Source organism: Aliiglaciecola sp. M165 (genome assembly GCF_007197995.1).
Lineage (GTDB): Bacteria > Pseudomonadota > Gammaproteobacteria > Enterobacterales > Alteromonadaceae > Aliiglaciecola.
In genome coordinates, this window is the sequence record NZ_VKKH01000002.1 from 288,357 (window position 1) to 346,027 (window position 57,671).

Genomic DNA, 57,671 nt, shown 5'->3' on the forward strand with positions numbered 1-57,671 from the left:
AGGTATTCACATTTTGGAAAATAGCGCACTTTGCCACTGGGTAAAAAGGTCTCGCGCATTAACTCATCAAAGTAGGCCAGCACTTCAGCGCCAGAGGCTAGCTCATTCAACCCCTTGTTTAATCCAACTTCGTCTTTCACACCGCGACTTAATTCTTTAGAGCTTACACCGTAAAATGATGAGGGCTGATGCAAGGTCACAAAGGAATAAGCATGGTTCCAATGACCACCTGGCTTGTCTTCTTTATCCACAATGATCATAGTCGCGTCAGATTCGCTTAAAACGGTATCGGCAAAGGCGACACCGCTAGCGCCGGCACCGATTATGAGGTAATCGGCTTTGATTGTTTGTGACATGTAATTCCAGATTTTCCAATATTAACTGTGCCACTATGTTAGAAAATGCAGTGCTAGGTCAAGGGCCTTAAAACGAAATTTCCGCTTCAAATCGTTTACCCTAATCCGATTCCACATTGTGTGAACTGTTTTGCATATGTTAGGTAAAGATAACTCTCCAAAACTCTTTATTCGTCAATTGTTTGTGCAATTTTCAGCGTACATTGCCTATACTTGACGATAATTAGTCAAGGATGCCAATGTCCTAAAACATACAGGGAAACGATGGCCCTGGTTTAATCGGCGCTAATCTTGTTGCATAACTAAAGAGAAGTAGCCTAAATGAAGCCTAAGTTATCGGGTGCCAGTACAATTAAAATGTTGCAAGCATTGTTGGATGTCGATGCGTCATTGCATGGCTTAGATTATTTACAGGCCATTGCGGTGAATTTGTGGAAGCAATTCGAGTTTGAGTACATATTGTTTGGTTATGCACTTAAACCCACTTACACAAAAATACAAACCGTTGTGACTTTGGTGAGAGGTGAGGTCGGAGACAATTTTGTGTATGACCTTATGGGCACGCCCTGCCAGAACGTTTTTACTGGCAATCGTGTGTGTATACATCCAGAGCAGGTCGCAGAGCGTTTTCCTGACGACACCATGCTAGTAGATATGCAAGTGCAGAGCTATATTGGTGCCCCTACCATTGTACAAGGAAAACTGTTTGGGCTTATCGCACTATTAGACTCAAACAAAATTATTGATACCGAATATTATAGCTCCTTCATTGAATTTGTCGCAGCACGTGTCTCTGTTGAACTTGAACGTTACACCAACCAACATCAAATTGAATTGTTAAAGCGCCAAGCACAAAGAGACCCACTTACGGGTCTATTCAATCGTCATGCTTTTTACAATACCGTTGAGATTGTTTCTGAAGACTTGCAGGTTTCTTCATTGATGTTCATTGATGCAGACGACTTTAAAGTCATTAATGATACTTTCGGGCACGTCTATGGCGACGATGTGCTTAGGTTTATTGCCGAAACCATTAACCAATGTATCAGGGCAAGCGATGTATTAGGTCGCTTTGGGGGTGAAGAATTTGTCATTTATTTACCTGGAATCGATTTAAAAGGGGCTAAACCTATAGCCGATAGAATTCATCAAAAAATTCGCGACAATAGCGAATTTAATATTACTTTAAGTATTGGTTTAACATCCTGTGATTCAACTCAATCCCTAGACAACATGATAGAGCGAGCAGACAAGGGCGTATACCAAGCAAAACGACAAGGTAAGAATCAAACTTGTATTGTGTAATCTTGCTAATCCAGTAAAAAGAGATTAGATTTAACCCTGTAGTCACTCGCAAGGCAGCGATTCAACAGTTGAGAGATTATTGTTAGCTAAACGCCTGAGTATATTCTGCTTTCTTATTTTGAGCTTTGCCTCAAGTGGGCTTCTCGCGTCTGATAATAAACTCAAAATCGCCATACTAGCCACCGGGCCCGAGCAAATGCGGGTCTATTCAAACTTGTTTACTCAATTCGAAAACTCAACTGATATACAAGTCGACGTACAGTTTTTTAGCGACATCAATTTTAAAAAACATATTCGTAACTGGGTGGAACTAGGTACATATGACGTTCTCTACTGGCAAGGAGGAAAGCGACTTACAAACCTTATTTCTAAGCAAGAGATTGTTCCTCTGTCTGACCTTATCGACATCACCCACTTTAAACAGCAATATCTGCAAAGCACTATTGACGCAGTCAGCAGCCAAGGGCAGGTTTATGCACTGCCTCTGGGTCACTACATATGGGGGTTTTATTATAATAAAGAGGTGTTTTCAGAGTTTGACTTAAAGCCACCGAGTAATTGGTCGGAATTTATTGCGATTAACGAAGCCTTAAAACAAAATGGCATTAAACCCCTTGTCCAAGCAACAGTCGACGAGTGGCCAGTATTAGCTTGGTTAGATTATCTTGCATTGAATATCGGTGGGGTTCCCTATCGCAATAAGCTACTTGCTGGTGAATTTGGCGCATCCATACAAGATAAAAAATTAATAGAAGCATTTGACTATTTGGTGTCGAAGGATTTGTTTTTTGCTAACGAACATGCTTGGAATTGGGAGCAACCCATTGTTTCCGTTGTTCGTAAGCAAGCGGCCATGACATTAAGTGGTCAATTTATAGAAAGCAAAGCCCAACGAATCGCTGATGACAAAATCGGCTTTTTCCCCTTCCCTCAATTTGAAAATACTCCTCGCCAAACTGAAGTTGCTCCATTGGAAGTTTTAGTCGTTCCGGTTTCAAGTTCGAATTCCGAGAATAATGCAAAGCTATTGGAGTTTTTAATCGACTTCACAGCAATTGATGCAACTGCGTACAAATTAGGTTGGCTGTCTGTAAGCAATCAACCTAGTCAGGCAGTAAAGACTTCCGCCCGCACCAGAAGTGCGCAACAGTGGTTAAACAAAACCAAACAACAAATACAGTATTTTGATCGGGATACGTCAATCCAAACGTCTTCTTCATGGGCACAAGCAATTACGCAAAGTATTAAAGTTGCCAACGTGAGCCACATAGAGGCGCTAAGCTCTTCTGATTTAGCCACGAGCACTGAGGAAGCGCCCGATTCAATCGACAACAGTAAACTACTTAGCTTTTCGACACTCAGCGGATTGCGAGGCACGTTTTTCGTATCCAAAATCCTACATCATGTATACAAACAGCTAGGATACACGTTTCACGTTAACCGATTTGATACCTCGGATGCGGTGATTAACTCGCTTCGTTTGGCAGCAGATGGTGATTTGATTAGAGCCATTGAATTACCTCAACTGGAAGAATTGGCTATCAAAGTGCCAGAGCCTGTGGGCATTAACAAAGTGTTTTTAGTGGGGAAAAGCAATACCTGCCAATTAGAAAATAACCAGATTTTGACCGGTAAATCCCTTGGCTATAAAAGCGATGCTGTCGCTTTGCAACAACTGGCTTCTTCATTAAGCAGTGACAACCTTATTGAGCGAGACCTAGACGCTACGTGGCAAGCTTTTGAGCAGGGAAATCTGGATTACGTATTAATGTTTGAGTCTGATCTTCACACCAAAAAGGATCGACTGTTTGATTTATGCCTGAATAAATTGATGGATATTCCTGTTTATCATTATTTAGCCAAGAAGCATGCAGGTTTAGTTAATGACGTCTCAGAGTCGCTGCGGACATTCAAGGAAACGGACGAATACAAAGCAATTACTAATGAATTTGGTATTGCGTCACTTCCCGAAACATTGAACTTCTAAACATCCTGGCTGCTATTTTGCTTTCCTTGGAACATTGACGCCCTCTCAACAATACTCACTGAATCGCTTTTGCCTGGAGAAAAAAATGCGCGACACCTTATCTGTGCATCACATTAATTTCTTAGTTAAAGATCTCGATACAACCTGCGAGTACCTTTCAAAAGTGCTAAGCCAGGATGCGATTAGAGAATCTCTTCCTTTACGAAACGTTAATACCGCTCGCTTTCAACTTAATAATTGCTGGCTTGTATTGGTTCAACCTCTTTCAGAGCAAGGCGAAGTCGCGCGTATTCTAGCGCATCGTGGCGAAGGTCTTTTTTTACTCTCATTAGGGTGTGATGATTTAGACAAACAAATTTCTAGGTTGGAGAAACAAGACATCTGTGTGAATGCAAAAAGTAAACGAAAAGGGCTGTCAGATTGGTCCGTCGTCGACCTTGAGCACCCATCTGGACTCGGGCCAGTTTTGCAGCTTTGCGCGTTAATTAACCCAGCTTCTAGTAACTCCTAATCTCCTCAATTTAATTCATTTTGAAATTTTTTATTTCAAAATGAACTTTTTCTTACGCTTTTGCTTAAAAAGTAGTCTCGTAACATTTTTTTAACACGCGTTAAATATGGGCCTTGCGGCTTAGCGGTGAGAATTTAATTAACCGTGGCATGCCTAATGCACATGACAAGATATATAGGCATATCACGACAAGACAATTGCGAAAACTGAACGGGACGCATTCGTTAATGAATCACTTTGTACACGACGTATCGCCGATTAAAGTATTGATTTTTGGGCATAAAGAATTCAGCCAATTGGTGAGCAACTTGATGCCTAAATATGAAGCTATGGCGAAGTTTATCATCGTCGATGCCTTGATTGGCAGTGCTGAAGAAGTGAAAAGCCATGTCAAGGTTCATCAACCCGATGTGATCTTGAGCGGCGGTGCCAATGCTATGTATTTGCAGTCGTGCCTGGATATTCCGGTTGTCCCGACACAGGTGACTGAAGCCGATATTATCGAAGCTGTGAAACGTGCCTCGCAAGTCTCTCCAAATGTTGTGCTAATTACCTTCAATGGTCCTTCACCCGTTGTTCCTCTGCTAGAAGATGCCCTGGGGATCCAAATTAAGGAAGAAACTTATTCTAGAACGGACGAGGCTAGAGAAATATTTCATATTGTCAGCAAACAACCGGATGTTGTGATCGTTGGCGCGAGCTTAGTTTGCGGATTAGCGTCGCAAAGCAATATTCGATCAGTATTGTTTTATTCTGCTCGGTCATGTGCTTTAGCGATGGAAAAAGCCATTCAACAAGGACGCCAACGCAGAGGTCAGTTGGAGCAAAAGTCTTTACATAACTGGTTAATGAACCAATCGAAAACTCCCATTATCATGGCTGACCCCAATGGGAATTCACTGACATTAAACCAAGCGGCAAAACGTGACTTAAATTTGTCATTAGATTTCGAATTTGATTTACAAGATCTCATCCATCCTCAAGAAAACGCGCAGCCGAGTGATGGCGAATGTTCAATTAATGGCAGCGATTGGTGGTTCCATCGTGACGAAGTGCAAAATGACACGCAGACGATGAATGTCTACCAGTTATATCGCAAAAAACCGAAAAACCCAACACTCCCTCCCGTCACATCTCAACCTCATCAAATGGCCTTCCAATCGGCAGACATTAATAAAGTTATGTCGCAAATAAGTTCATTTGCCTCATCACCAAGTAATGTTTTGATATATGGAGAGTCAGGCACAGGTAAAGAGCTCGTTGCACGTGAGATCTATAGCAAGGGAGCCTTTAGCCAGGGCAAATTTGTCGCTTTGAATTGCAGTGCCATACCCACCGAATTATTTGAAGGAGAACTTTTTGGTCATCAGGATGGTGCTTACACTGGATCACGCAGAGGCGGGAGAAAAGGTCTAATTGAGGAAGCACAAGGCGGTGTCCTGTTTTTAGATGAAATTAGTGAATTAGCTCTAGACCAACAATCCAAATTATTACGTTTCTTGCAGGAGAGAATGTTCCGCCCCCTAGGTGCAAACGAAGAGAAATCTGTTCATTTGAAGCTCGTTGCCGCCTCGAACAAACCCCTTCACGAACTCGTCGAAGAAGGCAGTTTCCGTCATGATCTTTTTTATCGCCTCAATGTTTTTAACATCACGATCCCACCATTGAGACAACGCCCAGAAGATGTGTTGTGTATAGCCCAATCTAAGTTAGACATTTTTTTAGAACGCTACCAACTTCAGATGGATTCTGAAACTGTGCTGGACAGTATCAAACATTTGTTAACGCGATATACCTGGCCGGGCAATGTGCGCGAACTGGAAAACATATTGGAAAGGTTAGTTGCGGTGCTATCGCCCCAGCAAGATCTTAGCAACATGGAAGACTTGGTCCGAGACATTGCCCCTGAATTGTTTTTGGACCAACAACTATCAACATCAAAAAGCCGGATTAAAAACAAAGAGTTGGAGATGGTCGCCGATGCGATGGTGCAGTTCTCCGGAGATAAACAACAGGTAGCGAACTACCTTGGACTAAGTCAAACCACACTTTGGCGAAGACTTAAGCACCTACAAAATAACTAGAACTGGAGAACAACCATGACACGCTTCAAGCCGCACAAAATTGCTAAATCTCTGGCCGTTGCACTCGCCTGTGGCAGCTTATACGCGCCGGTAGGAGTAATGGCGCAGGACTCTGCTGATAATGAGGAATTGGAAATCATCAGTATCTCCAGAAAACGTCCAGAAAGCCTGCAGCAGGTGCCTATCGCAGTAACCGCACTATCTGAAAAAGACATCGTTTCCGCGGGCGTAGAAAGACCAGCAGATTTTATTAGTCTCATTCCCAATATCAGTATCGTCGATAGCGCCAACGTGGGCGATACCCAAGTTAGCATTCGCGGTATTGTCTCCACCCGTGACGCAGAATCCACCTTTGCTTATGTGGTTGACGGCGTGCTGATAACCAACCCGAATGGCTTTAACGAGGAGCTTTTAGATATTGCTCAAATTGAAGTGCTTAAAGGTCCACAAGGCGCTCTTTATGGCCGAAACGCTGTGTCTGGGGCGATTCTCGTTACAACCAAAGCCCCTTCTGACGAATTTGAAGGGAATGTCAGAATCGGTTTAGGTAACAACGACACCCAACGATTTAGCGGCGTGATAAGCGGCGGTTTGTCAGAAAATCTTCGAGGACGGCTTACGGTTAATACAAACAAAACTGATGGTCATTACACCAACGTTTTTACTGGCGCAGACGACTCAGTCGATTTCCTTGAAGACACATCTATCAAAGGCCGATTAATGTGGGATGTAAGTGAAGATTTCACTCTGGATATGCGTTTTGCCCGCAGTGATGTAGAAGGCGGTGCGATTAACTTTAATGCGGTATTTGCCCTGCCGTCATTTGAAACAGCCTTTGTTCAACCGGCTTATTTTGCTGACGTCAATGATCATGACTTTATTTTTGCCTTTAACGTGCCCGGTGAAAACGAACAAGAAACCACAGAGCTATCGATCAAGGGAGACTGGGACCTGGATGGATATGATGTGACTGGGATCCTAGCCTACAATGATCTCGAAGAATATTTACTCTCAGACGGCACCAGTGCGTCATTTTATGGCTACGAATTAACCCCACAATGTCAGACGGATCGCGCCACCTTGAACAACGCTCCAGAAGCTATTGGCGGTGCGGGTCGTACCGACTTGTTTGGGGAATTCTTTGCACCCTTTGGCGTTTTCCAGCCCGGCGTTGAGTTTACTGGTGTTTACGGCCCTTACACACCTACAGCCTGTGATGGCTATCAATATCAAAACCGCAGTCAATCAGATTTCAGTGGTGAGCTTCGCTTTACCTCTGACGAAAACGATGAAGCCTACCGGTGGATTGCAGGGGTTTATTTTGCAGAGATCGAGCGAGATGTAGTTGTCGCTTATGGGGCGGACACAGGCCAAGGGTTCTTGCGTCAGGCATATGTGCCAGCGAGTGGGCCAAACCCGACGGACTTGTTGTTCGATGATACCTTTGACACCTCCGTACTTTCTGCATTTGGTCAAGTGGAATATGACTTAAATGACCAATGGGAACTCGCGGTAGCCTTGCGTTATGACTACGAAGACAGAGAGGTTTCTAACAACGTACCCAATGTTAGCGCCTCAGGGTTAAACATTAACACTATTGTTAATGGCGTCGTAGGTCCAATTAACCCAGCATTCACCGCCAATCCCGATGGTATTCCTAACCGGAGTCGGTCGTTTTCCCAGTGGCAACCCAAAGTCACACTTGCATACGATGCCAGTGAAAACGTTAATTGGTATGCCAGTTATGGCGTGGGCTTCAGAAGTGGTGGTTTCAATTCCATTGGGACCCAGGCGACCTTAGATTTCTGGTTTAATCAATCTGGCAATGGTACGCCAGGAGATGCGGTCAATGCACAATTGAAAGTGGCAGATGAATATGAAAAAGAAGTCACTACCAACATCGAACTGGGCTTCAAGTCCAAATTGATGGATAACAAAGTGCGCCTAAATGCAGCGCTCTTCCGGACAACCGTTGAAGACAATCAATTCTTTGAATTTTTTGCCGGGCCTTTTGGTTTATTGCGCGCAGTAACCACAATAGACGAGTTGGAAATCAGTGGATTTGAAATGGATATTCAGGCGCAAGTCACTGAAGACGTGCGACTATTTGCCGGTGTTGGATTGTTGGATTCAGAAATCAAAGAAAACCAAAACCGGCCGCTCACCGTTGGAAACAGTGCTCCTCAGGCTCCAGATGAAACCTTCACCCTAGGCTTCATGTGGGACTATACGCTTAGCGAAGATTTGTTTGTGACCACTCGCATTGACTATCAATACATTGGCGATACCTTTTTCCATACCTTACAAGGCGAACGAACTCCGACTATTTGGGACTTCTTTGGCACCTTGGGTGGAGGTGTACCACCAGGCCCACACTCACAAGACTTTAGCCGTGCAAAACGAGATGCTTACGGCACACTCAATGCCCGCATCACCTTTGATGCCGAGGCTTGGTCGTTGGCATTGTGGGCTAAAAACTTAACAGATGAAGAATATTTGCAAGAAGTCATACCTGCGCCGGAATTTGGTGGTTCTTTTATTCACCCTTCTGCCCGGGATTCTTACGGGGTTGAATTCACCTATCGATTTTAATCGCTAAGTTCTCGTGCAATGTGGGGGGAGTGTGTTTATTCCCCCTCAAATCTATACAGTTTTTAGGAGTAACGGTTGAAATGAACAAGCCACTTGCTGGTATCAGAATATTGGATCTGACACATATGTTGTCAGGACCATATTGCGGGATGATTTTAGCTGATTTAGGTGCCGAAACAATCAAAGTAGAACCCCTCAAGGGTGAGGGTACTCGAAAATTGCTCGCCAATGATCCAGAAAATTCACTTAATGGAATGGGCGCATACTTCATCACACTCAACCGCAATAAAAGTAGCGTTTGCATCGATCTCAAATCAGAACAAGGTCTGGCTGTTTTTTATGATTTGGTGAGAGAGGCGGATGTAGTTATCAATAATTTCGGAGCAGGAGTACCGACGCGACTAAAAATCGATTTTGAACATCTTAAACACGTTAATCCGCGGATTATTACTTGTTCCATTACCGGCTTTGGCAATGATGGGCCCAATTATAAACGCCCTGCATTTGACCAGGTAGCACAAGCTACGGGTGGCGGCATGTCTATCACTGGTGCTTCACCCGAACAGCAGGTCAGAGCGGGCATTCCCATAGGCGATTTGGGCGGCGGAATGTTTGCAGTAATGGGTATTCAGGCTGCGTTGTTAGAACGAGAAAAAAGTGGGTTCGGACAAGACGTCGATATCTCCATGTTGGATTGCCAGATTTCACTGCTCAACTATATGGCTACAATGCACTTCCTCTCTGGTAAAGATCCCTATCCTATCGGCAACTCGCACTTTGTACATGTGCCTTATGACACCTTTAAAACAGCGGATGGTTTTATTGTGATAGCGGTCATTACTGACAATTTCTGGGCCAATTTAAAGGAAGTTGTCAATTGCCCTGATTTTGATTGTGTGCTGTTGGATGGTCAACCGGGACGGTTCGAGTTTAAAGATATGATCACCGACAAACTTAACGAGATATTGTCTACCAAACCCTCGGCCTATTGGATTGAAAAACTGGAAGAGGCGCGAATTCCTTGTGCCCCGGTTAACAAATTTTCGCAAGCGCTGAGTGACGAGCAAGTGCTCTACCGTAATATGGTTGTCGATTTGAAACATCCTGACGGTACCAGCACAAAAGGGCCAGGCAACCCAATTAAGTTCTCGCGCACAAACGAAGAGAGTTTTTCTCCTGCGCCTGATTTGGGTGAGCAGACCGAGCAAGTTTTGTCTGAGTTGCTAAACATGGATCCAGTAAAAATCGCTCAGCTAAAACAGCAAAAGGTGATTGGGTAATGACGACAAAAACTGTGATCATTAATGATGTAGGGCCCAGAGATGGCTTACAAAATCAACCTAAAGTCCTTACTTTGGAGCAGCGCTTACAACTGATTAAGGCACTTCGTACCGCAAGCATACCAGCAATAGAAGTGGGAGCCTTCGTGTCGCCCAAAGCCGTGCCTGCAATGGCGGGCACCGGAGAGTTGGTTACTCAACTTCCATCAGGTCCTTGCGCTTATTCGGCTCTTATTCCTAATCAGAAAGGCTATGAGTTGGGCAAGGAATCCAACATTCCAATCATGTCGTTAGTGCTAGCCGCGTCAAACACAATGAACGAAAAAAACATACGCCAAAGTACCAAAGAAGGGTTTATGACCTGCGCCAAGGTGCTGCAACAAGCAAAGTCAGACGGTACGCACGTTCAAGTATACGTTGCAACGGCTTGGGCCTGTCCTTTTGAAGGTGCAATCACTGAAGACTCTGTCATTAGCCTCACCGATAGATTAATGACGGCTGGAGCAAAACATATTGTGGTAGCAGATACCATAGGAGCTGCCCACCCTGAGCAGTCTTATTTGCTTATGAGCCGCCTCGTTAATGAGTTTGGTGCCAATCAATTGTCCTGTCATTTTCATGATACCCGAGCAATGGGTCTTGCCAACGTTTACGCTGCGTTACAAGCCGGTATTCGGCAATTTGATGCATCGATTGGTGGCTTAGGTGGATGTCCATTTGCGCCGGGTGCCAGCGGTAACGTTGCCACCGAGGACGTAGTCATGATGTTGGAGCAAATGGGCTATGAAACTGGTATCGATATGCCATCTTTGTTGAATGCATCAGATTTAGCAATTGAGCTGACAGGCACTGCGCGCGGTGGAAAAGCCAAGGCGTGGTTAGAAAAATATTATGCCCAATCGGCGTTGGCCGGTTGAGAAATTTGGAGACTGAAATGAGTTATAGACTAGGTGTTGACGTAGGTGGAACCTTCACGGATTTGCTACTCATCAATGAAAAAAGTGGCGAAACTTACACGGCGAAAGTCCCTTCGACCCCCAAAGATTCCTCTGTAGGTGTACTCAATGGCATAGCCAGAATATGCGAAGAATCAGGCGTAGATGTTACGCAAATCAATCGCGTCATGCACGGTACTACGGTCGCGACCAATGCGGTTCTCACTGGCAAAGGCGCAAAAGTGGGGCTCGTCACAACCGCAGGCTACAAGCAAGTATTGCAAGTTGCCCGTTCTTTTTGTCCGGGAGGCTTAGGTGGTTGGGTTAGCTACGTGAAAAAGCCTTTGCTGGCACCACTGGAGCTAACCATTGAAGCCAATGAACGCATTGGAGCTGATGGCTCAGTAGTCGAAGAATTGGACGAACAGGTCCTTAGAGACTCCCTTACAACACTTAAAAACACCGGGCAAGTCGAGGCGCTGACGATTTGCTTTATCAATTCATACATCAATCCAGCTCATGAGCAAAGGGCAAAAGCAATTGGTCAGCAGATTTTTGGCGACGTGCCCATTTCAATCTCCAGTGATATCGTCCCTGAGATGCAGGAATACGAGCGAACTGAAACCACAGTTATCAACAGTTATGTTCGTCCTGAAGTCGCCCGCTATGTTGAAAATCTCAACAATTCACTTAAAAGTAAAATGGGTGAAAATCTGCATCTGTCAATTCTGCGCTCCGACGGTGGATTAGCCTCAGCAAGAGCCTCCTCAGAAAATCCAGTCAACCTGTTAATGTCCGGCCCAGCAGGCGGAGTGTCCGGCGCCATTCATTTTTGTTCCAAAGCAGGCTTTGACAATATTTTGACCTTTGACATGGGTGGTACCTCCACTGACGTTGCGTTAATACAAAATGGTAAGGCCAGAGTGAGACGAGAAACTCGGGTGGCTGATGTCACGGTGCGAGCACCGTCGGTGGACGTTAGAACTGTTGGCGCCGGAGGAGGTTCTATTGCCTTCGTCCCTGAGCTCACTAAAGCATTACGGGTAGGCCCCGAATCAGCAGGTGCCGAACCTGGACCGGCCGCTTACATGAAAGGCGGCACAGAGCCCACAGTATGCGACGCAAATGTTGTGTTGGGTTACTTGCCTAGTGATGTGCAATTGGGCGGTAAAATGGCCATTGATAAACAGGCAGCTATTGAGGCGATGAAAAAAGTGGCAGATGCCATGGACGTCAGTATCGAAGAAGCGGCAGAAGGGATCATCAAGATTGTAAACGAATCAATGTTTGGCGCATTGCGTCTGGTGTCTGTGGAGCAGGGATTCGATCCACGAGATTTTGCTTTAGTTGGATTTGGAGGAGCAGGCCCCTTGCATGCCAACGCCTTAGGCATTTTGACCAATGCATGGCCAACAATCGTTCCGCCAGGGCCCGGCGTTTTATGTGCCTACGGTGATGCGACAACAGAAGTCCGTGACGAAGCCTCTCGAAGCTTTGTTTCTCTACTAAAAGATATCGAAAACACCGACTTTGAAACGATGTTGAGTGAACTACGGGAAAAAGCAACAGACACCCTAAGCAAAGATGGCATTCCAGCAGAACAACAAAGCGTTATATTCCAAGCGGATGTGCGCTACACAGGACAAGCATTCCAATTGTCAGTGGAATTTGACCAGGCACAATGGGAGCGTGAAGGCCTTGGTCTGCTAAAAACAAGGTTCGACGAGGAGCATACACAGTTATTCACTTTTGCACTGGAAGAGGGTCACGAAATTGTTATGGTCAGAGCTATTGCTACAGCGAAAGCAGAGCCTCTGCCTGATCCTGTCGTAGGGGTAGAAGGAACAAGCATAGAAGATTGCAAGATAGCGAATAGCCAAATTTATTATGGAGGAAAGCACCACGACACGGTGATTTACGACCGGGCAAAACTGCATGAGAGTTTGGAGGTGTATGGTCCTGCCATTGTCTCTGAAATGGATTCCACCACCGTCATCTTACCGGGCTATCTGGCAACCGTTGATCGCATTGGTAACTTACTCATCAATCCTGTTAATTCCACCTCGGCGCGAGGAGAATAAAAAATGAAAAATAAAATATGCGAAACAAATACCGCTCCCATTAAACGTGTTGATGTTGATACCGTGACGGTTGATATTATTGAAAATGCCCTAAAAAATGCTCGTGAAGAAATGGATGCTGTGCTTTTCCGCACCGCGATGAGTCCAGGGATCCGCGAACAGGGAGACTGCTTTCCAATGATAGCCAATAAAGATGGCAAAATGGTCGTTGGTCAATTTGGTTCTTTTATTCACGGTTTCATGGAAGCCTTTGAGGGGGAATTGGAAGAAGGCGATATCGTGCTAACCAATGACCCCTACATGACCAATGCCGCGGTTTCTCACCTGCCAGATTGGATCGTATTGGTACCTATTTTTAAAGATGGAAGACACATTGCCTGGTCTGCAATGTTCGGACATATGTCCGACAACGGTGGCATGGTACCCGGCTCAATTCCCATCAAAGCCGAAAGTATTTATCAAGAAGGGATCCGTATTCCTCCAACCAAATTGTACAAAAAAGGCGAGTTGCAAGGGGACCTGCTTGAGCTGATTTTACACAATGTCAGAACACCACAATGGAATCGTTTTGATCTAAATGCTTTGGTAGCGGCATGCAATACAGCAGCAAAACGCTGCAAGGAAATAGCCGAGCGCTTTGGCGATGACATTTTTTATTCGACCATGGAGATCATGTTAGAGCGCAACCACACCGCTATGAGCGCCATCATTAACATGCTAGTACCGGAGGAGCCCAGAGTATTTGAAGATTATGTGTGCGACGATGGTGTAGGCATGGGGCCATACAAGATCCGATGCAAAATGTGGCGCGAAGGCAATAAGGCCATCTTTGACTTTGAAGGCACCGACCCACAGGCCAGCAGCTCCATCAACTTCTATTTGAACGAAGAAATGTTCAAGATGTTTTTTGGTTCTTTCACCATAAACCTCGTTGACCCTCAGATCCTGTTTAATGACGGATTTTATGACCTGGTAGAGGTCAACATTCCAGCGGGAAGTCTTTTAAAACCGCACTTCCCGGCCGCGCTATCAGGTCGAACCCATGCATTGGGAAGAATTTTTGATGTAATGGGCGGTTTGTTAGGCCAAGGAGCACCGGAGGCCATGAATGCAGCTGGGTTTTCAGATTCTCCTCACTTGTTTTTTTCAGGCTACGACGACAAAGGCGAGTGGTTCCAATTGTTCCAAATTGGCTTTGGCGGGATCCCAGGACGCCCTGTTGGAGATGGTCCAGATGGGCACTCATTGTGGCCCGGATTCACCAATGTCCCCAATGAGTTTATCGAAGCTTATTTCCCTTTACGGGTCGAAAAATATGAAACCATTGCCGATTCAGGTGGCGCAGGTCTGCACCGCGGAGGAAACGGTTTGAACGTGGCATATCGCTTTTTATGTGACGGACAAATTGCCATACATGACGAACGCTGGTTGACCTACCCTTGGGGTGTCAATGGCGGAGAACCCGGCAAGCGCTCAACAAAATTAATCGAACGTGCAGATGGCAGCAAAGAGTGGTTACCTGCCAAATGTGATGGTATTGATGTGAAAAAAGGCGACTTATTACATTTCAATACCTGGGGAGGCGGCGGTTGGGGCGACCCATTTGAACGACCACCTGAACTGGTGCTTGACGATGTAAAACGTCAGTTGGTGACAATAGAAGGTGCTAAACGGTATGGCGTTGTGATCAATAAGGATCTAACTGTCAATGAAGGTGAAACCTTGGCACTTCGCGCTAAACTCAGTGAGCAAAGAGGTGATGTGAGTTTGTTTGATTTTGGTGGCACGATTGAACAAATTAAGGCGCGGTGCGAGCAAGAAACCGGGCTGAAACCGCCGCAAACACCGGTATTTAGGAAAGCACGGGCATAAAGGTTAATGCTCCTAACTTATAGGCTGAGCTGAATGACAGACAGAGATCTTAGAATTGGTGAGTTAGACATTGGAAGTCGCCCGGCACTGATAGTTGTGGATTTGTCGTTGGGTTTCAGCTCGCCCGAAAGTCCCCTAGGCGGCGACTTTAGTCAGGTGATTAAAGCCAATGTAAAACTTGTTGAGCAATTCAGGCGCCACAATTGGCCTATTTTCTTTTCAACCGTGGTTTACCATGACGAGAAAAAAGCCAGCGTGTTCAGGCAAAGATTACCCGATTTGAATATTTTACAAGCCAATTCAAAATGGGTAGAGATACACCCTGATATGGGTTTAACCTCAACAGATACGCTGATTGAAAAGCAGTGGCCTAGCGCTTTTTTTGATACGCCGTTGAATCAAATGCTTCAACAAGCTCATGTTGACTCGCTAGTAATAACCGGGCTGACAACAAGCGGTTGTGTGCGCGCAACCGCCGTTGATGGCTTACAACACAACTATCCAGTATTTTTGCCACGAGAGGCCTGTGGTGACCGAAACAACAGCGCTCACCACGCGAGTTTACACGACATCCATGCAAAATATGGCACCGTGATGTCGCTCGACGAATTGCTTCAGCAACTCTAGTTAACCCCAATCATGGATTGGGGTTAGATAAAGATCGGATTTCTCCCGGAGTATTAAAATAGTCTTTGCCACTGTTTATTAGTGGCTGAGGTGCTTTGACTGGCACGTGCACGCCAATGGTTTTATCCACATTCAAAATGGAATTCAAGATGTCATTCCCTTCCTTTGAAAAATAAAACCAGTATGGCGGGAATGCAGTGTCTGTTTTGCGCTTTTGCCAGTGCGATGTGAAGGGTTGATAATGCGTCGGATCAGGATCCGCGTCTCCCATGTGCATGACTGTCTGTGGTTTGGCTGGTTTGTCTGGGTGGGCAAGAGAAACTCTAAAAATCAAATTTTCAATCTCCGCTCTTCCAGGCCATCCTGCGTGAGGTATCCTCACGGCTTCAACCACTAAACCTTTACTGGTTAAGCGCACTGGTTTGTCGCCAAAATCCAGCGCCACACTTGATATACGTTTGAGCATTTCACTCGCTGGATTGAGCCCGAGGATGCGTTTCACTGCCTGCTGAGGTGCATACAGCTTGACGTCATCAAACTTGCCAAGATAGTCCAAGGTGTCTTGTTCAGAAAAGTGATCGCCGTGAGCGTGACTGATAAAAATAGCAGTAATACCATCGAAAGGGGCTTCACCAGCAAATATCTTGCGACGAATGTCATCAGGGACTAACTGATACTGGCCGTAATGGTTATGAAAAAACGGGTCAAACAAAACCTTTACACCCTGATTAGTCACCAATAAGGCTTCATTGCCCAAATACATAACCTGGGCATCGTCACTGGCTATAACCTTCGGTGTTTCGGCATGGGTGGCCTGATGCGCATTTGCGCTATCAATGGTTAGATTAATGCTTATCAACAGCGCTAATAGAATGGTTCTCATTTTGGTGCCCCAATTTTTCTTCGTCCATCAGTTGTACTCAATTTACTATGAAAACCCACCTTTAAGCTAACCAAAATCACTAAATTTTAATCCACAAAAACGCGCTTTTTGTTTAAGCAAGTCGCTAATTTTAAATATTTTTTGCCTTAAACTTCATAAATTCCATGGTTTTGACTAGTCTTTCGATATAAAACCTGTAAACGCCAATGGAACATAATCTAGTACTATGAGTGACACCTTTTTATTTGCCGAAGATACACCGGAAGAATTGTCCGTCTGTGAAACAAAATGGAAAGTATTGGTCATCGATGATGAGCCAGAGGTTCACAACATCACACGCTTAGTACTCAACGATTTCACCTTTGACAACGGGAACCTAGAATTAGTTAGCGCCTATTCCGGAGCACAGGCCAGAGAACTAATGAGCGAACCTGGCGTCGAGTATGCAGTCGCCATAGTGGACGTAGTCATGGAAACCCATCATGCAGGGTTAGACTTCGTAAAATGGGTTAGAGAAACCCTAGACAATCATAGGATCAGGCTCATTCTGCGCACAGGACAACCTGGAGAAGCCCCAGAAGAAAGTGTCATTCGCGATTACGATATCAACGATTACAAAAATAAAACCGAATTAACTGCGTTACGTCTTAAAACCACTATCTACTCAGCGCTCAGAAGCTTTAGAGACATACAGACCATCGAAAAACATCGTGGCGGACTGGAAAAGATCATCGCCGCAAGTTCAGAATTCATTGAATGCGATACCCTGCCCCAATTCGCATCCGCTATTTTAAAACAAGTGGCGTTAGTGCTAGGAATTAGTGAAAAAGCCATTATCTGTTGCGCTGCTGCTAAGGATTCCACAGTCAAACAATCTGGCGTCAACATACTCGCATTAAATCAGCACGATAACATTGAAGACGGAAAAGGGAATTTACATCTACCAGAAGACGTTAACAAACGCTTAAAACTGGCTCTTAGCGAAAAACACTCCATTTACGAAGAAGATTATTTTATCGGCTATTTCACCACAAAAAGAGGAACAGAAAACCTGCTTTATGTGGCACAAGAACGACAACTAGAACCCATGCAGCACAATTTGCTGGAGTTCTTCGCCAATAACATAGCCGTTGCTCACGAGAACCTTAAACTGAGGGAGATGATCAAAGAGTCGCAAAAAGAGCTGTCTTATGTCATCGGTGAAGCCGTAGAAATGCGTAGCAAAGAAACAGGCAGTCACGTTAAACGCGTGGCTCATGCTAGCTACTTATTGGCTAAACATTTGGGGATGAGCGAATATGATGCGGAGATGATCAAACTCGCCTCACCTCTGCATGATGTTGGAAAAGTTGGCATTCCAGACGCCATTTTAAACAAACCAGGCAAACATACCGATGATGAATGGCAGGTTATGAAAACCCATGCGCAAATTGGCCATGAGATGCTCACGAAATCCGAAAACCCCATTTTGCAGCTTGGTGCCGTTATTGCCCATCAACATCATGAAAAATGGGATGGCACGGGTTACCCTCAGGGCTTAAAAAATGAAAACATTGATATTGCTGGCCGTATTACTGCGGTAGCGGATGTGTTTGATGCATTAGGCAGTAACCGTTGTTACAAAAATGCCTGGCCTCTACCAGAAATACTCTCCTTCATAGAGAGTGAACGAGGCAAACAGTTTGACCCCACACTCGTGGATATTTTAATCAAAAACATTGATGAATTCTCTGCGCTGAGAACGCAATTTCCTGATCCCTATTAACCAGCAAAAATCCAAGCTCGCTTAGCATTCGATCCCAATGTTAGAGATGCCCTCCTCCAACGCGAGGGCTTTTAGCTGTTTCACGCTTTGCGGTGAAGCTTTTAGGGTCGCTAACATGTCGATCAATTCGTTTTGAAATGCCACTTCCCAAGCCATCAAAGGATGGGCTTTAAGTTCATCCCGTTGCAAAGGCTGCTCTGAAGTCATCTCCACAAAAGCTTCAACACTTCCTTGGGAGAGCTTACTGACAATCACCGCGCCTTGAGGTTCTTCATTCATTACCAACGAAACGGTTGAAGCTAAAGAAATAGCCGCGTCTATCGCTGGATAAACACCATAATAATCATAATCAGCCGCGTCGGGCGTGATTTGTTCAACTTTGTCTAATTGTGCAGCAAAATTAATTTTGCCGGAATTAGGGGTGAGCCATTGCCAAAGCGCCGCCAAAGACTTGTTGAATTGCTCTTGATCGTCAAAGCCAGCGGATTCACAAAATAATTGAAAATTTGGCTGCATACGTTGCACTAAGGTTGTAGCAAAAGCCACAGCATGCCATCCACTTAGCTCTCTAACACGTTGAAATGTGTTTAACTTTTGCGACATTAAGCCACTCCCAAACCGAAATAATTACCTATACCGTCAAGAAACATTTGTATCGACAACATGATGAGAATCATCCCCATCAACCGCTCAACAGCAATTAGCCCGCGTTCACCCAATAATTTAAAGAACAGATTGGAGAACAACAAAATAGCCGCTGATACTGACCATGCACAAAACAACGCAATAGACCAATCGGTCATCCGTAAGGGATCCTGATTGGCTAACAGGATCAGCGCTGCCAATATCGAAGGGCCTGAAATCATAGGGATTGCCAAAGGCACTAAGAACGGCTCTTGTTCACTAATATCGTCGTCGTGTTTGCTTTTATTCGGGAATATCATTCTTATCGCGATCAAGAACAATATTATTCCTCCGGCAATACTTACTGCCTGTTGTTTAACGTTCAAGAAATCCAAAACCGCCTGACCACTAAACAAAAAGATGAACATGATGACCAGCGCAAACAATAACTCTCTGATCAGCACAATTTTGCGGCGTTTTGGTTCTATGGATTTAAGAATGGACATAAAAATAGGCAAATTACCCAAAGGATCCATTATCAAAAACAGCATGACTGCTGCTGACCAAATATCCATTTTTACTCCTGAACCGTTAAAATTCTTGGCATTGTAAACGCAATTGAGCCTTAACCCTATTCTTATCTAATTGAAAATCAGACACTTGCACTATTTTGTTTGTTCACTTACCTTAAGCTAATGGGTGAAAATTTTTAGCTCATAGACTGAATATTACCCCAAGTTTTTACAAAACAATTTAAGTAAAAGCACAGTCTAGTCTGAACAAGCCTAGCAATATTCAGAGTTTGCGCTTTAATTGTATCAAATAAGAGAACGAAGAGGATGTGTAGATGAGTTTAATGACTGTCAGTGAAGTTGCAGAGTTTTTAGGTGTTAAAGAGCTTCGTGTTGAGCGACTAGAGCGAGAAAGTCTGCTAATTTCAAAAGACAAAGATGGCGAAGGCAAGCCATTATTCGACAAAACAGATGTTGAAAAATATAAAGAGTTTGCCGAACGTATAGGCGGGATCTAAAAAAGACGAATTCTCCAGGCAAACCTTTCGCCTGGAGAATGACGCAAATCCTAGTTTTCTAATAAAGCGCGGGCAATACTTCTAATTCCAATACCACTCGCGCCTGCAGGCATAGTCGTAGTGCCACTAGCGTTGTATGCAGCGGCTAAATCCACGTGCAACCAACCTTTACCTTCATTGGCTACAAACCGAGATAGAAACCCCGCTGCGTTGGATGCTCCGCCTGCACCACCACCTTTTTGCGGACGGCTGTTAGCGGTATCTGCAAATTGTGATGGACATTTGTCTTGATGCCACACCTCAAGAGGCAAAGGCCAAACCGCTTCGTTCTCTTGCGCAGACTGCTCAACAAATCGTTGCTGCGTGGTTTTATCGAGAGCAAACAATGCGTTGTAGTCACCGCCCGTTGCAGCAACGGCGGCACCAGTTAGTGTAGCTGCATCAATCGTTAGCTGTGCACCCGTTTCTCCTGCCGCGAGCAGCCCGTCAGCTAACACTAAACGTCCTTCTGCATCGGTATTAACAACTTCAACAGTGACCCCGTTTTTATATGTCAGCACATCTCCAAGCTTGTAAGCATGGCCACTTATCAAGTTCTCTGCACAGCACAAATACAGTTTCACTCTTTTGGTTAGGCCATTCATGATCGCTAAACCCAGGCCCCCGGTTACCGTTGCAGCTCCCCCCATATCACATTTCATATCCAGCATCCCTTCGCTACTCTTGATGCTGTACCCACCACTATCGAAAGTGATGCCTTTGCCTACCAGCGCCGCCGATACGGGTTCGTCCGCGTGACCTGATGGATTGTAATCTAGCTCCAATAAAACCGGCGGACGGTTGCTTCCTCGACCCACGTTATAAATCCCTGTCCATCCGGCCTGTTCCAATTCTTCACCCACCCATTGGGTAATTGCGATATCGTCACCAGCGATATCGGTCAACCAATCGACACTACGTTGTGCAAGAGCCTCTGGAGAGACTTCTTCTGGCGTGGCATTGACCAAATCACGAGTAAATTCTAATGCGGCATAACGTTTTTCTAGCGTTGCTTTATCGGCATTTTCAGCCCATTCAATCGTCGCGGGATTGCGCGGTCGACGGTAACTAAAAGCAAATGACCATTGCTGTTCAATTTGCCAGTTTCCAACGAGGGTGACACCTGTCAGATTGAAGCCATCTAATTTTCGAGCCGCGGCCTGAATACGAGATAACTGTTGTTGTTTTGAGGCGTCTTTTTGCAAGTGAATACGAGCAGTATCGCCATGAAAACTAAGTAGAGCATTCTCACCCCAATGGGTTTGGGCAGATTCGAAACTGAGTTCAACCAATAAATGTGACATACTGGATCCTTTAACAAAGATGGGATTAAGAAGAGGTAATATGCAGTTCCCAAGCCCACTTATCAAGGGCACCTTGATAAAACGATATAAACGATTTTTAGCTGATGTGGAACGTTTTGATGGCACTTTAGTCGTTGCACATTGCCCCAATACGGGTGCTATGACCGGTTGCGCAGAGCCGGGGTACACTGCATGGCTAAGGGCGTCAGATGATCCAAAGCGCAAATTGGCCTATACATGGGAGTTGTGTCAAAACGACCAAGGACACTGGATTGGTATTAACACCCATAATGCCAATAAGGTCGTTGGTGAAGCATTAGAAGAGAGAAAACTCTCGCTTTTTGCATCCTATACCTCCATTAAGCCTGAAGTTAAATATGGTGAACAGAATAGTCGAATTGATTTTTTACTCACCGCGTCAGGCTTGCCCGATTGTTATGTTGAAGTAAAGTCAGTCACATTGCTGAGGGACAAAATAGGCTATTTTCCTGATGCAAAAACACAACGAGGCACCAAACACCTTCAAGAATTGACCAATATGGTTAAAAGTGGTTCTCGCTGTGTACTCTTGTATTGTGTTCAACATACCGGGATCAAAGAAGTCACAGTCGCTCACGACATTGATCCTGAATATTACGCAGCATTGCAGGACGCACACCGTGCTGGCGTAGAAATCGTTGCTTATTCCTGCAATATCAACGAAGAAAAAATTGAGTTAAATCAACCACTAAATTTTATTCCACAAAAAAAAGGTTGATTTTTTGGCTAAGGAGCCTATGTTTGCCAGTCGTAAAATTTAGCTTGTTTCGTTTATCGGCCCAACCATCGATGCTATACGTCTTTCAAGATTGGTTTTTAGAAAGAATGGTTATGAAAATTCGGCCGTATCAGGATTGCTAGGACAATAGGATTCTGCTATAGATAGTGGTTCAGCGACTAGCAACTGTGTCGTAGTGAAGGAGATTTGGCAGATGCCAACAGCAAAAGAAAACAAAGCATTAGGTTTAATGGCCCTGGCCGGTCTGACTCCCTATCAGGAGAAAGACGGCGAGGAGTACATGAATGAAAAGCAACTCGATCACTTTCGTAAAATACTGTCAGCTTGGCGCGCTCAGTTACGTGAAGAAGTTGACCGTACCGTTCATCACATGCAGGATGAAGCGGCTAACTTTCCAGATCCGGTAGACCGTGCGGCTCAAGAAGAAGAGTTTAGCATTGAGCTACGTACACGCGACAGAGAACGCAAACTCATCAAAAAAATCGAAAAAACCCTCAAGCGTATTGAAGATGACGATTTCGGATTCTGTGACGCCTGTGGCATCGAGATCGGTGTGCGTCGCCTAGAAGCCCGTCCTACGGCAGATTTATGTATCGACTGTAAGACGTTGGCAGAAATCAAAGAAAAACAGCTTCAGGGTTAATACTCTGATTGCCATTACAAAAAGCCGCTATTGCGGCTTTTTGTGTTTATGGAGTCTAGTTTGTCGAACCATAATCCATACATAGGACGTTTTGCGCCCAGCCCATCCGGCCCGCTGCATTTGGGTTCGCTAGTCACCGCATTGGGCAGCTTTTTGCAAGCAAAAACTCGGAGGGGCATGTGGCGCTTGCGTATAGACGATATCGATCCACCCAGGATCATGTCGGGCGCAACAGAAAGTATACTCAGTTCTTTAACAGCGCATGGATTGCACTGGGACGGCGATGTGGTGTTCCAATCTCAACACAGCAAATTATATGATGAGACCCTGGACTTCTTGCAGGATAATCATTTGTTGTACCCATGCGACTGCACTCGCGCGCAAACGAAAGCATTGGGCCCGGTTTACACTGGCGTTTGCCGCAATAAAAAATCCGTAAATACGCCTTTTGCCCTGCGTTTTAAAAATAACGTTAAAATTGAAACCCTTGATGATGAATACTTGGGCAAGGTTGCAGTTGATGTTTCTCAGACCCAAGAGGACTTCATCGTAAAACGCAAAGACGGTTTATATGCATACCATTTGGCCTCAGTAGTCGATGACATTGAAATGGGCGTGACGCAAATTGTTCGAGGCGAAGATTTGTTATTGCCCAGCGCTTGCCAACTTGCATTGTTTAAAACACTTAATGTGTCACCTCCGTCAAATTTGCATTTACCTTTGGTGAAGTTCGCTGACGGACGGAAATTCAGCAAGCAAAATCACGCGCCGGCACTGGACAATAGCAAAGCATCAGCAAACCTGCTTGCAGCATTAGAATATTTAAACCTACCGGTCAAAACTCAAAGCAAACTTCTAGAGGTAGATCAGATCCTCGATTGGGCAATTGATAACTGGTCAATATGAACTCAATTGGATGTTTTTTTATTCATTTACCCTTTCCAAGTGCAAGGTTCGAATAGAAAAATCATTGATTCCAGTATATTATTGCGCGCCTTTGTTAAGTTTAGTTTAAATACGTTTTGTTAGGAGCAGTACCATCATTTCTCGTGTGATCAAAAAGGTCAAAGAAGCCATTACTGGGGGTTCTCCTGAATACCACAGTGAATTGCTCGATCCTGTTGTTCTCAGCCGAGCAGAGCATGGTATTTCCAGAGAAGGGATCAGTGACAACGCCCTTAAAGTGCTCTACAGACTTAACAGCGCTGGATTTGACGCCTATCTAGTAGGTGGCTGTGTTCGCGATTTAATGATGGGATTACACCCTAAAGATTTTGATGTGGTCACTAATGCAACGCCTGATGAAGTCAAAGGACTGTTCAAAAACTGTCGCTTGATTGGTCGTCGTTTTCGCTTAGCGCACATTGTTTTTGGCCGTGAAATTATTGAAGTTGCTACGTTTCGAGGTCACCACCAAAGCGCCACGACCAAACAAAATGAAAAAGCCAAAGAAACCCTTGGCAAACAGAGTCAGGAAGGTCAGATATTGCGCGACAATGTTTTTGGCACCATTGAGGAAGATGCTGAACGCAGAGATTTCACTGTCAATGCTATGTATTATCGAGTCACCGACTTTACAGTGACCGATTTTGCGCGAGGAATGCAGGCAATTAAGGACAAGCGTTTGGCGTTGATTGGTGACCCAGAAACACGTTACCGTGAAGACCCTGTGCGAATGCTCCGCGCTGTGCGTTTTGCTGCAAAACTTAATATGCGTATTAGCGACGAATCCGCCGATGCGATTCATCACCTGAACTCACTGCTTAGTAATATTCCTCCTGCACGTTTGTTTGAGGAAGTAATTAAGTTGTTTATTTCTGGTCAGGGACTAGAAACTTACAAATTAATGCTTGAATTTGGACTGATACAGCCACTTTTTCCGCAGCTCGCGCCCTTATTAGTCGACCCAAATAGCCGAGAATCCAAGTTTATTGAGCAAGTGCTCATCAACACGGATAATCGTATTAACACAGGTCAACGCGTTACCCCTGCGTTTTTATACGCTGCTTTCTTGTGGTACCCCATTGAGGAGCACTGCCAGAAGTTAATGGATGAAGCGGGACTGATTCAGTTCGATGCTTATAACATTGCCATGAACGATGTGCTTCATCGCCAGATCCAACGGATAATGATCCCTAAACGTTTTTCTTCAATGATGCGTGATATTTGGCAGCTACAACTGCGTTTACCAAAACGTTTTGGACGCAGAGCATATCAATTGTTAGAGCATCCAAAATTTCGTGCAGCCTATGACTTCCTGCTCATCAGAGGGCAAATTGAAGGTGGTTCGTTATTGGAGCTTGCTGATTGGTGGACAGAATTTCAGGAAGCCGATGTTGAGCAACGTAAAGCGATGCTAATTAAACTTCGTGAAGAAGAAGGTGGGCAAACCAAACGTCCACGCAAACGCCGTTCCAAAAAGCGCCCCAAACCACAACAATGACAGCACATACCTGTTACATCGGGTTGGGCAGTAATTTGTCTCAACCTGCAGAACAGCTACATCAAGCTGTCAATAGCATGGCGCAAATAGAGCTGACAACCGTACGCAAATGCTCTTCTTTATATTCAAGCAAACCAATGGGGCCTCAGGACCAGCCAGATTATGTCAATGCGGTGGTGGAAATAGAGACAAATTTGACCCCACACGCGTTATTGGCTGCGATGCAAAAAATAGAATTAGACCAGGGGCGTGTGCGTAAAGGGCAACGCTGGGGACCGCGTACACTGGACTTGGATATTCTCTTATTTGGCAATCAAGTTATTGAATCTCAAGACTTAACCATTCCTCACGTAGGCATGAAAAGTCGTGAATTCGTGCTTTTCCCTCTGCATGAAATCGCTCCTGATTTAGTGCTTCCATGTGGTAATTCTTTGATTTTTGTACTAAATAGTGTTTCTAGAAACGGACTTGTTAAATTTGAACAGGATGTGAAATCTGAGTGTTAGCGTATTTCCAAGTTGTGTTTGACATGCGGTAATACCCTAACCGTTAGCATAAGGTGATTGATGATGACTAAGAAAGTAACAACATCCACCTTGCTGAATATGAAACAGCAAGGACAAAAAATCACTGCGCTAACAGCTTATGATGCCAGCTTTGCAAAGTTGTTTGACGAGCAGGGCATTGATGTGATGTTAATCGGTGATTCTCTGGGCATGGTCCTTAAAGGCAGTGACGATACGTTGTCGGTCACAGTCGAGGATATTGCTTATCATACACGTTCAGTACGAAGTGGCACGCAGCGAGCATTTGTTATCGCTGATATGCCATTTATGAGTTACGCGACGCCAGAGCAAACCTATCAAAACGCGGCAGCCTTAATGGCCGCTGGAGCGAGTATGGTTAAAGTCGAAGGTGGCGACTGGCTGGTTGATACCGTAAAAGGTCTTAACTTGCGGGGTGTACCAGTGTGCGGCCACCTTGGACTGACTCCGCAATCCGTTCACGTCTTTGGTGGCTTTAAAGTGCAGGGAAGGAGTGATCTACAAGCCGAAATGCTTTTGGAACACGCCCAAGACCTCGCCAATGCGGGCGTTCAATTGTTAGTATTGGAATGTGTCCCAACCAGTCTAGCTCAGAAAATTACTGAGTCGGTGAGTATTCCTGTGATAGGCATTGGTGCAGGTGCAAAAACCGACGGACAGATCCTGGTTATGCACGACATGTTTGGGATCAGCGCTAACTACATGCCGAAATTTTCCAAAAATTACCTGGAACAAACCGGAGACATGCGCGAAGCAGTAAAATCATTTATTGAAGAAGTACAAGGCGGTGTGTTCCCCGACGAACAACACAGCTTTGAGTAAGGATTCATCATGCAGCAGATTAGCGATATTACGCCATTACGTGAAATTCGACGCCAGTGGCAGTTAGAGGGAAAAACCATTGCATTTGTACCAACGATGGGCAATTTACATCAAGGACATTTGCATCTGGTCGAACAGGCAAAACAGCACGCTGATATTGTTGTTACCTCTATTTTTGTTAATCCGCTGCAATTTGGCCCTGATGAAGATCTTGATTCTTACCCTCGCACTATGGAGCAAGACAAAGCTTCTCTAGCAGAGCTGGGAGTCGATGTTTTGTTTACCCCTCATGCTGCAGACATTTATTCACGTGGACTAGAGAAACAAACGTTTGTTGAAGTACCGGGCTTGTCCTATATGATCTGTGGTGCAAGCCGACCAGGGCACTTTCGTGGTGTTGCCACTATTGTCTGCAAATTGTTCAATATGGTACAACCAAACATGGCATTTTTTGGTGAAAAAGATTTTCAGCAGCTTCAAGTTATCAAGGCCATGGTTACCGACTTGTCAATGAATTTACAAATCTTCGGTGTTCCAACCGTGCGTGAAAAAGACGGTTTAGCCATGTCGTCTCGTAACCATTATTTAAGCGAAGAAGAACGTCAACTCGCCCCAAGCCTTTATCAAAGTTTACAGTATCTTCAACACGCTGTTGAGAATGGCCGTCGAGACTTTAGCGTGCTCTTAAACCAAGCTAAAAAGCAACTGAGTGATAGTGGATTTAACGTTGATTATATCGAGATCCGCTCGGTTGACACGCTATTGAGTCCGGGACATGAAGAAACTGAGTTAGTCATCTTAGCTGCGGCCTTTTTGGGGAAAACCCGTTTGATTGATAATATTCAGGTTCGTTTATAACATTTAATCAGTGGTTTCAATCTCTGTGACTAAAACGATCTAAACCGAGTTCCGGTTATTTAACCGCAATGGGTTCAGCAGGCACTGGTAATGCGGTCAAACCTTTCCAAACCTTCAGTTTTTTGGCGATAGCGAGTTGTTCATCAAGAATATCTACAAGATCTTGTTCAGTTGTGAGGGGATTGGCCAACACCACGCGAAATACCGTTATCGATTGCTCGCCATACTTTTCTACACTCAATCTCGTGCGCGAAACAAACGACTTCCCAGCTTCACGTTGTTGCTTTTGAACACTAACAGTCAGCTTATCCAGTTTGGCATTTTGTGCTTCATTAGGATAATCGATATTCTGCGGTTTCAAACGGTAGGTCAAAAGCGATAAGGTCGGTGCGGTGATCAGCTCAAAGTCATGATGATTGTCAATGAGCTTTGCAAAGGTTTGCGCTTTTTCGATACTCTGGTCAATTAGCAATTCGTAACCTTGCCTACCGAAAATATTAAACGATGCATAAACCATCATCGCCATGCCATTGCGAGAGCCTTCCAGTGTGGTAGCGCCAAGATCTTTAGATCCGGCCCGAAGTATATATTGAGCATGATGGCGCACAGCATTGCTGTCTTCCGGATCTTTGAACACCACTATGCCTGCCCCCATGGGTACATACATTTGCTTGTGGGCATCTAAGGTTACGGAGTCAGCTTTTTCAATTCCTTTCAGTTTTTGGCGGTATTGAGAAGAAAATAGCGTTGCGCCGCCCCATGCCGCGTCAACGTGAAAATGACAATTCAGCTCTTTTGCCACATCGGCAAGCTCGTCAAGAGGATCAACATGGCCAGTCTCGGTAGTGCCCGCAATGCCGACTAAAGCCAGTAATTTATTACCTTGCTGCTCAAACTGTCGCCCAAGTTTTAGTGCCTTTTCTGGCGAAAGCTTTTGTGTCGGGCAGTCAAGCATCAGCATTTGTTCTCTGCCAATGCCCAGCACATCAACCGCTTTGGACAAAGAATAATGACCACGTTTCGAGGATAATATGCCCAAATTTTCATAGCCATAGTGTTTTAAACCTGCTGCCAAACCTTGTTGAGCAATTCCCCGAAAAGCGCCGTCCGCCTTCAGTGTTTTATTCCTTGCGACCCAAAGTGCAGTGATATTAGCGATGGTTCCACCAGAACAGAACGCACCTAATGATTGTTTAGCACTATGCAAATAGGTCTGATAAAAATCTGATGATTCTGCGTAGACCAACTCATGTAGCATGCCGACGACCTGACGCTCAAGTGGCGTAAACGCCTTAGATGTCTCAATTTTCACTAAGTTTTGATTTAACCCCACCAGCAGTTTAGCCAAGGGCAAATGGAAATAAGGTAATGCTGAGGTCATATGACCAATAAAGGTAGGAGAATAGGTATTAACCGAGTGAGCGACTAATTTATCCAGAAGAGCTTCTGCATGCTCTGACACAAACTCCGGCGATTCCGGAATTTGAAACTCACTAAAATGTTTTTCTATTTCTTCAAGAGATTTTGCTTTAGTTACCACGTGTTGGGATAAAAAATCTGATAAATTGTCTGATAAGTGTTCCTCAATCTGTGCAAGTTTAGAGTCTTTACCTTCTGGTTTGGTAAATACCCGATACATATGCTCCAAGCTGGCAGATGCATTTCCCACTCGTTGTAACCTCTTTTGAAAACTTTCAGAGGCGGACTTTATCGTACTTCTGAGCGCCCGCCAAATAATATGGTTTGACCAGTGGTCAAAACTTGCGCGCATTCATCTTTGTTGTATGAAATTCGTTCTGTTTAATTGCGTTCAGATCGCAACGTGGCTCTGCACTCCTAGCGGCTCTGAGACTAAGAAGCGCAGCAAAGATAAACTTGTTCACTAAAATAATACGTAAACTTTGCAAGTATAGTTTTCTCAGCACAAAAAGAGGTGGTATTGTTAACATGCACTGCAATATGAGGGAATGATGCATATAAAAGAAGTTACCGAACATTTTGATCTGGACCGGGTGGTGCCTTTTTTCCAGCCGATAATGGATGTGTCGCAGGATACAGTTTGGCGATTTGAATGCTTGGCACGTTTAGTGACTCCCTGTGAGCAGACTTTTCTGCCCAGCGAATTTCTCTATCTGGTGGAGCGACAACAATCTGTTGAGCGTTTAACAGAAACGATATTTAATCGAAGCGCGATGTACTTTAGGGATCTAAACGTTGCGTGGAATATCAATATAGGCATGCAAGACATGCTAAATCCAGCGTTGTTGGACAATTTAGCTGAAGTTCTCACCGATTACCCAAACCCAGAACGCGTCAGTTTAGAACTTACTGCTGCCGTGGTACTTAACAATATTGATGCTTTTAACCAGTTTGCATTGCGTTGTCAGGATCTTAAAATTGGTATTTACATTGATCATTTTGGTGCGACCCCTGGCAATATCAATAGCATTTTAAGTCTACCCATTAACGGTATTAAGATTGCCGGTGGTCTTATCGCCCAGATCATGGAAAGCCAACAGAGCTTCGAATTTGTTGAACATCTAACTCAACAGGCGCAGGCAAAAGGCATCTCGGTCGTCGCCGTGCATGTGGAAGACAAAGCCACGCTAGACCGAATTAAAGATCTTGGTATTCGTTATGCACAAGGGTTTTACTTTAGTTTGCCTCAGCCCGATACACCCACGAACTAAATCAACCTTCGACGCAATCAATATAACGAAAAGTTAAACTGTCACATTCACTTGTGTTATAGGTTCGCTCGTCTTATTCTCTATTGTGTACAAAATAGAGGCGATTGCATTAGCTAATGCTGTTAAAACAAAAGATCAATTTGTTTATATTACTCACTGCATTTTTAGCAGCGTCTTTTGCGTACCTCACAAGTATTTGGATACTAGACAACTTCCTCGCTAACAATTTTATTGAACAAAAAGACGCTTCAGTTAACAGCATTAAGCGAGATATTGAAGTTTTTGATAGGATCCTTTTGTTAGTAGAAGAACGATGGGATCGAGAACTCAGCATTTCACTGCCCGCGATTGCTAGACAGTTGCGGGAGTCAACCAACAAAACTCCCGCTCAGGTCAAACAACATCTGTTGCAGCTCAAGCAGACACACAACCTTTCTGATATCCATTTAATCAACGAACAATTGATTGTTTACCAAAGTACCTTCGATAAAGAGATAGGCTTGGATTTAAAAAACGTCAGTGAAGACTACACTCGGCTTCTCCAGAATGTCTTGACTAACAATACCTTCTCAGCACATCGCGTCTCCCCATCAACGGTTACTGGCGATATTAAAAAATATGCTTATTACAGCCTGGAGGGAAGCAACTTTATTGTTAACGCCGACATTGACGTAAAAAGCCGACTTGAATCGGGCGACAACAACGAAGTCGCAGACTATTTATTTGGCGACTACGTAGCCAAACTTTCAGACAAGTATCAGTGGATAACCAATGTCGATCTATTTTTAATCAGTGGCGCTGATCAATGGTCGCTGTTTAATCAGGGTAAAAAGATAGATGTGGCGCTTGCAAGGAAGCTTTTCAAAGGTGAAGCGGATTATTCTGAAATGGAAAATACACTTCTTATACCTGTCTTTATGCAGTCTTATGATGAATTGGGCTTCAAAGCATTCTTGCAAATCAATTTTGACGACTCTTTGTTATATAAAACCAAGTTTAATCTACAGATTTCAGCGCTGATAGTCGCTTTGCTGATAGCATTATTTAGTGTTTTGATTTTGCGCTTTGGTGCAAGAAAAGCACTAACAGAGCGGTTTTATGATCTTATGGAGCAAATCAAGGAGAAACAACCTCACCAGAACAAGTACATTGTATTAGAAGGTAACGATGAACTTGTACAGTTAAGTAACGCCATTAATGAAATGATGTTGAGCCTAGACAAAGAACAAGACATCAATAAAGAATTAGTCGGCATATCTCAGCAGGATGGATTAACCAACCTTGGCAATCGGCGCAGCTTTGATGAGCATTTATCTCTTGAATGGAAACAAGCCAAACGTCTTCAAAATGACATGTCGATCATTATGCTTGATGTCGATTATTTCAAAGACTACAACGATTTTTATGGACATGTCGCGGGCGACGAATGCCTGGTCAAAATTGCTGAATGTTTATCCAAACAAGTTTCAAGGCCTACAGATTTTGTCGCTCGATATGGTGGTGAAGAGTTTATTTGTATTCTTCCCAACACAGATGCGTCGGGTGCGTTGAAAATATCTGAAGACGTGCGCTTAGGTGTCGAGTCATTGGCAATAATGCATGAAAAATCTCTGGCCGCGCCAGTGGTTACTGTGAGTGCAGGATGCTTCACGATTAATGGTAATTATGATATTGGCGAAACAGAGATCATCAAAAGCGTCGATCATTTGCTTTATCAGGCAAAAGACAGAGGTCGTAATTGTGTGGTTGAACAATCTTTTACAACTGTCCGTAATGTCACGGAAAAAAGCTGAGGCTCTGTTTTACCGTTACTTCCCGCGCCACGCTTGGCGGATTTTAAACACCGCTAACCAATCAATCGGAGTAGACTTTCCACGCCAGTAGTACCCAGGAGGTTTTCCTGCCAATTGGTAAATTTCTTCTACAGACAAAGGAATATAGTCAATGCCATGGGATTCGAAATAGTGCATTAACATCCCAAGCTGATAATCTCTCAGTCGGTATCTGACAAGCCTTTTAAAATATGTTTTAGCGTCTGCTAAACGCATCAATGACAGTTGTCGAAAGGCAAAGGTTGCCCGTTCTTCGATAACGAGTTTTGGGTTGGAGGTATACAGCCCCTCATTGCCCCATAAATCTTTCGCCCAAGCTGACAACAAAAAATCTTCTCCAACAAACCCATTAGGAATTTTAATTTGGTTGCTGATCAGATAATTAACAAATTTTCCTGTCAACCCATATAGTCCACCCGATACACGACCAAAGCGGATCATCCGATGAACCCAACCAGCGCGATCTCTGCCGACACTCGGCACGGCCCCTACTGCATTGGCCTCGGGTTGAGAATCCAAGGATTCAATCAAACGTATAAGTGAATCAGGTGCAGGGACGACATCACCATCAATAAAAATATGTGTGCTTTGTATTGTTGCGATGCGATGTACGTAGTGGTTCCACGCATTCGCTTTGTCAGCAATAGGGATATTAATCAGGTTTACGTGCTCAACTTCGGCGTATTGGCGCTCAATTTCACAGATAGTGCCGTCTGTGCAACCGTTAGCCAGAACGTAAATACGCAAGTCCAATTTTCCTTTGCTCGCTAACACACTCTCGATGCATCTAACAATCACGCCACTTAGATTGTGTGCAAATATCGCAACTGAACACGCGCGCGCTTGATTCTCAATCACGATTTAGCTGACATCTAACACGCCAACTGGATTGACCGCTTGACCAGTATTTACGCTCAAAGGGGGTATGCGCTTCATCAGCATGATAGGTTTCGCTTGAGGCTTTGTAACCCGCACAACGCAGTGCCCAGGCAAACTCCTCAATGTAAATATCCCAATTACTGCGCACCTCCAGTTGACCACCCAATGACAGAATATCTTTAAATGCTGCGCATGCATGCCAACGTCTCTGCACATGCGCTGATTTTGGATAAGGATTAGGATAAAGCAAAAAATGGTGGGTTAGCCGCCACCCAGCTTGATACGCTAGACGCCAGAAATCATTAACATCCGCTCGCACCACCAGATAGTTGTCTGAATCCTCGATATAATGCCGGTGTTTATTGGTACGCAATGCTGATTTATCGATACCAACAATCAATGCTTCGGGAAAGCGTTTTGCAATATACGCCGTGCTTTGACCAACGCCACAACAAGAGTCAAAAATCAAAGGACGCAGACTTTGCGGGTCGTTCTCATGCCGCCAGCTCTGTACCTGTCTGAAAGCTTCAAGTGTATGCTGATTGAACGGCTTTTGACTCTCATTGGCCAGATGGCGCTTGACCAGCTCAGGCACCTTTTCATGGGGCCCTGGCTGGTTAGTGGTGATGGCGCGAGAATTTCCCTGTTCCATTTTAGGATTAACTTCTTATCCCTACACCACGATTGATCAGTTGATAAGCCACAGTAAACAACACCACATTGAACACCACCAACAAACCAATGGAAACTAAGTAGTTAACGTCAGACACTCCTAAGAATCCGTAGCGGAATCCATTGACCATGTAGACGATCGGGTTGATTTTGCTCACCCACTGCCAAAACTCAGGCAGCAGTGTTAACGAGTAAAAAACGCCGCCCAAGTAAGTCAGGGGAGTTAACACAAAGGTAGGCACCATACTGATATCGTCAAAGGTTTTGGCATAAACGGCATTGATTAAGCCAGCCGTAGCGAACAACGAAGAGGTCAATAACAGGGTGATGATAATAATACCCAAATTGTAGATTTGAATATCAACAAACAATAATGATACGCAGGTGACGATAATCCCAATGAGGATTGCTCTTGCTACACCTCCCCCGACGAAGCCTAAAACAATAATCCAGTTTGGTACCGGAGCCACTAACAGCTCTTCGACATTGCGCTGAAACTTCGCACTGAAAAACGATGAGCTGACATTGGCATAGGAATTGGTGATCACTGACATCATTATTAAACCTGGAACAATAAACTCCATATAGGAGAAACCGCCCATCTCGCCTATTCTCTTACCGATTAAGCTACCAAAAATGATAAAGTACAGCGACATGGTGATCGCAGGCGGTACCAGGGTTTGTACCCAAATACGTAAGAATCTTGTGCATTCTTTGATCCAGATGGTGCGCAAGGCAGTTAAGTTACGGCTTGCCATTTATGCTTCTCCCGCTTGCTGTCTGCCAGATTCGACCATGCGAACAAACAATTCTTCCAATCGATTCGCTTTGTTACGCATACTTAAGACTGTGACACCTTGATCGGTAAGTTGGCGGAATACGTCGTTTAACCCAACATCTTTGTTTACGTCTACTTCCAATGTATGGTCATCGATATTTCGATATTCAAACTCCTTCAAAGCAGGAGGTTGGCTTTGAATGGGCAAATCCAATACAAAGGTTTCCTTATTCAGTTTAGATAGCAACGTTTTCATGCTGGTGTTTTCAACAATAATACCTTTGTCGATGATCGCGATGTTGCGGCACAGCATTTCCGCTTCTTCCAAATAATGGGTGGTTAGAATGATGGTGATACCTTGCTTATTAATCTCTTTTAGGAAAGTCCACATAGACCGTCTTATCTCGATATCCACTCCAGCTGTAGGTTCATCGAGAATAAGCATTTTGGGTTCATGCATTAAGGCTCTGGCGATCATCAAGCGGCGTTTCATCCCTCCCGACAATTCTCTGGCTGGTTCATTGCGCTTTTCCCATAAATCCAACTGCTTGAGATATTTTTCAGCACGTTCCTTGGCCAGTGGGCGGGGCACGCCGTAGTAGCCGGCTTGATTAACGACGATCTGCAGCAAGGTTTCAAATTGGTTGAAATTGAATTCCTGAGGTACTAACCCTATGCAAGATTTTGCTTCGACTAATTCTTGATCAATGGAGTGGCCAAAGACCTTCACGTCTCCACTGGATTTGTTCACCAACGAAGAAATCACACCTATGGTTGTAGATTTCCCTGCGCCATTAGGGCCCAACAAGGCGAAAAAATCCCCTTCTTCCACTTCGAGGTCTATACCTTTGAGCGCTTGCGTACCACCCTTATAGGTTTTTCTCAGACCGCTGATGTCTAAAGCTTTCATTCAAATTCCTGAATCGATTCGATTTTTGTTCATTTTATATGGCCTTAGTTTGCCATAAATCAAGGCCGAATGGACCACACAGCAAAAGGTTTTATACCTATAAACTAAGGTTTACAGAAAATCTGTGACGAATATTTAATGAGATTTTGCGTGTCACTCACGACAATGCTAACGTCGTTTTTTTAATAATAAGAATCGATAACATGGCACACGTACCTCCACTTCCCAAAGAAACCACACCTGAACTTGCAAACGATTTTGCTATTTTTGAACAAATCCTAGGATTTGTTCCCAATAGTCTGTTAACCATGCAACGTCGTCCCGAAATTGTTAAAGGGTTCGGGGTATTAACCAAAGCGGTCATGTCAGCCGATGGTGTTGTCGATTTAGGATTTAAACGCTTGTTGGCACACTTTGCCAGTCGAGCGGCCGGGTGCCAGTATTGCGAAGCGCACTCACTTATTGCCGCGCAAATACACGGTATTAGCGAAGAAAAAGTGGCGGCGGTGTGGGAATATCAAACTAGCCCACTTTATTCAGACGCTGAACGCGTGGCGCTGGATTATGCCCTTGCCGCCGGGTCGGTACCCAACGCTGTGGATGAACCTTTGATGGAACGTATGCGCAAATATTGGTCCGATGATGAAATTGTCGAGATATTAGGTGCCATCTGCTTGTACGGCTTTTTAAACCGTTGGAATGATTCGATGGCTACAGATTTAGAAGACGCCCCCAAAACTCTTGGCCAAAACGTACTTAGCAGCGGCGGCTGGACCGGCGGAAAGCACGTTAAATAAGTCTTAATTAAACGTAAAACAGGAACACCTATGCAAAATCACCCCTATCCGATTGGTACACCGGGACAACCCTGGACAGAAAAAGACAAGGCTCAGTGGTTGCAACAACAGACCGTAAAACGTGAATATGCTGACGAGGTACTGAGTAAAATCGAAGCACTAGCGGATAGCTTTGATGTGATTCAATACGGCGCCCTACCCTACGATGAAAAGCGTTACCCGCTATATGCACTGAAGTCGCTAAACTGGAACGATGAATTACCCAATGTGCTTGTGACTGGCGGTGTGCATGGCTACGAAACCAGTGGTGTGCAAGGCGCTCTGCGCTTTGCTCAAGTTGCCGCGCCAGCCTATCAAGAAAAATGCAATTTTATCATTTTGCCCTGCATCAGCCCGTGGGGTTATGAAACAATTAACCGTTGGGATCAGTATGCGCTGGATCCCAATCGTTCATTTTTTGAAAACTCACCTGCGCCGGAGTCTGCCGCAGCTATGGCGTTTATGCAGTCTTTAAACATTGAGTTATTGGCCCATTTTGACCTGCATGAAACCACAGATACGGATAATTCAGAATTTAGGCCTGCGTTAGCCGCCCGAGATGGCGTAACGAATCATAACTGGAATATTCCCGATGGATTTTATGGTGTGGGTGACAGTGAAAATCCGCAACCAGCCTTTCAAAAAGCGATTATTGAATCAGTAGAAAAGGTGACACACATTGCCCCAGCAGACACAGATGGCAAGCTCATTGGCAAAACGTTGGAGCAAAAAGGAGTCATTAATTACGACAAGCGTAAATTGTTTTTATGTGGAGGCTTTGCTGGGGGTCAATATGTCACGACCACAGAAGTCTATCCGGACAGCTCCAAAGTCGATGATGAAAATTGCATCGTCGCACAAGTTGCAGCGATTACCGGTGGTTTAGACTATATCTTGGGGTAAAGGCTTAGCGCCTTACCCCAGGTGTTTATAGTGTACAAGCTGTTGTTGTAGTCAGGTTGTCTGCCTGAATGATGTTATTCCCAGCAACGCTTATCGCTGATGCAGAATTACAACGCAAAATGTTGTTCTTGACAATTCCATCAACGATTTGGGACAAGTAAATACCATAGCGGGTATAAGGGTTAGCCAAGGTTAAATCGTTGCCAACAGTATTGTTGCTAACATTTATGCCCTGAACCCCCAACGCAAAAATGCCAATAGAACTGGGCGCATCGCTGACACCATTGTTGATCAGCATGTTCCCAGTGATATGCACCCCGGCAACACTGCCATCAGATTGACCTGAACGGGTCTGGACAGTAATGCCGCGAGCCTGATTAGAACGCAATTGATTGTCTGCAATAGTCAGATATTTGACCGCGCCTTTAGCCCAAATCACCGCATCCGCATAAGATCCACTACGAACAGAATCTTCAATAATATTGCCAGTAATTAAAATGGTGTGATTCGCTTGGCCATTGTCCAGATCGCCATGTAAAACAAGGGCACTGTCAAAGGTTTCTGAAATATGGTTATTGGCGATAATAACTGAGCGAGAGCCAATGCCTGCATTTTCTGGGTCCACCCCTTTGATATCAAAACCAACACCTTCGGTCCTACTGACAATGTTATCTGAGATAATCAGCTTCTGTCCGCTCCAAAAACTATCTATGGCATCCTGGGTGTCTGCAGAAGGGGTTCGTGCTCCGACATTGATAAATTGATTGCCAGAGATCAACACCTGACCATTATTCTCACGAAGTCTGATCGCATCATGCAAGGAGTCACTGAGTATGTTGTCGCTGATCGTAATGTTATTGACCGAATGCAAAAATATCGGACGTACATAACCAACAAAGGTATTTTGACTGAGGATAACGCCAGTTGCCGGTTGCTGATGGGCAACTCCACCTAATGCAGACTCATTTGCACCGCAAATCGCGCTGTAACTATTGCCCTCAAAATGATTGGACTGGATCCTAACCTGAGACGCGCCATCTGCTAACTGAATGTCGCAGTTTGGTTGACCAGAAACCGTTTGCGGACGAAAGGTGAGGTTGGAAATTTGTACGTTTTTACCGCTGACCTTTAACGCGTAAGGGGACGATGTTGCTTTGCATATCGTGCCCAGGCCATTAATGGACTCGTCGTCCAACAATTCCAAGCCGTCTACTCGCCAAGTCTGGTTGGCAGGCACACTTATGGATTTGTTCTGATCCAGCGATGCACGCATGACGGCCGACTGGTCAGCGAGGCTATCACAGGCGGTCTGCGCAAAGCTGACTTGCGACATTAAGGTAGCCAATACGACAATGCATCGGCCAATGGGTAACAGGGTATTTGAATAAGACATCAGCACGTTTCTCCTTGTGCTCTTTAACTACCACGCTCACGAATAACCTGTGTTTTATTACCCGTGAGCACCTGAGCGAATATTAAGCAAGGATTAGACTAAAGTCTAACCTTTTTGCCCAAATTTTATACCCAGGGATGATTTTTCATACCTTTTAACCTGGTGTTAAAAACTTATTCAACCTTTACTCACATTGTCTTCACACCTTATACACTAACTTATCCACAACCCATAGTTTCAGGTTACCCTTTTCAATTACGAATGTTTCACAGCCCTGACAATTAGTCGCAAGGGGGTGTCGGGTGTAATTGAATCAAAGGGGTAGCAGGTGATCAGGGTTAACATGTCTTGACCCGCATCATTTAAGTATTCAACTTGCGAGTAGTGAGCCACACGGATTTCGTCTACGGTATAGCTCCTGGTTCCAGCAGGTGATGTCATCTGTATGATGTCTGCTTTTTTAACTGTTTCCAACACATCAAAGTGGGTGTCTCGATGGCCTGAGATCACCACATTCCCTTGTTCACCTGGTAGTGACGTCGAACTGACGTGCCCTGGCCCAAAGGCCAATACTCGACCACTACTGCCTGACAGCACATAAAGGTGCTTGTTGGCGATTTTGAGCGCGGCCACTGGATAAGTGTCCGCCCAAGACCAAGGCGCTACGGGTTGACCTGACTGTAAACTTTCTTGCCACGCATCTGCAATCAGGTATTGCGCTAATAGGGCTTTGGCGTGGATATAACCGCTTGAACCAAACAGATAAAGACTCGCACAAAAACACAACACAGCAATTTTGTGACTCCACATCCAGCGCCGCGCTCGCGTGGTTAGACTTTCCTGGTAAAAAACGCTATGCATAATCCTATTCCTAAAAATATCCATGCCAATGCGTGCTGCAATTGTGCTGGCGTTGCCGTTTTTGGCAGGTTGCCCATTTGTGCCCCTTTGGGTGGCATGAGTTTGACCAGGGCATCCTGACTGATCGCCTGTGCCGAGGGGGTCACGTCAACAGCGACCAAACTGGTCATGGAACTGACGATATGATGGGCCATGGCGACGTCTTCGATTTGTTGATTAAGCGCCTGATGATCGCCACCAAACACTTTGTCACGGTCTAATTGGGCGATTTTTCTCCTTGCCCAAAGTACATCTAAACCTCTTGAGTCGGCGCCATTTTGCAACGATAAAGACGTTTGCCAATGCTGGCTTTTAAGGTCTCCTGACACCGTTAAGTTAGACAGAGGCTGGTCGGCTCGATAGCTGATCATGATGGGTTCACCCTTGTACAAATCCGGCAGCCGCCTAGGGTAGACCTCAACGCTCTTATTAAAATTCACGGATAAGTCGGCTAGCACTGGGTTAGCTAATTTGGCAAATAGCGCCTGCATTTCGCCTTTTACTGACGCGACAGAACCGATATAGGTAAAGGTCCCCTTTCCGGCCCGCGCCGCTTCGGTCATAAAATAACTATTGGGTGCCGAACCAATCCCGACAGTGAACAACCGACTTTGCTGAATATGCTGATTGATGTAGGCGAATAGCTGGGTTTCGTTGCCCACTGACCCGTCGGTGATAAATATCACCTGACGGATCCTCTCCTGTTCTGATGAATCTGAGGATGACTGCTGTTCTAGCGCCAGTTGCAAAGCACTTAGAATATTGGTGCCCCCATCGGCAGTTAAACCTGCGATATAACTCAATACACCTTGTTTATTATCGTCTGTCGCGTGTTTTGCTGTAGGCCATAGTTTCTTCGCATGGCTATCAAACTCCACAATATTAAAGGTGTCTGACGTGGGCAGATTAAGCACCGCATAGCTCAACGCATCCTTAGCTTGTTGCATTGACTCGCCTGACATGGAGCCAGAAGTGTCGATCACGAACATGACTTCTCGGGACAAGTTGGCTTCGGTACTTTGTGTATTGGGTGGCATTAACATGATCATGCCAAAGTGACCCTCTGGTGTTTGTTGAACAAAGTGCCCTGCCAACGGACGATTTGCTTGCTTGGCTTGCCAGTTCAGCACAAAATCCTGATTGGCAATCATAGACTCTTGAAGCGATACTTCGTATCTGCCATTGCCCTTATCCGATTGCAAAATGGGATGATGTACGCTGTCGATCCGAGCCAGTTCAAACCCCATGTTCAAGGTGACATTCATTGCGACTTTATTCAGTGTGGCCTGCCCATGTACCTCATTCTTATCTGCCTCATTTTCATTTTTATAGCTTTGGGGAGATGTGTCAGACGTTTGTTGTGCCTGGTAAACAGGTTCGGTCATACCCCAACCATTTTTAGCAATTTCGACATTGTCAGCATCTACTAGCGGTAAATATCGCGGCGTAATGGTTGTGGGAAATCGTAGACTAAAGGTGTCGGTGTCATACTGCACAGCTTGTTGATATTCGATGGTAACAATGATGGATTCACCCGGACCTATATTCGCAACCGAATTTTTAAACAAATTGGGACGCTCCTGAACTAATAAGCTGGCTTTTTTGCCTTCTCGTTTTGCTTGCTGATAAATCGCCTTGGCTTTCTTTTTGGGATGAATTTGACCTTCGATAGTTCGATCGCCAATGCGCATTTGCAAATGGTCCACTGCAGCATTTTCTGGCAAAGGGAAAACATAAATCCCGTTCATCCATTCATCACTGGTATTGGTGAATTTTTGCGTCACTCTGGCCCGTGCTATCAATCCAGTGATGTTGATATCGACTTTGGTATCCAGCAGCGGCGACAATTGATATCCAGAGCCACCCTCTTGCTGCAAAAAGAAACTGCCTTGTTCAACATGTTGGTAGTTGTCGACATAAACTGGCGGCGAATGGGTTGATACCGACTCATAGGACACGTCAATTTTAAACGAAGATTGCTCTTGTGCGTTTGACTCACCGCGGATCAGAGGCAGTGCAAATTGCACCGCCCCTATCAGCGTCAACAGCAACAGTACAATGACAAATCGCAAACGCCTAACCATGTTCACTCTCCTTGTTAATTGGATGCGGTCATTGATTGTTGACCCTGTTCAACACGCACCAAGACTCTGCGGTCAAAGAAGTGATCTTCATTGTTGGTTTGAGCAGAAACGGGCTGAGATTCACCAAAAGAGTGAGTAAGCACCTGCTTACCATTTACGCCCTTGGATACAAGATAGTCTTTGACACTAATCACCCGTTGCTGAGACAGTGCCTGGTTATAACTGTCGTCACCACGGCTATCGGCAAAGCCAGATAAGGTCACCGTTAATTCAGGATTATTTTTAAGTCCATCAGCGACTAAATCTAATTGCGTTTTGAAGTGTTCTTCAACCACATAGGACGCCGTGCGAAACTGAATATTCGATTCCATTTCTTGCATCACACGTTCTATCTGACTGTCCATTGCCACCAGCTGAATTTGATTTTGCTGCTGCGCCTTTTGATACTCCTTTTGTAAAACCAGCAATTGCTCTTGCTTTTGGTCCAAGGCTAAGTTGGCTTTGGCGAGTTTGTCAGTAGAGGCTTGCAGTGCATTTTCATCGTTTACGTCATCGGCAATCAATACCCCAAAAATGCCACCGATCATCGCACCCAAAGGGCCAGCAATCAGTGCACCCGCAGCAGCACCAGATCCAAAACCAATTACCTCATTGGTTTTAGCTTCATCATTGTTAGGGGCCGCATGAACATTCAAGGACAAGCTCAGTGCAATAGCAGAAAGAGTAAAAAGTGTGCGTTTTTTCATGTTGTTCTCCAGATATCAAAAAAAGTTTTCAAAGGTTATCGAGTTAATTTTTGTTTCGATGGGAACTATTAAAACGCGCTTTTCTGGCAACAATTGGCAGCAAAAATGGCAATCTGGCGAGCAAATGTGGCGAAAAAATGGAAATTGAACCTGAACCGCAAAAATCAGATTTTTAGCCGTTTATTTTGCGATATAGTGAAGTCATCTAATTGAATGAGTGATCTATGTCCAAACGAATAGCCATAGTAGAAGACGACCCAGCAATCAGGGAAAACTACGCCTCTGCATTACAAAAGCAGGGTTATGAGGTACTGACCTACGCCGACAGGAAATCTGCTGAAGACGCCTTTACCCAACGACTGCCGGATCTGGCCATTGTCGATATAGGCTTAAATGACGAGATAGATGGAGGCTTTGTGTTGTGCCAACAATTGCGCGCATTGTCCAGAACCCTGCCCATCATCTTTTTTACTGCCCGAGACAATGACTATGACACCATTTGTGGGCTGCGCATGGGCGCTGATGATTACCTCACTAAAGACATCAGCTTGCCACACCTTTTGGCCCGCATTGCGGCGCTGTTTCGGCGCACCGAACTGCTCAATGCCCCCACAGTTGCCACCGATTTAATTCAATCTGGCCATTTATTGATGGATAGCAACCGCATGACGGTAAGCTGGCAGGAACAACCCATTGAATTAACCGTAACCGAATTTTGGATGCTGCATGCAATTGCCAAATTTGCTGGCCACGTTAAAAGCCGTCAACAGTTGATGGACGAGTCAAAGATGGTGGTTGACGACACAACCATCACCTCGCACATAAAGCGCATCCGCCGGAAATTCCAACAACTGGACGACAGCTTCGATCGAATTGAGACGGTGTACGGCATGGGTTACCGCTGGAAATCTAGCTAATGCTACGTTTCCGCTTTGGCATTCGCCTAAAATTGCTTTTGTTGTCACTATTCCTGTTTGCCATCCCCTGGTTGGGCTATCAGTATGTCTGGGAGCTAGAAAGTTACCTGCGTACCGGGCAGGAACAAACCATGGAAGGCACCGCACGGGCCGTCGCTACCGCTTTGCATGAGAGGCCCTCGTTGTTTGATAGTCAGTCTTCCTATTTGCAAGACGTTAAACCCGGCACGGATCTCTATGCGCACAAAATTATCGATCCGATTCGTCTGGATGGCCAATTGGACGACTGGGCCGATTATCGCCATCTATCGTTACGTTATGGCGAAATGGAACTCATCGAGCAAAGCGAGTTTTATGACTCACAAAGCCTGCAGTTTGAACACATGGTTGGGCAGTATGCCCAATACCTGTACGCTATGTTTGAAGTCACTGACGATAACCTGGTTTATCGCCCTTCCAATAGTTTACGGGTTGACCGCAATGATTATTTACTAATCGCGGTGACCAATGCACAGGGAGAATTTCGGCGCTACATCGTCGCCCCGCAATCCTCCGGATGGGTTAACGCCTATTTACTTGATGAAAACCCTGAGTCTTATCGTCCGGTTTCATTAGAGCGAGCCATACAGGGCAATTGGGCCGCCACGGAAAATGGCTACAACATTGAGCTGAGGTTTCCGCTGGAGATCATGTCGAGTAAAATCGCGTTTGCCATTGCCGATGTTGACGATTTAGAACAGCGCATTCGCAAATATATGATTGGTACCGCCAACCCCAACCAATCTGATGCATTGGGCACAGTGCTGGTGCCCTCACCCGAAATTGAAAAGATCCTCAAAGGCCTCAAATATTCCAACGCTCGGGTGTGGGTAGTCGACAAACACATGCGCGTACTGGCACGCTCTGGCTCAATTCAAGCAGCAACTGGAGTCAGAATGGCACCACAAAATCGCAGTCGAGAGACCTTGTGGCAGCGCATTGAACAAGATTGGTTGTTTCCACTGTATTATCGAATATTGACCCAACCCCCTGCCGACTTTGTCGACGAGCTAGAAAATGCGTTTGCCTTAAAAGGTCAGGAACTGGCCAATGCACTCAGTGGCGATGCCAGCTCTCAGTGGCGTCTGACACCCGACAACAAAGCCGTCGTATTGTCTGCGGCGCACCCGATTTTTATTGATGAACAAGTTATGGGTGCCGTAGTGGTTGAACAAACCACCCATGGTATTCGCACCCTTAGAAATCGAGCCTTAGAGCAGCTTTTTCATGTGATCATTGCCGTGGTGCTGCTTGGCACTTCGGCATTGTTTTTGTTTGCTTCACGAATCTCGTTTCGGATCAGAAAACTGCGTAATGAAACAGAATCAGCAATTGATGAACATGGCAAAATTTTGGGCAACATTCCCCGTTCAGAAACCAAGGATGAAATTGGCGATCTGTCCCGCACTTTTCATAGTGTGTTAGACAAATTGCAGCAATACAATGGCTACCTGGAAAATATGAGCTCACGGCTGTCTCATGAATTGAGAACCCCAGTCGCGATTGTAAAGTCCTCTCTTGAAAATCTGTCAATGGAAGAAGCCTCAGACAATGACAAAGACGCGAAAAAAGAATACATCGAGCGGGCGCAATCGGGTATTCACAGGTTGAGTAAAATCCTTAGCAGCATGAGCGAAGCCACAAGACTTGAACAGGCGATTCAATCCAGCGACAAAGAAGCCTTCGATCTTCAGGAGCTGCTAAACGGCTGCACCCAGGGCTATCGGGCGGTTTATCCGAACCATCATTTTAAATTAGACACCCAAGGACTAACCAAGCGCCTTGAAGGATCCCCTGAATTGTTCGCGCAAATGCTCGACAAAATCGTCGCCAATGCCGTGGAGTTCAGCCCCCAAGGCGAGACCATCGACATTGGACTTAGCAGCGAAGGAGCGCAAATTAAACTGCGTATTGCCAACAAAGGAATCCTGTTACCTGACGATATGCATCAACAGTTGTTAGATTCAATGATCTCAGTCCGCCCTCATCAACAGGATGATCAAACCCATCTGGGCCTGGGCTTATACATCGCCAAAATGATTGCCGAGTACCACAAAGCGCAAATAAGTATTCAAAATCAACAGGATTTATCGGGAGTGCAGGTGAGTGTCACTCTCTAAGCCAGATGTTCAAGACCGCGCACAGCCTCTATATAAAATTTTCTTAGTGCTGCCAGGCGTTAAATCTACTAGCAAACATTAGAAGCTTTACTGGCCTAATTCAATGTGTATAATTGCCGAGCTTTTTTAGGAAGCAATAAAAATATACAAGGAACCGAAAATGAAAAAGACAGTTTTAGGCGCATTAGTAGCGTCTGTAGTTTTAGTGTCTGGGTGCGCAAGCGTAACTAGTTCTGAAGAACAATCAATCAACATTACAACTAGCAACAATAAACCTGCCGAAGTTACAGTAGATGATAAAACAGTTACTGCTCCGGGTATGGTAGTTGTGCTTAGAGACGGTAAAGACAAAGTAGTTAAAACCAAAACTGAAGGCTGCGACAATGCAACTCCAGTTAAAAAGACAATCACTCCTGTGTTCTGGGGAAATATTGTCATTGGTGGAGTTTTGGGTTCAACAACTGACGGCGTGACCGGAAAGATGTGGGACTACGAAGAATCAGTAGAAATTAGCTGTACTGAATAATTCACTTGTCTACCAAACGAATAAGCTGGCTGTTGCCAGCTTTCTTGTTTCTGAGTTTCAATAGTTTTGCCTCAGACACTCGAACAGCATTCAATAAAGCACTTCAACTCAATCTGGATTCGAATCCCAAGTGGTTGTCCCTTCTTCATATTAAAAATGATCAACCTCAAATCACTGATTCTCGTTTTATATTGAGCGATGATAATTTCTCTCCGGCAAAAGAACTTGAAAAAACATTAGAATTTTTTTTTGAGGCTCCAGACGTCGCTAAATGCAGATTCCCAGCGCGATATATGTTTTTGGACCATTATCTGGATCTACAAAACTATGGAGTTTTGCCTGCTGAAGATTGTCCCGAGTTAAACAGATATAAAAAATATGTCCCCTATGATCAGCTGAATTTAATTTTTGCATCAGAGGTACTTGCTTCCGCCTCAAGTATGATGGGCCATTCGTTTCTGAATGCAACGGGAAAAAACTTCAATAGCACTGAGGTATCTCATTCTATTTCATTTTTTACCGAGTTTGATTCTTTCAACCCAGCAGTGTTGATATACGATGGATTAGTCGCAGGAATGAAAGGCTTATTTATCGTAAGACCTTTTGAGAAAGATCTAAATCGTTACTCTCAATCTGAAGGCAGAAACGTCTGGTCATTTAGCTTAGACATTAATGATTTTGACAGAGATCTCATTAAACTGCACATATGGGAACTTAAAGACGTAGAAATTGAGTACCTTTTCCAGTCGTATAACTGTGCGACCTTAACTCTCTATATTTTATCGATTGCCAACCCAGAGCTGATTAAAGAAGACATTTTATTTGTGAGCCCCTTGGATGTCGCGAAAGCTGCCAGTAAATACGGAATGATCAAAGACATTGGCGTTGAGCTTTCTGACGATTGGGCGTTAAAAATGCTGGAACAAGAAATTGACCGTAAAGTTGGCAAAAACATCGAAGATATGGTGTTTAAAAATGAAAATGTCCAACTTGATCATTTGGATCAGAATTCTAGACGTTTCGCGGTAGAGTACCTTTACCGTTTAATTGAAAATGAAAAAGTAAAATCTAACTTAAGCGAAAAACGTCTTCTAGAGTTAACCAAGCTAGCAGATGCCAATTTAGATAGCTCCGTTGATTTTGACTTATCAGAATTTAAGAACCCGCTCAAGACTCCGCAAGATTCTTTGTTTGCAGTTTCTTACGTCCAGAATTCGGACGACAACGCTATCGATTTAACTATTTTACCCGCTTCGAAATATCTCTACGGTGATAATCGCCAGTATTTCTCAGAATCGGAATTAAAAATAGGCGAGCTTAGCGTTAGAGTGGATACTGATTCTGCTAACACCAAATTGCAATCGTTGACGCTATACGCTTTTAAAACACTCGCGCCAAGCTCAGATATCTTACCTAAATACTCAGGCAGTTTTTACCTGGGATACAGGCAGCTATTGGACAAAGATTTACACGAAAACGGATACTTAAATCTTTCTGGAGGCATTGGTAAAAGTAAGAGATTCCACAAAGACATATTGCTGTTTGCTTATGTAGATCTTGGTATGGCAGCGAAGCCATCTAACACTTATTTTTATGCTGAACCTGCTGTCGGTGCCATTGTCAATCTTATTGCAGACAGCAAAGTCATGCTCGAATATAAAATGACGACTGAACAAAATGACTTACAAACCAGCATTCAAGCTTTTAAGACTCAATATTCTTGGTATGGGCAAGACAACTGGACTTTGCAGCTATCACATACTTATCTGAAAACGTCTTCCACAAAGGATAATGAAATACTATTCAGTGTTGCGCGACATTTTTAAGATCGAGGTGTCAGAACACTTGATATAATCTACCATCTGATACCTCCGCGTTTGGCTGCGAGTTGAAACGCACAAACTTACTTCAGACGCTCCCAACACAAGAGTGTAAAGGGTCGGAGGGAATTTTATCAAACGATTCTGTCCCGTTTGTAAGAGATTCCCAATCAAGTTGGGAATGGCTGTAGGGTTCAAGTGTTCTGACACCTTGATGGCTCTACTTCTTTTTAAACCCAAAATCCGGTTTTTCGCCACGTAATATCATGTCCATAAACTTGTCGAGACGTCGTTGTCTGGTTTCTGGTCGTTTTGCGGTGGTTAGCCCATATGCAATTACGTTACGATTGGATTTTGGCAGGTTTTCGAAAAACTGTTTAGCCACAGGGTGCTTTTCCAGCTCTGCTAAAAAATCATCGGGCACTGTCATTTCGCTAGGTGGAGCATAGGCATTTTCCCAGCGCCCGTCTTTTTTTGCTGCGCGCACATGCACTAGTCCAGGCTCTTGCATTCTATCTTGTTCGATCAGGCGCGCTACATGCCTGGTATTTATTTTTGACCAGCCACTTTTTGCTCTTCTAGGGGTGATTCTTTGCAGATAAGCATGTTCATCGTATGACTTTTTCACGCCATCAATCCACCCCCAACAAAGCACTTCAATCACCACATCATTCCAGGTCACAGAAGAAATACTTGAACCTTTTTTGTATATTTTGACGTAAAGCTCGTCTTTCTTATTGTGATTATTTCTCAGCCAAGTGTGCAAAGACTTAGATGTTTTAAACGCTTTAATGTTTTTCGCAACTGGAGTTGGCATCTTTTGCTCTCTCGTTTTCGATAGTTTTTAAATAGGCTTTTAGGCTCTTATCTTTTTCGTCTCGGAATCGCTTATCCAATGGGGTAAATTCAGAGATTCGATCGATACGAAAGTTTCTAAACGCTTGCCTCAACTCACACCATCCGGTGAGCAACCAGACCGGACTAAATGAGGTTAGGGCCAGTGGTCTGATGGTTCGCTCGGTTAAGACATCATTGAGATCTAAATAGGCAAAGCGCACAAATTGTTTGCGTCTAATACATTCGCGAACTTCGGTGAAATCCACAACCCAAGGAATTTTATAATGACTGGGGGCTGAAAAAGTAGCGATTTGCTCCAGTTCGTGCAGTAGCGGCGCAGATAGGGTAGCTTGTATTTTTTGATAGGCACTTTGTGCTTTTTTGGCAAATTTCTCGTCAGTCCAATTACACACCATACCAATGCCCAGCGCGATGGCTTCGACTTCGTCCGCATCAAACATAATGGGTGGTAAATGATAGGTTTTATCAATCACATAGCCTACGCCGGCTTCACCTAAAATGGGCACACCGGAATCTTGTAAATCCTGTATATCGCGGTACAGGGTGCGCGTACTGACTTCAAAATGTTTGGCCAGTGAGTCTGCCGTTACGGCCTGATGCATTCGGCGAAGATAATGCACGATTTCATTCAGTCTGTCTGCTTTACGCATAATTGCCTTTTACATCGGAATTGGATCATGAAAAGTATAACCAAACACTACTGACACTAGATGTCAGTAGTCAACGTCTATGATGCATTTGCCGTCATTCAAACAACAGGAGAAACAAAATGATTGGATATGTAACATTAGGTACAAGTGACCTGCAACGCTCTGGCGCATACTATGATGCATTGTTAGCGACCATTGGCGCTGGGCGTTTTATGGATGAACCTGATTACTTTATAGCTTGGTCTAGAAATGCCGAGGATTGCGCACTATCAGTAACAATCCCTTTTGACAAAAAACCAGCAAGTGTTGGTAATGGCACCATGGTAGCAATCGTGTTAGAAACACCAGAACAGGTGGAAGCATTCTACAACAAAGCCCTTGAATTAGGCGGAACCTGCGAAGGCAAACCGGGTTTTAGACCTGAAGGCGCGACCCAAGGATTTTACGCCGGCTATTTTCGGGATCTCGATGGCAACAAGTTAAATGCATTTTGCATGGTTGCTGAGAGCTAAACTCTGTCCATTTGAACAACAACTTAATGCAAGCAGAAACCGGCCTTAGGCAGCTTGAAGTTGCCGTTTGCAAAAATGATGTCTTAGTTTCATCGGCACGAGTTGATTAGAGTTTTTGATTAATCTTAGTTGGGCGGTTTCCATTTCTTGCACTGAAAATCTCATCGCTGAGTCCATTTAGGATAATTTCTGAGAATGTTGATATTTCAAACAATACGTTCACTGGGCGAATTATAGGGTCACTCTGTGGAAAGTCATCAACGATTTTGCACAGAGTGGGCTCAATGATTTGAATGAAAAAGCGAGGCATTACACCCTGTCTGGTTGACAGGTCTATTCTGTCACCATTATCGACTTGATATTCACAAATTCTTTCAGACCAAAACCGCCATGTTCCCTACCATAGCCGCTGTTTTTTTCTCCCCCGAAAGGCAAGTTAGGTTGTGCTAACCCGTATCCATTTATATTCACCATGCCGGTATTGAAATGGTCACGAGCCAATTCGAATGCTCGTTCGGTATCAGCCGAGAATATTCCGCCGCCCAGCCCATACCGTGAATCGTTGGCAACTCGCAAAGCTTCATCATCGTCGTCAACTTTAATCAACGATGCCACTGGACCAAACAATTCGTCATCGTAAGCCGGCATACCTGGCTTCACATTTTCTAGAATTGAAGGTTGATAGAAAAACCCTTTGCGATTGGGAATTTCACAGCCCAGCAACACCTCAGCACCCTTGTTGATTGAGTCGATAACTTGGTTATGTAGTTCGTCTCTTAAGTCTTCCCTGGCCATTGGTCCTAAATCCGTAGTTTCCTCATTGGGGTCACCAATCTTCAACGCTCCCATTGCCTCAACGAAGCCGCGTTTAAAGTCTTCATAATTTTTTTTCGTCACGATAAAACGTTTCGCTGATACGCAGGTTTCTCCGTTGTTAATGACTCGGCCTTTAACACACGCTTCAACCGCTGATTCGATGTCAGCGTCATCCAAAACCATGTAGGCATCGTTACTACCCAACTCCAATACTGATTTTTTAGCGTATTTGGCTGCTTCTGCTGCCACCGATTTACCGATATCATCGCTTCCAGTGAAGGTCACACCGGTAATTTTATCATGAGCGATCATTTTGCTCGCCGTTTCGCCATCAATGAGAAGAGATTGATAACAATTATCAGGAAAACCGGCCTGCTCATACATTGATTGAATTTTTTCTGCCATTCCGAAAACGTTTGACGCGTGCTTCATTACCGTGGTGTTACCTGCGACTATGTTTGTAATGCTGTACCTAATGACCTGATAAAGAGGAAAATTCCATGGTTGGATACCCAGAATAACACCTGTAGGTCGATAGGTAACGTAAGCATATCCTTGCTCGAATTGTCTTTTCTCATCGGCTAAGTCATTTTCTGCAATATCAGCGACGTATCGGCAGATTGAAGCGCAGAGAGTGACTTCTTGCTCTCCTTGAGCCTTTACCTTGCCCATCTCATTTGTCATGAGCGTCATGAGACTGTCTTTATTGTCTTCAATGACATCTGCCAATTTAATCGCTAGCTCTGCCCTCTCTTTTACGGGTCTGAGCTTCCATGACTCAAAACAACGATGTGCGTTGTCAATACACTCGTTGGCATGATCCTCTGTCAATAACGTATACTGAGCCAGTGTTTCCTCGGTAAATGGGTTGGTCGTATTAACTTGTTTAGTCATAAGTCCTCCTGATTAATTGAAAAAATTCCCAAACGAAAGTTAATCCAGCGTTTCCATATCAATGACAAAACGATATCGGACGTCATTGTCCTGCATGCGCTCGAATGCATCGTTAATCTCACTCATTTTTATCTTTTCAATCGTCGACACCACGTCGTGTTTTCCACAGAAATCGAGCATATCTTGCGTCTCTTTTAGCCCACCAATCAACGAACCAGCAACAGTTTTTCTTCCTCCGATGAGGAGCGCTCCATTAACCTTTTCAAGTGGCTCAATCGCTCCTACTAAACACATGGTGCTGTCATGCTTAAGAAGTTTTATGTAGGGGTTAATATCGTGGCCCACGGGAATGGTGTTGAGCAAAAAGTCGAATTTTGATGCCCATTTTTTCATTGACTCTTTATCACTAGAAATGAGCACGTCATCAGCGCCTAAACTTTTCGCGTCCTCAGCTTTACTTTTTGAGGTGGTAATCATCACCGTTTTTGCGCCCATTGCGACGGATAGTTTGATCCCCATGTGGCCAAGCCCACCTAAGCCGATAACTCCAACAGTCATACCTTCTTTTACGCCATATTGATGCAAGGGCGAGTAGGTTGTAATTCCAGCACACAAGAGTGGCGCGGCTCCCGCTTTGTCCAGGTTTTCGGGGACTTTGAGCACAAACTCTTCGCGCACAACTATCGATTTTGAATAGCCGCCATAGGTCCTTCCACCAGGATCGTCAGTTTCACTGTTATACGTCATTGTTGGTTGATTGAAACAGTGTTGTTCTAGGTCGTCGTCGCATGCTTCACAGTCCAAGCACGCATCAACTAAACAGCCAATACCAACCGTATCACCTTTGCTAAATTTGGTCACATCACCGCCAACATGGGTGACTTTGCCAATAATCTCGTGACCGGGTACAAGTGGGTATGTAGAGTTTCCCCAGTCATTTTTGACCGCGTGCAAATCGCTATGGCAAACCCCACAAAACAGTATGTCTAGTTGAACGTCGTTCGCCTGAACGTCGCGACGTTCGATTGAATAGGGTTGCATATCGCCATCTTCCGATTTAGCAGCGTAAGCAGATATTTTTGCCATCTTATTTCCTAACACTATGATTTTTCTATTTCGGTATTTGACATGTGAGCAAATAGTGTTCCAATTAATTTCGGTATGATATTTGCGAAGATCAGTGGGTAAATGCAAGTTGATAACCTTGCATAGATTGGTATAAAAACTCACTGTGACAATGCATAGGTAAATTTTATGATCGAATCTACTATCTCTTCTTTTTGGGCCTTCTATCTGTATTTGATCATGCTGCTAATTCAATGGGCGATCGCTACGGTAAGTAAAGCAAAATTACCAACGGCTGTTCCCGGAAAAATTGATGACGAACTATCTCATGATAGCTTCGCATTCCGCGCCCACCGAACGTTTCAAAATAGTTTAGAGAATAGTGTGTTGTTTGTCGGTGCAGTTATTTTGGCCTTTGCCTTGGGTATGAATAGTTGGCTTTTTACACTGTGTATGTGGATTTATGTATTGGCAAGGACTGGCCATATGGCACTGTACTATTTAATCGCGACAGAAAAGAACCCAAGCCCACGTACCTATTTTTTCTTGATAAGTTTGTTAGCGAACATCCTGATGTTAGCGTTAATTTGTATTCGAATGTTCGTTTAGTGCATCGAAATGTTTTAAAGCGTTGCTAAACACTTCTGTAAAACTTACAAAATTTATAAGAAAAACTACATTTTCTCTCATTCAGTCTTTTTATGGGATCAAGACAAAACTATGTGAATGTGAAAAGCTCCTCTTGTCGTAAACGTACCCAATATCCTGTTTCTTCCAAGGTCGAGTAGTTCAGGGATAACACGGCGTTCGCTGACAGTAATTTTCATTCTAATTTGAATTTAACGCTCACAACCAAGTTTGACGTTTACATTGTTCGATAAACCATTGTAGTGCTAGACCATCTTTGTGTTTTTCCCACGCCATGTAAATCGGTATTGGTGGGCGATGTAATGCAGTAGATTTTGCGACTAGCTCGCCGTTTTTTAGTGATTCTTTGATCAGATGCAAAGGTAAAAAACCGACTCCAACACCAGCGATTTGAGCTTCGCGTTTGGCGTCCATGCTGTGCACTCTGATGACTTGCTTACTTTGAAATAAACCACTGGAACGGGCAGGTAAGGTTCGAGCACTATCAGCGACCACCACGGCTGGGTAATGCTGAATTTGCTGACCTTCTAAAATACCAACATAGTCTGCTAGTGGATGGTCGCGAGCTACTGCAAACACAAACTCGACCTCGCCCAATTGATGCAATTGATATTGGCCTTTTGGCAATTCCCCTGTTACCCCAATTGCAATATCACAACGTTGCGAATGCAATGCGTCCCATCCGCCGCCAAGGGCTTCTTCGAACATGGTCACTTCAACCTGTTTTTCCAATGCACAAAATTGTTGGATAATGTTGAGCACAAAGTTATTTTGAATGATGGTGTCTTTGGCGATCACTAATTTAGTTTCCCAACCGGACTCTACCTGTTGGATTTTTTCTTCTAATCTAGTCGCCGCATCTAACAAGCTTTGCCCCTCTTTGAGTAAAAGCAATCCAGCTTCAGTAAGTACAGCGCGCTGGCCTTTGCGATCAAACAAGTCGACGCCTAAATCCGCTTCCAGTTTTTGCATGGTATAAGTCAAAGCAGACGGCACCTTGAAAACTGATTTGGCAGCCTCGGCAAAGCTTCCTTTTCGATAAATGGCTTCAAGTATTCGCAAGGCATCTAGAGTAATCGCATGGTGCATCGCTGTATCCTTATCGGATTAAAAATAAAGTAAACGCAAAAAAGCCAACTCGATTAGAGTCGACTTTTTAACGAGGTGACGGCCCTGCTATTTGGGTAAATCAAATACCAGTGCTGTAGCGCTTTGTGATGAATCATTGGTTATCACAAGTGATTGTAGCGACTCAATTTTCGCACCATCACCTTGACCCAATCTATTTTCATCAACCAATAACGATCCTTCAACCTGATGCACATAGTATTTACGCTGCCCATCAACATCAATGGTTATCGATTGTCCAGGTGCCAAAATCAACTGGCTTAAACGGGCATCCTGTTTGATTTTCAAAGTACCGTTTTCACCTGTTGGAGTGATGATAGGTGTCAATCCAAACTCATTGCCGAAATGTTTTTGTTGATAACCTGGTTTTCCGCCCACTTCATTGGGTACAATCCAGATTTGCAAAAACTTCAATAAGTCAGTGTCTGAACCATTGTATTCACTATGTTGCACGCCAGTACCTGCTGACATCAACTGGAATTCACCTTTTGGTAAAGATTGAACGTTACCCATACTGTCTTTGTGCTCAATCACGCCATGTGTCACGTAGCTAATAATCTCCATATCTTTGTGACCATGAGTTCCAAAACCTGCTCCACCTTGCACTGTGTCATCATTAATGACACGTAAAGCGGAGAACCCCATATGCGCAGGATCGTAATAGGATCCGAAGGAAAACGTATGTTTGCTATCTAGCCAACCAAAGTTAGCGGCACCACGTTCTTCTGCTTTACGTAAACTAATCATTTGACTCTCCTAATTTCTCTTAGTACTGGCTAACTTATTCCGCTAATTTTGCTGCAATAGCATTATCTATAGCCGCTTTTCCCGCTCCGGATAAAGCCAATGACACCGATGCGGCCAACAGTGCCAATCCGAACTCGTACCCACCATTAGACATAAAGAATCCGTTTTGGAAATGTACCGCGAATATCGCGACGATCATGGTAATCGCTAAGGCAATGGCTGACGGACGTGTCAACAAACCAAGTAAAATAAACAAACCACCAAAGAACTCCGCACTACCGGCTAAAAGCGCCATTAAATAACCAGGCTCCAATCCAATAGACGCCATCCATTGACCGGTGCCTTCCAAACCATAACCACCAAAAGAACCAAATAGTTTTTGTGCTCCGTGGGCCATAAATATAACACCAACAGGAACGCGAAGTGCTAGTGCGCCAAAACCTGACTCAGAATTAAATACTTTTGTTAAAAAAGACTTGTTCATGATCTTACCCTCAAATATTTTGAAATGTTTTAAAAGTTGGACTTCAATCTTTTTGACTGTTATCCGCCAGATGTGAACAGTATAGCGATAGGTAGCGAGAAGAAAATCGGAACATTTTGAAACTTTAGTTCAAAATTTTTGAATATGCATTATTATTAAAAATTAGAAAATAAAAGACTTCGTCTACTGAGCTTTGGATGAATGAAACATTTGCTTGCATCTCGACTACTTTTTCTCACAGACTAGCGCGAATGAGGTTGTTACATTGCGCAAAAAATATCAGGGAACACAGGTGAATCAGCGTTTACAAAATATCGACATTCTACGAGGTTTTGCACTTCTCGGATTGCCAACAATGAATATGATTGTATTTGCCATGCCTTTTGCGGCATACCTCAACCCATTTGCATTGGGCGAAACCAGTGCGATGGATCATATTCTTTTTAGCTTCTTCTACTTGTTTGCTGATCAAAAGTTCATGGGGCTCTTCACCCTTTTATTTGGCACAAGTATGGTGCTTCTATCTGAAAAAATGCAGCAAGCAGGAAGAAAAGCGGCAGGGGTTCATTACATACGTTCGTTCTGGTTGCTGTTGATCGGTTTTTTGCATGCATGGTTTATTTGGGAAGGTGACGTACTCATGTTCTATGCGGCTGCGGCATTTGTACTTTACCCATTCAAAAACTTACCCAACCACTTCTTACTTGCCTTATCAACGATTTTGTTGACCAGTGCCGTCTATTTAACGGTTCATCAAGATGTAAGTGAAGAAACACTCGGCGAGGCTGCTAGGCAGGAACTCATGGCAGTATATTCCCCGAGCCCGGAGCAAATTGAACAGCAATCGGCATTATTGCTGGGCGATTATCAAGACACAGTCTCTTCTGCGAGAAGTCAATTCGAATCAGACCCAAGTCCGCAACTCAAAGCCGCTGAAATAGCTTTGGGGCAAATGGGTGTAAGTGTAATCGTCAAAATTTTAGGCATGATGTGCCTCGGTATGTGGCTGTTTAAATCGGGTATCATTCAGGGACACAAAAGCACATTGTTTTATCGACGTTTGGCCATTGCAGGCTGCTTGTTTGGACTGACATTAAGTAGTATTAATCTGTTTTGGAATTACACCCAGAACTGGCAAATTGACGCGTATTTTCAATATGGAATGTTCATCAAAGAAATAGGCTCAATTCTGATGACCTTGGGATACGTAGGCCTGATTAATTTAGCGATAAAAGTAAATTGGTTTGCAAGGCTACAACTATGGCTGACCTATGTTGGCCAAATGGCGCTTACTAACTATTTAATGCAGTCGGTAATCTGTGCGTTTATTTTTTTTGGTTATGGGCTTGGGCTTCACGGCTCCTTATCACGTTTAGAACTCATTCCTATCATTCTAGGACTTTGGGTCACGCAAATATTTCTATCAGTTCTATGGCTAAGCCACTGCAAACAAGGGCCATTGGAGTGGTTGTGGCGCTGTTTGACTTATTTTATGGTAGCCCCGCTGCGCAAGACTAATTAAATAAAACAGCGGGCGCAGCTACATCAACACTACGAAACATTGCAACAGTGCCAAACTTGTTGGAGATAAGCCAGCAGTCAACCAGCCGCACATGACGGGTCACTTTGATCCTGCTTAACAAACGCCTCAAAGAACAGCTGCGCAAAAGGTGAGTCTTGAATTCTTGCCTGATCAATAGGGTTGCCCCACCACACCCCTTCACTGTTTGTTAGCAAGATGAAGGTTAGATTTTTTTCTGGCATTCGTAACAGCATTGCCGAGTAGCCATGGTCTGGATCCCAACCCGAATGCCACATTAAACGATGTCCTTGATAGCATTGGAAATACCATCCATACCCATAAGGTGCATCGCTGCCATTGTTAAAGGTAGCTGGTGACATTAGCTTGTGTTTAATCTTTCCAGGAGTAATTTTTCCTGTACTGATTGCAATATCATACTTAGCCAGATCATGAACCGTTGATACAACACCAGCGCCGCCTGGAATATGTTTGTCCGGTCGAGGCATTTTAGTTTTATACCCTCGCGCATCCACTTTGAAGCCGTCGGCTAAATCAAAATAAACCAAAGCACGGCTGCGGTCCCACATGCTGGCCATGCTTCGTGTCATTTTTGCAGGAATGATGATGTGTTTATCAATAGTCTGAGCCAGGAAGTTATGACGCCCTTCAACTGAGCGAACACCTTCGCCTAGTTTGTGCTCCAAATACCGAGACAATCGAGAGTACATGATAGGGTTGTACATGAAGGCATCTCCCACAGGTTTATTCACCTGATGATGCAGAATGTGTTTGATTCGAATCGGCTCACTACAATCCAGCCCTTCGGCAAAGGGAATGGTGGTACCTGCTAACCACTGACACAAACCATCGAACTCTGGGGTTTCTGCGGCCAGTTCATCAAAGGATATTTGACCATTGGCTTCCAGATGCAAAAACGC

At 44.4% G+C, this 57,671-nt stretch carries 52 protein-coding genes (2 of these 52 cut by a window edge); 30 read left to right on the forward strand and 22 right to left on the reverse strand.

The window, feature by feature from the left end; translation table 11 throughout:
• On the reverse strand, positions 1 to 356 hold the 5' end (the start) of the coding sequence (locus FM019_RS03540; protein ID WP_143834523.1) for an NAD(P)/FAD-dependent oxidoreductase. 1,048 nt of this gene lie to the left of the window's left edge; only the first 356 of its 1,404 coding nucleotides appear in the window; the start codon lies at positions 354 to 356; its stop codon lies off the left edge, out of view.
• A 321-nt stretch (positions 357 to 677) separates the two neighbouring features.
• On the opposite strand from FM019_RS03540, the gene FM019_RS03545 reads away from it, so the two are divergent.
• The 10 genes from FM019_RS03545 (at position 678) to FM019_RS03590 (ending at position 15,630) form a co-directional block, all read left to right on the forward strand.
• Entirely contained in the window at positions 678 to 1,661 is a 984-nt protein-coding gene (locus tag FM019_RS03545) for a sensor domain-containing diguanylate cyclase (protein WP_143834524.1), read from the forward strand.
• Between the two features lie 79 nt (positions 1,662 to 1,740).
• Positions 1,741 to 3,648, forward strand: coding sequence for an ABC transporter substrate-binding protein (locus tag FM019_RS03550; RefSeq protein ID WP_143834525.1), 1,908 nt, complete (start codon positions 1,741 to 1,743; stop codon positions 3,646 to 3,648).
• An 85-nt stretch (positions 3,649 to 3,733) separates the two neighbouring features.
• Positions 3,734 to 4,159: a VOC family protein gene (locus FM019_RS03555; protein WP_143834526.1), complete on the forward strand. Its 426-nt coding sequence runs from the start codon at positions 3,734 to 3,736 to the stop codon at positions 4,157 to 4,159.
• Between the two features lie 227 nt (positions 4,160 to 4,386).
• Positions 4,387 to 6,243 (forward strand): sigma 54-interacting transcriptional regulator, encoded by a 1,857-nt coding sequence (locus tag FM019_RS03560; RefSeq protein WP_185969175.1) that lies wholly within the window; start codon positions 4,387 to 4,389, stop codon positions 6,241 to 6,243.
• A 15-nt stretch (positions 6,244 to 6,258) separates the two neighbouring features.
• Positions 6,259 to 8,835 (forward strand): TonB-dependent receptor, encoded by a 2,577-nt coding sequence (locus tag FM019_RS03565; protein WP_143834528.1) that lies wholly within the window; start codon positions 6,259 to 6,261, stop codon positions 8,833 to 8,835.
• Between the two features lie 80 nt (positions 8,836 to 8,915).
• Positions 8,916 to 10,115: a CaiB/BaiF CoA-transferase family protein gene (locus tag FM019_RS03570; RefSeq protein ID WP_143834529.1), complete on the forward strand. Its 1,200-nt coding sequence runs from the start codon at positions 8,916 to 8,918 to the stop codon at positions 10,113 to 10,115.
• Entirely contained in the window at positions 10,115 to 11,032 is a 918-nt protein-coding gene (locus FM019_RS03575) for a hydroxymethylglutaryl-CoA lyase (RefSeq protein WP_143834530.1), read from the forward strand. Before FM019_RS03570 ends, FM019_RS03575 begins: the two co-directional genes overlap by 1 nt.
• Positions 11,033 to 11,049: 17 nt before the next feature.
• Positions 11,050 to 13,131 (forward strand): hydantoinase/oxoprolinase family protein, encoded by a 2,082-nt coding sequence (locus FM019_RS03580; RefSeq protein ID WP_143834531.1) that lies wholly within the window; start codon positions 11,050 to 11,052, stop codon positions 13,129 to 13,131.
• Between the two features lie 3 nt (positions 13,132 to 13,134).
• A complete protein-coding gene (locus FM019_RS03585; RefSeq protein WP_143834532.1) occupies positions 13,135 to 15,003 on the forward strand; it encodes a hydantoinase B/oxoprolinase family protein in 1,869 nt (622 codons plus the stop codon).
• A gap of 33 nt (positions 15,004 to 15,036) precedes the next feature.
• Entirely contained in the window at positions 15,037 to 15,630 is a 594-nt protein-coding gene (locus tag FM019_RS03590) for an isochorismatase family protein (protein ID WP_143834533.1), read from the forward strand.
• 10 nt (positions 15,631 to 15,640) lie between these two features.
• Here the strand turns inward: FM019_RS03590 and FM019_RS03595 are convergent, their stop codons facing one another.
• Positions 15,641 to 16,513, reverse strand: coding sequence for an MBL fold metallo-hydrolase (locus FM019_RS03595; RefSeq protein WP_143834534.1), 873 nt, complete (start codon positions 16,511 to 16,513; stop codon positions 15,641 to 15,643).
• A 226-nt stretch (positions 16,514 to 16,739) separates the two neighbouring features.
• On the opposite strand from FM019_RS03595, the gene FM019_RS03600 reads away from it, so the two are divergent.
• Positions 16,740 to 18,278, forward strand: coding sequence for a response regulator (locus FM019_RS03600; RefSeq protein ID WP_143834535.1), 1,539 nt, complete (start codon positions 16,740 to 16,742; stop codon positions 18,276 to 18,278).
• A 21-nt stretch (positions 18,279 to 18,299) separates the two neighbouring features.
• Here the strand turns inward: FM019_RS03600 and FM019_RS03605 are convergent, their stop codons facing one another.
• Entirely contained in the window at positions 18,300 to 18,881 is a 582-nt protein-coding gene (locus FM019_RS03605) for a YjaG family protein (RefSeq protein WP_143834536.1), read from the reverse strand.
• The gene (locus tag FM019_RS03610; RefSeq protein ID WP_143834537.1) at positions 18,881 to 19,477 is read right to left on the reverse strand and encodes a YhgN family NAAT transporter; all 597 of its coding nucleotides are present in this window, start codon (positions 19,475 to 19,477) and stop codon (positions 18,881 to 18,883) included. Before FM019_RS03610 ends, FM019_RS03605 begins: the two co-directional genes overlap by 1 nt.
• A gap of 272 nt (positions 19,478 to 19,749) precedes the next feature.
• Between FM019_RS03610 and FM019_RS03615 the strand changes: the two genes are divergently transcribed.
• The gene (locus tag FM019_RS03615) at positions 19,750 to 19,932 is read left to right on the forward strand and encodes a helix-turn-helix domain-containing protein (RefSeq protein ID WP_143834538.1); all 183 of its coding nucleotides are present in this window, start codon (positions 19,750 to 19,752) and stop codon (positions 19,930 to 19,932) included.
• A gap of 50 nt (positions 19,933 to 19,982) precedes the next feature.
• Here FM019_RS03615 and pepB read toward each other — a convergent pair whose 3' ends face one another.
• Positions 19,983 to 21,275, reverse strand: a complete 1,293-nt coding sequence (gene pepB / locus FM019_RS03620) for an aminopeptidase PepB (RefSeq protein ID WP_143834539.1) — start codon at positions 21,273 to 21,275, stop codon at positions 19,983 to 19,985.
• A 40-nt stretch (positions 21,276 to 21,315) separates the two neighbouring features.
• On the opposite strand from pepB, the gene sfsA reads away from it, so the two are divergent.
• The 7 genes from sfsA (at position 21,316) to panC (ending at position 27,364) form a co-directional block, all read left to right on the forward strand.
• The gene (sfsA, locus tag FM019_RS03625; protein WP_143834540.1) at positions 21,316 to 22,032 is read left to right on the forward strand and encodes a DNA/RNA nuclease SfsA; all 717 of its coding nucleotides are present in this window, start codon (positions 21,316 to 21,318) and stop codon (positions 22,030 to 22,032) included.
• A 214-nt stretch (positions 22,033 to 22,246) separates the two neighbouring features.
• Positions 22,247 to 22,696, forward strand: coding sequence for an RNA polymerase-binding protein DksA (gene dksA / locus FM019_RS03630; RefSeq protein WP_143834541.1), 450 nt, complete (start codon positions 22,247 to 22,249; stop codon positions 22,694 to 22,696).
• Positions 22,697 to 22,756: 60 nt separating this feature from the next.
• Positions 22,757 to 23,602 (forward strand): tRNA glutamyl-Q(34) synthetase GluQRS, encoded by an 846-nt coding sequence (gluQRS, locus tag FM019_RS03635; RefSeq protein ID WP_260681513.1) that lies wholly within the window; start codon positions 22,757 to 22,759, stop codon positions 23,600 to 23,602.
• A gap of 169 nt (positions 23,603 to 23,771) precedes the next feature.
• The gene (gene pcnB / locus FM019_RS03640) at positions 23,772 to 25,139 is read left to right on the forward strand and encodes a polynucleotide adenylyltransferase PcnB (RefSeq protein WP_260681538.1); all 1,368 of its coding nucleotides are present in this window, start codon (positions 23,772 to 23,774) and stop codon (positions 25,137 to 25,139) included.
• The gene (gene folK / locus FM019_RS03645) at positions 25,136 to 25,645 is read left to right on the forward strand and encodes a 2-amino-4-hydroxy-6-hydroxymethyldihydropteridine diphosphokinase (protein WP_143834544.1); all 510 of its coding nucleotides are present in this window, start codon (positions 25,136 to 25,138) and stop codon (positions 25,643 to 25,645) included. The genes pcnB and folK overlap by 4 nt, the downstream gene beginning before the upstream one ends.
• Positions 25,646 to 25,708: 63 nt before the next feature.
• Positions 25,709 to 26,506 carry a 3-methyl-2-oxobutanoate hydroxymethyltransferase gene (gene panB / locus FM019_RS03650; protein ID WP_143834936.1) on the forward strand — a complete coding sequence of 266 codons (798 nt, stop codon included), beginning with the start codon at positions 25,709 to 25,711 and terminating at the stop codon, positions 26,504 to 26,506.
• A gap of 9 nt (positions 26,507 to 26,515) precedes the next feature.
• Positions 26,516 to 27,364: a pantoate--beta-alanine ligase gene (panC, locus tag FM019_RS03655; RefSeq protein WP_143834545.1), complete on the forward strand. Its 849-nt coding sequence runs from the start codon at positions 26,516 to 26,518 to the stop codon at positions 27,362 to 27,364.
• A 55-nt stretch (positions 27,365 to 27,419) separates the two neighbouring features.
• Here panC and panP read toward each other — a convergent pair whose 3' ends face one another.
• Positions 27,420 to 29,033, reverse strand: a complete 1,614-nt coding sequence (gene panP, locus FM019_RS03660; RefSeq protein ID WP_260681514.1) for a pyridoxal-dependent aspartate 1-decarboxylase PanP — start codon at positions 29,031 to 29,033, stop codon at positions 27,420 to 27,422.
• Between the two features lie 298 nt (positions 29,034 to 29,331).
• Between panP and FM019_RS03665 the strand changes: the two genes are divergently transcribed.
• Positions 29,332 to 30,054, forward strand: a complete 723-nt coding sequence (locus tag FM019_RS03665; RefSeq protein WP_143834547.1) for an EAL domain-containing protein — start codon at positions 29,332 to 29,334, stop codon at positions 30,052 to 30,054.
• 116 nt (positions 30,055 to 30,170) lie between these two features.
• Entirely contained in the window at positions 30,171 to 31,847 is a 1,677-nt protein-coding gene (locus FM019_RS03670) for a diguanylate cyclase (RefSeq protein ID WP_143834548.1), read from the forward strand.
• Between the two features lie 15 nt (positions 31,848 to 31,862).
• On the opposite strand, the gene FM019_RS03675 is transcribed toward FM019_RS03670, so the two are convergent.
• Genes FM019_RS03675 through FM019_RS03690 form a run of 4 tightly spaced genes read right to left on the reverse strand, consistent with a single transcriptional unit; the run spans position 31,863 to position 35,125 of the window.
• The gene (locus FM019_RS03675; RefSeq protein ID WP_185969176.1) at positions 31,863 to 32,744 is read right to left on the reverse strand and encodes a glycosyltransferase; all 882 of its coding nucleotides are present in this window, start codon (positions 32,742 to 32,744) and stop codon (positions 31,863 to 31,865) included.
• Complete coding sequence (locus tag FM019_RS03680; RefSeq protein ID WP_143834550.1) at positions 32,737 to 33,417, reverse strand: tRNA (guanine(46)-N(7))-methyltransferase TrmB; 681 nt, start codon at positions 33,415 to 33,417, stop codon at positions 32,737 to 32,739. Before FM019_RS03680 ends, FM019_RS03675 begins: the two co-directional genes overlap by 8 nt.
• A gap of 7 nt (positions 33,418 to 33,424) precedes the next feature.
• Positions 33,425 to 34,195 (reverse strand): ABC transporter permease, encoded by a 771-nt coding sequence (locus FM019_RS03685; protein ID WP_143834551.1) that lies wholly within the window; start codon positions 34,193 to 34,195, stop codon positions 33,425 to 33,427.
• Positions 34,196 to 35,125 carry an ABC transporter ATP-binding protein gene (locus tag FM019_RS03690; protein WP_143834552.1) on the reverse strand — a complete coding sequence of 310 codons (930 nt, stop codon included), beginning with the start codon at positions 35,123 to 35,125 and terminating at the stop codon, positions 34,196 to 34,198.
• Positions 35,126 to 35,328: 203 nt separating this feature from the next.
• Here FM019_RS03690 and FM019_RS03695 point away from each other — a divergent pair, with 203 nt between their 5' ends.
• Together FM019_RS03695 and FM019_RS03700 are read left to right on the forward strand one after the other, a co-directional pair.
• The gene (locus FM019_RS03695) at positions 35,329 to 35,922 is read left to right on the forward strand and encodes a carboxymuconolactone decarboxylase family protein (RefSeq protein ID WP_143834553.1); all 594 of its coding nucleotides are present in this window, start codon (positions 35,329 to 35,331) and stop codon (positions 35,920 to 35,922) included.
• 30 nt (positions 35,923 to 35,952) lie between these two features.
• Complete coding sequence (locus FM019_RS03700; protein ID WP_143834554.1) at positions 35,953 to 36,864, forward strand: M14 family metallocarboxypeptidase; 912 nt, start codon at positions 35,953 to 35,955, stop codon at positions 36,862 to 36,864.
• Positions 36,865 to 36,889: 25 nt separating this feature from the next.
• On the opposite strand, the gene FM019_RS03705 is transcribed toward FM019_RS03700, so the two are convergent.
• From FM019_RS03705 to pdsO, 4 genes are all read right to left on the reverse strand, one after another.
• Positions 36,890 to 38,257 carry a right-handed parallel beta-helix repeat-containing protein gene (locus tag FM019_RS03705; protein WP_143834555.1) on the reverse strand — a complete coding sequence of 456 codons (1,368 nt, stop codon included), beginning with the start codon at positions 38,255 to 38,257 and terminating at the stop codon, positions 36,890 to 36,892.
• Between the two features lie 255 nt (positions 38,258 to 38,512).
• Complete coding sequence (locus FM019_RS03710) at positions 38,513 to 39,118, reverse strand: class GN sortase (RefSeq protein ID WP_260681515.1); 606 nt, start codon at positions 39,116 to 39,118, stop codon at positions 38,513 to 38,515.
• A complete protein-coding gene (locus FM019_RS03715) occupies positions 39,088 to 41,241 on the reverse strand; it encodes a marine proteobacterial sortase target protein (protein ID WP_143834556.1) in 2,154 nt (717 codons plus the stop codon). The genes FM019_RS03710 and FM019_RS03715 overlap by 31 nt, the downstream gene beginning before the upstream one ends.
• Before the next feature lie 14 nt (positions 41,242 to 41,255).
• Complete coding sequence (gene pdsO / locus FM019_RS03720; protein ID WP_143834557.1) at positions 41,256 to 41,987, reverse strand: sortase-associated OmpA-like protein PdsO; 732 nt, start codon at positions 41,985 to 41,987, stop codon at positions 41,256 to 41,258.
• 224 nt (positions 41,988 to 42,211) lie between these two features.
• Here pdsO and pdsR point away from each other — a divergent pair, with 224 nt between their 5' ends.
• The 4 genes from pdsR (at position 42,212) to FM019_RS03740 (ending at position 47,415) form a co-directional block, all read left to right on the forward strand.
• A complete protein-coding gene (pdsR, locus tag FM019_RS03725) occupies positions 42,212 to 42,904 on the forward strand; it encodes a proteobacterial dedicated sortase system response regulator (protein ID WP_143834558.1) in 693 nt (230 codons plus the stop codon).
• Positions 42,904 to 45,063, forward strand: coding sequence for a proteobacterial dedicated sortase system histidine kinase (gene pdsS / locus FM019_RS03730; protein WP_143834559.1), 2,160 nt, complete (start codon positions 42,904 to 42,906; stop codon positions 45,061 to 45,063). Before pdsR ends, pdsS begins: the two co-directional genes overlap by 1 nt.
• 160 nt (positions 45,064 to 45,223) lie before the next feature.
• The gene (locus FM019_RS03735) at positions 45,224 to 45,589 is read left to right on the forward strand and encodes an adenosine deaminase (RefSeq protein ID WP_143834560.1); all 366 of its coding nucleotides are present in this window, start codon (positions 45,224 to 45,226) and stop codon (positions 45,587 to 45,589) included.
• A 5-nt stretch (positions 45,590 to 45,594) separates the two neighbouring features.
• Complete coding sequence (locus FM019_RS03740) at positions 45,595 to 47,415, forward strand: DUF4105 domain-containing protein (RefSeq protein ID WP_143834561.1); 1,821 nt, start codon at positions 45,595 to 45,597, stop codon at positions 47,413 to 47,415.
• A 214-nt stretch (positions 47,416 to 47,629) separates the two neighbouring features.
• Here the strand turns inward: FM019_RS03740 and FM019_RS03745 are convergent, their stop codons facing one another.
• Both FM019_RS03745 and FM019_RS03750 read right to left on the reverse strand, forming a co-directional pair.
• Positions 47,630 to 48,226, reverse strand: a complete 597-nt coding sequence (locus FM019_RS03745) for a YdeI/OmpD-associated family protein (RefSeq protein WP_143834562.1) — start codon at positions 48,224 to 48,226, stop codon at positions 47,630 to 47,632.
• Positions 48,198 to 48,917 (reverse strand): helix-turn-helix transcriptional regulator, encoded by a 720-nt coding sequence (locus FM019_RS03750; RefSeq protein WP_143834563.1) that lies wholly within the window; start codon positions 48,915 to 48,917, stop codon positions 48,198 to 48,200. The genes FM019_RS03745 and FM019_RS03750 overlap by 29 nt, the downstream gene beginning before the upstream one ends.
• 119 nt (positions 48,918 to 49,036) lie before the next feature.
• Here FM019_RS03750 and FM019_RS03755 point away from each other — a divergent pair, with 119 nt between their 5' ends.
• On the forward strand, positions 49,037 to 49,429 hold the full coding sequence (locus FM019_RS03755; protein WP_143834564.1) for a VOC family protein: 393 nt from the start codon (positions 49,037 to 49,039) through the stop codon (positions 49,427 to 49,429).
• Between the two features lie 333 nt (positions 49,430 to 49,762).
• On the opposite strand, the gene FM019_RS03760 is transcribed toward FM019_RS03755, so the two are convergent.
• Both FM019_RS03760 and FM019_RS03765 read right to left on the reverse strand, forming a co-directional pair.
• Positions 49,763 to 51,139 carry an NAD-dependent succinate-semialdehyde dehydrogenase gene (locus FM019_RS03760; RefSeq protein ID WP_143834565.1) on the reverse strand — a complete coding sequence of 459 codons (1,377 nt, stop codon included), beginning with the start codon at positions 51,137 to 51,139 and terminating at the stop codon, positions 49,763 to 49,765.
• Positions 51,140 to 51,178: 39 nt separating this feature from the next.
• Entirely contained in the window at positions 51,179 to 52,225 is a 1,047-nt protein-coding gene (locus FM019_RS03765) for an NAD(P)-dependent alcohol dehydrogenase (RefSeq protein WP_143834566.1), read from the reverse strand.
• 168 nt (positions 52,226 to 52,393) lie between these two features.
• Between FM019_RS03765 and FM019_RS03770 the strand changes: the two genes are divergently transcribed.
• Positions 52,394 to 52,813 carry an MAPEG family protein gene (locus tag FM019_RS03770; RefSeq protein ID WP_143834567.1) on the forward strand — a complete coding sequence of 140 codons (420 nt, stop codon included), beginning with the start codon at positions 52,394 to 52,396 and terminating at the stop codon, positions 52,811 to 52,813.
• 237 nt (positions 52,814 to 53,050) lie between these two features.
• Here the strand turns inward: FM019_RS03770 and FM019_RS03775 are convergent, their stop codons facing one another.
• From FM019_RS03775 to FM019_RS03785, 3 genes are all read right to left on the reverse strand, one after another.
• Positions 53,051 to 53,941: a LysR substrate-binding domain-containing protein gene (locus FM019_RS03775; RefSeq protein WP_143834568.1), complete on the reverse strand. Its 891-nt coding sequence runs from the start codon at positions 53,939 to 53,941 to the stop codon at positions 53,051 to 53,053.
• Positions 53,942 to 54,028: 87 nt separating this feature from the next.
• Positions 54,029 to 54,727 (reverse strand): pirin family protein, encoded by a 699-nt coding sequence (locus FM019_RS03780; protein WP_143834569.1) that lies wholly within the window; start codon positions 54,725 to 54,727, stop codon positions 54,029 to 54,031.
• A 34-nt stretch (positions 54,728 to 54,761) separates the two neighbouring features.
• Positions 54,762 to 55,211, reverse strand: a complete 450-nt coding sequence (locus tag FM019_RS03785; RefSeq protein WP_143834570.1) for a DoxX family protein — start codon at positions 55,209 to 55,211, stop codon at positions 54,762 to 54,764.
• 292 nt (positions 55,212 to 55,503) lie between these two features.
• On the opposite strand from FM019_RS03785, the gene FM019_RS03790 reads away from it, so the two are divergent.
• Positions 55,504 to 56,733, forward strand: a complete 1,230-nt coding sequence (locus tag FM019_RS03790) for a DUF418 domain-containing protein (protein ID WP_143834571.1) — start codon at positions 55,504 to 55,506, stop codon at positions 56,731 to 56,733.
• Positions 56,734 to 56,810: 77 nt separating this feature from the next.
• On the opposite strand, the gene FM019_RS03795 is transcribed toward FM019_RS03790, so the two are convergent.
• Positions 56,811 to 57,671 carry the 3' portion of a serine hydrolase domain-containing protein gene (locus tag FM019_RS03795; protein WP_143834572.1) on the reverse strand. 276 nt of this gene lie beyond the right edge of the window, so only the last 861 of its 1,137 coding nucleotides appear in the window; the start codon falls outside the window, past its right edge — the gene reads right to left on this strand; the stop codon is at positions 56,811 to 56,813.

Excerpts from the sequence above, each read along its gene's own strand:
- FM019_RS03600 (WP_143834535.1), top strand. The coding sequence starts at position 16,740 with ATGAGTGACACCTTTTTATTTGCCGAAGATACACCGGAAGAATTGTCC.
- FM019_RS03780 (WP_143834569.1), bottom strand. The coding sequence starts at position 54,727 with ATGATTAGTTTACGTAAAGCAGAAGAACGTGGTGCCGCTAACTTTGGT.
- panC (WP_143834545.1), top strand. The coding sequence starts at position 26,516 with ATGCAGCAGATTAGCGATATTACGCCATTACGTGAAATTCGACGCCAG.
- FM019_RS03595 (WP_143834534.1), bottom strand. The coding sequence starts at position 16,513 with ATGAGAACCATTCTATTAGCGCTGTTGATAAGCATTAATCTAACCATT.
- FM019_RS03750 (WP_143834563.1), bottom strand. The coding sequence starts at position 48,917 with ATGCGTAAAGCAGACAGACTGAATGAAATCGTGCATTATCTTCGCCGA.
- folK (WP_143834544.1), top strand. The coding sequence starts at position 25,136 with ATGACAGCACATACCTGTTACATCGGGTTGGGCAGTAATTTGTCTCAA.
- FM019_RS03580 (WP_143834531.1), top strand. The coding sequence starts at position 11,050 with ATGAGTTATAGACTAGGTGTTGACGTAGGTGGAACCTTCACGGATTTG.
- FM019_RS03575 (WP_143834530.1), top strand. The coding sequence starts at position 10,115 with ATGACGACAAAAACTGTGATCATTAATGATGTAGGGCCCAGAGATGGC.
- FM019_RS03685 (WP_143834551.1), bottom strand. The coding sequence starts at position 34,195 with ATGGCAAGCCGTAACTTAACTGCCTTGCGCACCATCTGGATCAAAGAA.
- FM019_RS03735 (WP_143834560.1), top strand. The coding sequence starts at position 45,224 with ATGAAAAAGACAGTTTTAGGCGCATTAGTAGCGTCTGTAGTTTTAGTG.
- FM019_RS03555 (WP_143834526.1), top strand. The coding sequence starts at position 3,734 with ATGCGCGACACCTTATCTGTGCATCACATTAATTTCTTAGTTAAAGAT.
- pdsO (WP_143834557.1), bottom strand. The coding sequence starts at position 41,987 with ATGAAAAAACGCACACTTTTTACTCTTTCTGCTATTGCACTGAGCTTG.
- FM019_RS03765 (WP_143834566.1), bottom strand. The coding sequence starts at position 52,225 with ATGGCAAAAATATCTGCTTACGCTGCTAAATCGGAAGATGGCGATATG.
- FM019_RS03775 (WP_143834568.1), bottom strand. The coding sequence starts at position 53,941 with ATGCACCATGCGATTACTCTAGATGCCTTGCGAATACTTGAAGCCATT.
- dksA (WP_143834541.1), top strand. The coding sequence starts at position 22,247 with ATGCCAACAGCAAAAGAAAACAAAGCATTAGGTTTAATGGCCCTGGCC.
- FM019_RS03690 (WP_143834552.1), bottom strand. The coding sequence starts at position 35,125 with ATGAAAGCTTTAGACATCAGCGGTCTGAGAAAAACCTATAAGGGTGGT.
- sfsA (WP_143834540.1), top strand. The coding sequence starts at position 21,316 with ATGCAGTTCCCAAGCCCACTTATCAAGGGCACCTTGATAAAACGATAT.
- FM019_RS03715 (WP_143834556.1), bottom strand. The coding sequence starts at position 41,241 with ATGGTTAGGCGTTTGCGATTTGTCATTGTACTGTTGCTGTTGACGCTG.
- FM019_RS03695 (WP_143834553.1), top strand. The coding sequence starts at position 35,329 with ATGGCACACGTACCTCCACTTCCCAAAGAAACCACACCTGAACTTGCA.
- FM019_RS03570 (WP_143834529.1), top strand. The coding sequence starts at position 8,916 with ATGAACAAGCCACTTGCTGGTATCAGAATATTGGATCTGACACATATG.
- FM019_RS03745 (WP_143834562.1), bottom strand. The coding sequence starts at position 48,226 with ATGCCAACTCCAGTTGCGAAAAACATTAAAGCGTTTAAAACATCTAAG.
- FM019_RS03610 (WP_143834537.1), bottom strand. The coding sequence starts at position 19,477 with ATGGATATTTGGTCAGCAGCAGTCATGCTGTTTTTGATAATGGATCCT.
- pdsS (WP_143834559.1), top strand. The coding sequence starts at position 42,904 with ATGCTACGTTTCCGCTTTGGCATTCGCCTAAAATTGCTTTTGTTGTCA.
- FM019_RS03665 (WP_143834547.1), top strand. The coding sequence starts at position 29,332 with ATGATGCATATAAAAGAAGTTACCGAACATTTTGATCTGGACCGGGTG.
- FM019_RS03605 (WP_143834536.1), bottom strand. The coding sequence starts at position 18,881 with ATGTCGCAAAAGTTAAACACATTTCAACGTGTTAGAGAGCTAAGTGGA.
- FM019_RS03700 (WP_143834554.1), top strand. The coding sequence starts at position 35,953 with ATGCAAAATCACCCCTATCCGATTGGTACACCGGGACAACCCTGGACA.
- FM019_RS03680 (WP_143834550.1), bottom strand. The coding sequence starts at position 33,417 with ATGGAACAGGGAAATTCTCGCGCCATCACCACTAACCAGCCAGGGCCC.
- panB (WP_143834936.1), top strand. The coding sequence starts at position 25,709 with ATGACTAAGAAAGTAACAACATCCACCTTGCTGAATATGAAACAGCAA.
- FM019_RS03670 (WP_143834548.1), top strand. The coding sequence starts at position 30,171 with ATGCTGTTAAAACAAAAGATCAATTTGTTTATATTACTCACTGCATTT.
- FM019_RS03760 (WP_143834565.1), bottom strand. The coding sequence starts at position 51,139 with ATGACTAAACAAGTTAATACGACCAACCCATTTACCGAGGAAACACTG.
- pepB (WP_143834539.1), bottom strand. The coding sequence starts at position 21,275 with ATGTCACATTTATTGGTTGAACTCAGTTTCGAATCTGCCCAAACCCAT.
- FM019_RS03590 (WP_143834533.1), top strand. The coding sequence starts at position 15,037 with ATGACAGACAGAGATCTTAGAATTGGTGAGTTAGACATTGGAAGTCGC.
- FM019_RS03585 (WP_143834532.1), top strand. The coding sequence starts at position 13,135 with ATGAAAAATAAAATATGCGAAACAAATACCGCTCCCATTAAACGTGTT.
- pdsR (WP_143834558.1), top strand. The coding sequence starts at position 42,212 with ATGTCCAAACGAATAGCCATAGTAGAAGACGACCCAGCAATCAGGGAA.
- FM019_RS03710 (WP_260681515.1), bottom strand. The coding sequence starts at position 39,118 with ATGCATAGCGTTTTTTACCAGGAAAGTCTAACCACGCGAGCGCGGCGC.
- FM019_RS03565 (WP_143834528.1), top strand. The coding sequence starts at position 6,259 with ATGACACGCTTCAAGCCGCACAAAATTGCTAAATCTCTGGCCGTTGCA.
- FM019_RS03615 (WP_143834538.1), top strand. The coding sequence starts at position 19,750 with ATGAGTTTAATGACTGTCAGTGAAGTTGCAGAGTTTTTAGGTGTTAAA.
- FM019_RS03705 (WP_143834555.1), bottom strand. The coding sequence starts at position 38,257 with ATGTCTTATTCAAATACCCTGTTACCCATTGGCCGATGCATTGTCGTA.
- FM019_RS03545 (WP_143834524.1), top strand. The coding sequence starts at position 678 with ATGAAGCCTAAGTTATCGGGTGCCAGTACAATTAAAATGTTGCAAGCA.
- FM019_RS03770 (WP_143834567.1), top strand. The coding sequence starts at position 52,394 with ATGATCGAATCTACTATCTCTTCTTTTTGGGCCTTCTATCTGTATTTG.
- FM019_RS03755 (WP_143834564.1), top strand. The coding sequence starts at position 49,037 with ATGATTGGATATGTAACATTAGGTACAAGTGACCTGCAACGCTCTGGC.
- FM019_RS03785 (WP_143834570.1), bottom strand. The coding sequence starts at position 55,211 with ATGAACAAGTCTTTTTTAACAAAAGTATTTAATTCTGAGTCAGGTTTT.
- FM019_RS03560 (WP_185969175.1), top strand. The coding sequence starts at position 4,387 with ATGAATCACTTTGTACACGACGTATCGCCGATTAAAGTATTGATTTTT.